This is a genomic window from Phytohabitans houttuyneae (genome assembly GCF_011764425.1).
Lineage (GTDB): Bacteria > Actinomycetota > Actinomycetes > Mycobacteriales > Micromonosporaceae > Phytohabitans > Phytohabitans houttuyneae.
The window spans coordinates 1,029,353-1,084,263 of sequence record NZ_BLPF01000002.1 but is presented as its reverse complement, the minus strand read 5'-3'; the positions used below and the strand labels follow the sequence as shown (position 1 = coordinate 1,084,263).

The 54,911-nt window shown below is 70.7% G+C and carries 58 protein-coding genes and 5 pseudogenes (2 of these 63 running past the window's edge); 30 read left to right on the top strand and 33 right to left on the bottom strand.

The features are described from left to right. From Phou_RS53135 to Phou_RS28360, 6 genes and pseudogenes are all read right to left on the bottom strand, one after another. A pseudogene (locus tag Phou_RS53135) lies at positions 1-429 on the bottom strand (Ni/Fe hydrogenase subunit alpha) (its annotated part extends 735 nt beyond the left edge of the window); the annotation flags it as partial. A gap of 124 nt (positions 430-553) precedes the next feature. Continuing rightward, entirely contained in the window at positions 554-1,033 is a 480-nt protein-coding gene (locus Phou_RS53130) for a hypothetical protein (RefSeq protein WP_246273916.1), read from the bottom strand. Between the two features lie 95 nt (positions 1,034-1,128). Further along, a pseudogene (locus Phou_RS55705) lies at positions 1,129-1,374 on the bottom strand (NADH-quinone oxidoreductase subunit B family protein); the annotation flags it as partial. Beyond that, positions 1,374-2,189, bottom strand: coding sequence for an FAD/NAD(P)-binding protein (locus Phou_RS28370; protein WP_173061210.1), 816 nt, complete (start codon positions 2,187-2,189; stop codon positions 1,374-1,376). The gene Phou_RS28370 and the pseudogene Phou_RS55705, both read right to left, overlap by 1 nt. After that, on the bottom strand, positions 2,186-2,662 hold the full coding sequence (locus tag Phou_RS28365; RefSeq protein ID WP_173061207.1) for a Crp/Fnr family transcriptional regulator: 477 nt from the start codon (positions 2,660-2,662) through the stop codon (positions 2,186-2,188). The genes Phou_RS28370 and Phou_RS28365 overlap by 4 nt, the downstream gene beginning before the upstream one ends. Then, entirely contained in the window at positions 2,659-3,765 is a 1,107-nt protein-coding gene (locus Phou_RS28360) for a 4Fe-4S dicluster domain-containing protein (protein ID WP_173061204.1), read from the bottom strand. Before Phou_RS28360 ends, Phou_RS28365 begins: the two co-directional genes overlap by 4 nt. Before the next feature lie 135 nt (positions 3,766-3,900). Here Phou_RS28360 and phoU point away from each other — a divergent pair, with 135 nt between their 5' ends. Continuing rightward, the gene (gene phoU / locus Phou_RS28355; RefSeq protein WP_173061201.1) at positions 3,901-4,548 is read left to right on the top strand and encodes a phosphate signaling complex protein PhoU; all 648 of its coding nucleotides are present in this window, start codon (positions 3,901-3,903) and stop codon (positions 4,546-4,548) included. A gap of 84 nt (positions 4,549-4,632) precedes the next feature. Then, complete coding sequence (locus tag Phou_RS28350; RefSeq protein WP_173061198.1) at positions 4,633-5,052, top strand: nitroreductase/quinone reductase family protein; 420 nt, start codon at positions 4,633-4,635, stop codon at positions 5,050-5,052. Between the two features lie 65 nt (positions 5,053-5,117). Here the strand turns inward: Phou_RS28350 and Phou_RS28345 are convergent, their stop codons facing one another. Both Phou_RS28345 and Phou_RS28340 read right to left on the bottom strand, forming a co-directional pair. Continuing rightward, a complete protein-coding gene (locus Phou_RS28345) occupies positions 5,118-5,594 on the bottom strand; it encodes a Crp/Fnr family transcriptional regulator (protein ID WP_173061195.1) in 477 nt (158 codons plus the stop codon). 66 nt (positions 5,595-5,660) lie between these two features. Beyond that, positions 5,661-6,074, bottom strand: a complete 414-nt coding sequence (locus Phou_RS28340; protein ID WP_173061192.1) for an Hsp20/alpha crystallin family protein — start codon at positions 6,072-6,074, stop codon at positions 5,661-5,663. Positions 6,075-6,227: 153 nt separating this feature from the next. On the opposite strand from Phou_RS28340, the gene Phou_RS55700 reads away from it, so the two are divergent. Then, the gene (locus Phou_RS55700) at positions 6,228-6,428 is read left to right on the top strand and encodes a three-helix bundle dimerization domain-containing protein (RefSeq protein ID WP_371872206.1); all 201 of its coding nucleotides are present in this window, start codon (positions 6,228-6,230) and stop codon (positions 6,426-6,428) included. Then, the gene (locus Phou_RS28335) at positions 6,425-8,149 is read left to right on the top strand and encodes a sensor histidine kinase (protein WP_308784564.1); all 1,725 of its coding nucleotides are present in this window, start codon (positions 6,425-6,427) and stop codon (positions 8,147-8,149) included. The genes Phou_RS55700 and Phou_RS28335 overlap by 4 nt, the downstream gene beginning before the upstream one ends. A gap of 168 nt (positions 8,150-8,317) precedes the next feature. Here Phou_RS28335 and Phou_RS28330 read toward each other — a convergent pair whose 3' ends face one another. After that, positions 8,318-9,190 carry a universal stress protein gene (locus Phou_RS28330; protein WP_173061189.1) on the bottom strand — a complete coding sequence of 291 codons (873 nt, stop codon included), beginning with the start codon at positions 9,188-9,190 and terminating at the stop codon, positions 8,318-8,320. 184 nt (positions 9,191-9,374) lie between these two features. Further along, complete coding sequence (locus Phou_RS28325; protein ID WP_281365123.1) at positions 9,375-10,055, bottom strand: CBS domain-containing protein; 681 nt, start codon at positions 10,053-10,055, stop codon at positions 9,375-9,377. Between the two features lie 199 nt (positions 10,056-10,254). On the opposite strand from Phou_RS28325, the gene Phou_RS28320 reads away from it, so the two are divergent. The 5 genes and pseudogenes from Phou_RS28320 to Phou_RS28300 all read left to right on the top strand — a co-directional run bounded on the left by Phou_RS28320 (position 10,255) and on the right by Phou_RS28300 (position 14,461). After that, the gene (locus Phou_RS28320; protein WP_173061186.1) at positions 10,255-10,641 is read left to right on the top strand and encodes an Hsp20/alpha crystallin family protein; all 387 of its coding nucleotides are present in this window, start codon (positions 10,255-10,257) and stop codon (positions 10,639-10,641) included. A 111-nt stretch (positions 10,642-10,752) separates the two neighbouring features. Beyond that, on the top strand, positions 10,753-11,736 hold the full coding sequence (locus Phou_RS28315; protein WP_173061183.1) for an Acg family FMN-binding oxidoreductase: 984 nt from the start codon (positions 10,753-10,755) through the stop codon (positions 11,734-11,736). 12 nt (positions 11,737-11,748) lie between these two features. Then, positions 11,749-12,660, top strand: a complete 912-nt coding sequence (locus Phou_RS28310) for a universal stress protein (RefSeq protein WP_246274080.1) — start codon at positions 11,749-11,751, stop codon at positions 12,658-12,660. Continuing rightward, entirely contained in the window at positions 12,660-13,652 is a 993-nt protein-coding gene (locus Phou_RS28305) for an Acg family FMN-binding oxidoreductase (RefSeq protein WP_371872235.1), read from the top strand. The genes Phou_RS28310 and Phou_RS28305 overlap by 1 nt, the downstream gene beginning before the upstream one ends. Positions 13,653-13,904: 252 nt before the next feature. After that, positions 13,905-14,461: pseudogene (locus Phou_RS28300) on the top strand (hypothetical protein). Between the two features lie 76 nt (positions 14,462-14,537). On the opposite strand, the gene Phou_RS28295 reads toward Phou_RS28300, so the two are convergent. Continuing rightward, the gene (locus Phou_RS28295; protein ID WP_173061174.1) at positions 14,538-15,047 is read right to left on the bottom strand and encodes a universal stress protein; all 510 of its coding nucleotides are present in this window, start codon (positions 15,045-15,047) and stop codon (positions 14,538-14,540) included. A gap of 197 nt (positions 15,048-15,244) precedes the next feature. Here Phou_RS28295 and Phou_RS28290 point away from each other — a divergent pair, with 197 nt between their 5' ends. From Phou_RS28290 to Phou_RS28275, 4 genes are all read left to right on the top strand, one after another. Then, entirely contained in the window at positions 15,245-16,120 is an 876-nt protein-coding gene (locus Phou_RS28290) for a universal stress protein (RefSeq protein WP_173061171.1), read from the top strand. Between the two features lie 138 nt (positions 16,121-16,258). Then, positions 16,259-17,044, top strand: a complete 786-nt coding sequence (locus tag Phou_RS28285; RefSeq protein ID WP_173061169.1) for a universal stress protein — start codon at positions 16,259-16,261, stop codon at positions 17,042-17,044. Positions 17,045-17,075: 31 nt separating this feature from the next. Then, positions 17,076-17,345 carry a dsRBD fold-containing protein gene (locus Phou_RS28280; protein ID WP_173061167.1) on the top strand — a complete coding sequence of 90 codons (270 nt, stop codon included), beginning with the start codon at positions 17,076-17,078 and terminating at the stop codon, positions 17,343-17,345. A 2-nt stretch (positions 17,346-17,347) separates the two neighbouring features. Further along, positions 17,348-18,322 (top strand): Acg family FMN-binding oxidoreductase, encoded by a 975-nt coding sequence (locus Phou_RS28275; RefSeq protein ID WP_173064650.1) that lies wholly within the window; start codon positions 17,348-17,350, stop codon positions 18,320-18,322. 3 nt (positions 18,323-18,325) lie between these two features. Here the strand turns inward: Phou_RS28275 and Phou_RS54580 are convergent, their stop codons facing one another. Further along, on the bottom strand, positions 18,326-18,457 hold the full coding sequence (locus Phou_RS54580; RefSeq protein ID WP_281365091.1) for a hypothetical protein: 132 nt from the start codon (positions 18,455-18,457) through the stop codon (positions 18,326-18,328). Between the two features lie 20 nt (positions 18,458-18,477). Beyond that, positions 18,478-19,119, bottom strand: a complete 642-nt coding sequence (locus tag Phou_RS28270) for a DUF4232 domain-containing protein (protein WP_173061165.1) — start codon at positions 19,117-19,119, stop codon at positions 18,478-18,480. Between the two features lie 196 nt (positions 19,120-19,315). Here Phou_RS28270 and Phou_RS28265 point away from each other — a divergent pair, with 196 nt between their 5' ends. Together Phou_RS28265 and Phou_RS28260 are read left to right on the top strand one after the other, a co-directional pair. After that, positions 19,316-20,752, top strand: coding sequence for a wax ester/triacylglycerol synthase family O-acyltransferase (locus tag Phou_RS28265; RefSeq protein WP_173061163.1), 1,437 nt, complete (start codon positions 19,316-19,318; stop codon positions 20,750-20,752). A 182-nt stretch (positions 20,753-20,934) separates the two neighbouring features. Continuing rightward, positions 20,935-21,750, top strand: a complete 816-nt coding sequence (locus Phou_RS28260; protein WP_173061161.1) for a universal stress protein — start codon at positions 20,935-20,937, stop codon at positions 21,748-21,750. Between the two features lie 51 nt (positions 21,751-21,801). Here Phou_RS28260 and Phou_RS28255 read toward each other — a convergent pair whose 3' ends face one another. The 3 genes from Phou_RS28255 to Phou_RS28245 all read right to left on the bottom strand — a co-directional run bounded on the left by Phou_RS28255 (position 21,802) and on the right by Phou_RS28245 (position 25,087). Further along, complete coding sequence (locus Phou_RS28255) at positions 21,802-22,842, bottom strand: zinc-binding dehydrogenase (protein ID WP_173061159.1); 1,041 nt, start codon at positions 22,840-22,842, stop codon at positions 21,802-21,804. A gap of 99 nt (positions 22,843-22,941) precedes the next feature. After that, entirely contained in the window at positions 22,942-24,012 is a 1,071-nt protein-coding gene (locus tag Phou_RS28250) for a magnesium and cobalt transport protein CorA (protein ID WP_246273912.1), read from the bottom strand. 205 nt (positions 24,013-24,217) lie between these two features. Continuing rightward, positions 24,218-25,087: a universal stress protein gene (locus Phou_RS28245; RefSeq protein ID WP_173061155.1), complete on the bottom strand. Its 870-nt coding sequence runs from the start codon at positions 25,085-25,087 to the stop codon at positions 24,218-24,220. A gap of 235 nt (positions 25,088-25,322) precedes the next feature. On the opposite strand from Phou_RS28245, the pseudogene sqr reads away from it, so the two are divergent. The 6 genes and pseudogenes from sqr to Phou_RS28215 all read left to right on the top strand — a co-directional run bounded on the left by sqr (position 25,323) and on the right by Phou_RS28215 (position 29,924). Continuing rightward, positions 25,323-26,569 (top strand): annotated as a pseudogene (gene sqr, locus Phou_RS28240) (type III sulfide quinone reductase, selenoprotein subtype). Positions 26,570-26,571: 2 nt separating this feature from the next. Beyond that, positions 26,572-26,886, top strand: a complete 315-nt coding sequence (locus tag Phou_RS28235; protein ID WP_173061153.1) for a TusE/DsrC/DsvC family sulfur relay protein — start codon at positions 26,572-26,574, stop codon at positions 26,884-26,886. A gap of 13 nt (positions 26,887-26,899) precedes the next feature. Further along, positions 26,900-27,424, top strand: coding sequence for a DsrE/DsrF/DrsH-like family protein (locus Phou_RS28230; protein ID WP_173061151.1), 525 nt, complete (start codon positions 26,900-26,902; stop codon positions 27,422-27,424). Positions 27,425-27,868: 444 nt separating this feature from the next. Continuing rightward, the gene (locus Phou_RS28225) at positions 27,869-28,774 is read left to right on the top strand and encodes a universal stress protein (RefSeq protein WP_173061149.1); all 906 of its coding nucleotides are present in this window, start codon (positions 27,869-27,871) and stop codon (positions 28,772-28,774) included. Positions 28,775-28,810: 36 nt separating this feature from the next. Next, on the top strand, positions 28,811-29,185 hold the full coding sequence (locus Phou_RS28220; protein WP_173061147.1) for a hypothetical protein: 375 nt from the start codon (positions 28,811-28,813) through the stop codon (positions 29,183-29,185). A gap of 79 nt (positions 29,186-29,264) precedes the next feature. Next, a complete protein-coding gene (locus tag Phou_RS28215; protein WP_173061145.1) occupies positions 29,265-29,924 on the top strand; it encodes a hypothetical protein in 660 nt (219 codons plus the stop codon). A 59-nt stretch (positions 29,925-29,983) separates the two neighbouring features. Here Phou_RS28215 and Phou_RS28210 read toward each other — a convergent pair whose 3' ends face one another. Further along, the gene (locus Phou_RS28210; RefSeq protein WP_173061143.1) at positions 29,984-30,517 is read right to left on the bottom strand and encodes a flavodoxin family protein; all 534 of its coding nucleotides are present in this window, start codon (positions 30,515-30,517) and stop codon (positions 29,984-29,986) included. 17 nt (positions 30,518-30,534) lie between these two features. Further along, positions 30,535-30,969: a CBS domain-containing protein gene (locus Phou_RS28205; protein WP_173061140.1), complete on the bottom strand. Its 435-nt coding sequence runs from the start codon at positions 30,967-30,969 to the stop codon at positions 30,535-30,537. A 266-nt stretch (positions 30,970-31,235) separates the two neighbouring features. On the opposite strand from Phou_RS28205, the gene Phou_RS28200 reads away from it, so the two are divergent. The 3 genes from Phou_RS28200 (at position 31,236) to Phou_RS53120 (ending at position 33,671) form a co-directional block, all read left to right on the top strand. Then, a complete protein-coding gene (locus tag Phou_RS28200) occupies positions 31,236-32,102 on the top strand; it encodes a universal stress protein (RefSeq protein WP_173061137.1) in 867 nt (288 codons plus the stop codon). A 130-nt stretch (positions 32,103-32,232) separates the two neighbouring features. Next, positions 32,233-33,495, top strand: a complete 1,263-nt coding sequence (locus tag Phou_RS53125; protein ID WP_246273910.1) for a DUF4389 domain-containing protein — start codon at positions 32,233-32,235, stop codon at positions 33,493-33,495. Then, positions 33,390-33,671, top strand: a complete 282-nt coding sequence (locus Phou_RS53120; protein WP_308784561.1) for a DUF4389 domain-containing protein — start codon at positions 33,390-33,392, stop codon at positions 33,669-33,671. The genes Phou_RS53125 and Phou_RS53120 overlap by 106 nt, the downstream gene beginning before the upstream one ends. 15 nt (positions 33,672-33,686) lie before the next feature. Here the strand turns inward: Phou_RS53120 and Phou_RS28190 are convergent, their stop codons facing one another. Both Phou_RS28190 and Phou_RS28185 read right to left on the bottom strand, forming a co-directional pair. Further along, on the bottom strand, positions 33,687-34,331 hold the full coding sequence (locus Phou_RS28190) for an exonuclease domain-containing protein (RefSeq protein ID WP_173061134.1): 645 nt from the start codon (positions 34,329-34,331) through the stop codon (positions 33,687-33,689). A 5-nt stretch (positions 34,332-34,336) separates the two neighbouring features. Next, positions 34,337-36,151 carry a putative nucleotidyltransferase substrate binding domain-containing protein gene (locus Phou_RS28185; RefSeq protein WP_173061131.1) on the bottom strand — a complete coding sequence of 605 codons (1,815 nt, stop codon included), beginning with the start codon at positions 36,149-36,151 and terminating at the stop codon, positions 34,337-34,339. A gap of 192 nt (positions 36,152-36,343) precedes the next feature. Here Phou_RS28185 and Phou_RS28180 point away from each other — a divergent pair, with 192 nt between their 5' ends. From Phou_RS28180 to Phou_RS28165, 4 genes are all read left to right on the top strand, one after another. Continuing rightward, positions 36,344-37,090 carry an SAM-dependent methyltransferase gene (locus Phou_RS28180; protein WP_173061128.1) on the top strand — a complete coding sequence of 249 codons (747 nt, stop codon included), beginning with the start codon at positions 36,344-36,346 and terminating at the stop codon, positions 37,088-37,090. Between the two features lie 290 nt (positions 37,091-37,380). Beyond that, positions 37,381-37,581 (top strand): pentapeptide repeat-containing protein, encoded by a 201-nt coding sequence (locus Phou_RS55695; protein ID WP_371872234.1) that lies wholly within the window; start codon positions 37,381-37,383, stop codon positions 37,579-37,581. 185 nt (positions 37,582-37,766) lie between these two features. Further along, positions 37,767-38,537 (top strand): DsbA family protein, encoded by a 771-nt coding sequence (locus Phou_RS28170; RefSeq protein WP_173061122.1) that lies wholly within the window; start codon positions 37,767-37,769, stop codon positions 38,535-38,537. Next, positions 38,534-39,157, top strand: a complete 624-nt coding sequence (locus Phou_RS28165; RefSeq protein ID WP_218579231.1) for a vitamin K epoxide reductase family protein — start codon at positions 38,534-38,536, stop codon at positions 39,155-39,157. The genes Phou_RS28170 and Phou_RS28165 overlap by 4 nt, the downstream gene beginning before the upstream one ends. Before the next feature lie 15 nt (positions 39,158-39,172). On the opposite strand, the gene Phou_RS28160 is transcribed toward Phou_RS28165, so the two are convergent. Then, complete coding sequence (locus Phou_RS28160; RefSeq protein ID WP_173061119.1) at positions 39,173-40,621, bottom strand: serine/threonine-protein kinase; 1,449 nt, start codon at positions 40,619-40,621, stop codon at positions 39,173-39,175. 248 nt (positions 40,622-40,869) lie between these two features. Continuing rightward, positions 40,870-41,556, bottom strand: coding sequence for a sugar transferase (locus Phou_RS28155; protein WP_173061116.1), 687 nt, complete (start codon positions 41,554-41,556; stop codon positions 40,870-40,872). 18 nt (positions 41,557-41,574) lie between these two features. On the opposite strand from Phou_RS28155, the gene Phou_RS28150 reads away from it, so the two are divergent. Beyond that, positions 41,575-42,099 (top strand): arsenate reductase/protein-tyrosine-phosphatase family protein, encoded by a 525-nt coding sequence (locus tag Phou_RS28150; RefSeq protein ID WP_218579230.1) that lies wholly within the window; start codon positions 41,575-41,577, stop codon positions 42,097-42,099. On the opposite strand, the gene Phou_RS28145 is transcribed toward Phou_RS28150, so the two are convergent. Together Phou_RS28145 and Phou_RS28140 are read right to left on the bottom strand one after the other, a co-directional pair. Further along, positions 42,086-43,435, bottom strand: a complete 1,350-nt coding sequence (locus Phou_RS28145; RefSeq protein WP_246273908.1) for a tyrosine-protein kinase domain-containing protein — start codon at positions 43,433-43,435, stop codon at positions 42,086-42,088. The genes Phou_RS28150 and Phou_RS28145 overlap by 14 nt on opposite strands. A 68-nt stretch (positions 43,436-43,503) precedes the next feature. Next, a pseudogene (locus tag Phou_RS28140) lies at positions 43,504-44,576 on the bottom strand (polysaccharide biosynthesis protein); the annotation flags it as partial. Between the two features lie 157 nt (positions 44,577-44,733). Between Phou_RS28140 and Phou_RS28135 the strand changes: the two are divergent. Continuing rightward, complete coding sequence (locus Phou_RS28135) at positions 44,734-45,588, top strand: LCP family protein (RefSeq protein ID WP_173061113.1); 855 nt, start codon at positions 44,734-44,736, stop codon at positions 45,586-45,588. Here the strand turns inward: Phou_RS28135 and Phou_RS28130 are convergent. From Phou_RS28130 to Phou_RS28090, 9 genes are all read right to left on the bottom strand, one after another. Then, a complete protein-coding gene (locus tag Phou_RS28130; RefSeq protein ID WP_173061110.1) occupies positions 45,552-46,850 on the bottom strand; it encodes a lipopolysaccharide biosynthesis protein in 1,299 nt (432 codons plus the stop codon). The two genes, Phou_RS28135 and Phou_RS28130, sit on opposite strands and share 37 nt — an antisense overlap. Next, on the bottom strand, positions 46,847-48,121 hold the full coding sequence (locus Phou_RS28125; RefSeq protein ID WP_173061108.1) for an O-antigen ligase family protein: 1,275 nt from the start codon (positions 48,119-48,121) through the stop codon (positions 46,847-46,849). The genes Phou_RS28130 and Phou_RS28125 overlap by 4 nt, the downstream gene beginning before the upstream one ends. Continuing rightward, positions 48,118-48,267 (bottom strand): hypothetical protein, encoded by a 150-nt coding sequence (locus Phou_RS28120; RefSeq protein ID WP_173061105.1) that lies wholly within the window; start codon positions 48,265-48,267, stop codon positions 48,118-48,120. Before Phou_RS28120 ends, Phou_RS28125 begins: the two co-directional genes overlap by 4 nt. Positions 48,268-48,282: 15 nt before the next feature. After that, positions 48,283-49,314, bottom strand: coding sequence for a GNAT family N-acetyltransferase (locus Phou_RS28115; protein WP_173061102.1), 1,032 nt, complete (start codon positions 49,312-49,314; stop codon positions 48,283-48,285). Further along, positions 49,311-50,435: a DegT/DnrJ/EryC1/StrS family aminotransferase gene (locus Phou_RS28110; protein WP_173061099.1), complete on the bottom strand. Its 1,125-nt coding sequence runs from the start codon at positions 50,433-50,435 to the stop codon at positions 49,311-49,313. The genes Phou_RS28115 and Phou_RS28110 overlap by 4 nt, the downstream gene beginning before the upstream one ends. A 49-nt stretch (positions 50,436-50,484) precedes the next feature. Further along, complete coding sequence (locus Phou_RS28105; RefSeq protein ID WP_173061096.1) at positions 50,485-51,516, bottom strand: GNAT family N-acetyltransferase; 1,032 nt, start codon at positions 51,514-51,516, stop codon at positions 50,485-50,487. Then, positions 51,510-52,715 (bottom strand): glycosyltransferase family 4 protein, encoded by a 1,206-nt coding sequence (locus Phou_RS28100; RefSeq protein ID WP_246273907.1) that lies wholly within the window; start codon positions 52,713-52,715, stop codon positions 51,510-51,512. Before Phou_RS28100 ends, Phou_RS28105 begins: the two co-directional genes overlap by 7 nt. 78 nt (positions 52,716-52,793) lie before the next feature. Next, positions 52,794-54,296 carry a cytochrome bc1 complex cytochrome b subunit gene (qcrB, locus tag Phou_RS28095; RefSeq protein WP_443094376.1) on the bottom strand — a complete coding sequence of 501 codons (1,503 nt, stop codon included), beginning with the start codon at positions 54,294-54,296 and terminating at the stop codon, positions 52,794-52,796. A gap of 158 nt (positions 54,297-54,454) precedes the next feature. Next, positions 54,455-54,911: the 3' end of an RICIN domain-containing protein gene (locus tag Phou_RS28090; RefSeq protein ID WP_246273906.1), read on the bottom strand. It continues 974 nt past the right edge of the window; only the last 457 of its 1,431 coding nucleotides appear in the window; its start codon lies off the right edge, out of view — the gene reads right to left on this strand; the stop codon is at positions 54,455-54,457.

The window sequence follows — 54,911 nt, the reverse complement described above, 5'->3', positions numbered from 1 at the left end:
CCGCGCTCGCCGCAGAGCCGGGCGCAGGGCTGCGAGGGTGGCCGGGTCGGGTGCGCGGTAGAAACCGCCGACCTTAATGTTTATCGGGTGGATCGCCCTGCCTCCGAGCACCTCCAGGATTTCGTTGCCGACCTTCTTCAGCGCCAGTCCCCGCTCGACGATGTCCCGGTGATCGCGGGCCAGCTCCACGGCGCCGGGGTAGCCGAGGAAGTCCGGAGCGTGCAGAAGGTAGATGTGCAGGGCGTGACTTTCGATCCACTCACCGCAGTAGAGGAGCCGTCGCAGATCGGCCAGCGTGCCGCCGACCTCGACGCCACAGGCGTCTTCGATGGCCTGGCAGGCGGACATCTGGTAGGCGACCGGGCAGATTCCGCAGATGCGAGCGGTGATGTCCGGCGGTTCGGTGTACCGGCGGCCGCGCAGGAAGCCCTCGAAGAAGCGTGGTGGCTCGTAGATCTGCAGCTGTACGTCGGTGACCTGTCCGTCGACGACCCGGACGCGCATCCCGCCCTCGCCCTCGACCCGGGCCAAACCTTCGACCCGCAACGCGCGGTCACTGCGGTGAGTCATCGCCATCCCCTTCGCGATCGGCAGCTCCGCCGGCCTCCGACTCGGCCGCGACGGCGGCGGCCGTGAAGGCCGGGGCCGCCACGTTGAACGTCCGGTACAGGCGGGCAATGTCGGCGCCGGTAAGACCGCCCGCGCGCAGCACCCTGGTGAGCGTGCCGGTGTCGGCGCCGGCTGTGGGGCCGAAGCAGCCGTAGCAGCCACGCCCGTAGGCCGGGCAGATCGCCCCACACCCGGCTTGGGTGACCGGGCCCAGGCATGGTGTCCGGTCGGCCACCAGGACGCAGGTCGTGCCTCGCAGTTTGCACTCGAAACAGACGCTGTACGCGGGCAGACGCGGCCGGCGCCCGGCCAGCAGGGCGCCGAGTAGCTCCAGCAGCTGACTGCGGCTGATCGGGCAGCCGCGCAGCTCGTAGTCCACAGGTACGTGCGCCGCGATCGGCGTCGAGTCGGCCAGCGTTGCCACATACTCGGGGTGGGCGTAGACCGTTCGCCGGAACTCGTCGACGTCGGCGCCGTTTCGCAGCGCCTGAATGCCCCCGCGGTCGCGCAGGCACCGATCGTCACCAGCACCCCCGACTGCTCCCGGATGTGGTGGATCCGCGCCAGGTCGGCCGGTGTGGTGACGGAACCCTCCACCAGCGACACGTCGTACGGACCGCGCTCCACCGCGCTGGATGCCTCCAGGAAGTGGGCGATGCGTACGGCGCCGGCCACGGTGAGCAGCTCGTCCTCGCAGTCCAGCAGGCTCAGCTGGCAGCCGTCGCAAGAGGCGAACTTCCAGACCGCGAGCGTCGGAGCAGCCATCACAGCTCCTTCACGTCGAGCAGTTGGCCGGCCACGTCGTAGCTGGCCACCGGGCCGTCGCGGCACACCAGCAGCGGGCCGAGCTGGCAGTGTCCACATAGGGCGATACCGCACCGCATGTTGCGCTCCAACGAGACTCGCACCGCGCGGTCCGGCACACCGCGGGCGCCCAGGGCACGGGCGGTGAAGCGCATCATCGGCTCAGGTCCGCACACGAACGCGACGGTGTTGTCCGGGGCAAAGTCGGCCTGGTCGACCAGGGTGGTGACCACGCCGACGTGGCCTCCCCAGCCAGCGTCGGCGCGGTCGACCGTCACGAGCAGTTGGACGCCAGCCGCCCGCCAGGCCGGGTACTCGCGCGGGTACAGCAGGTCGGCCGGGGTACGGGCGCCGACCAGCAGCGCGATCCGCCCGTACCGCTCGCGGCGGGCCAGCGCCCAGGTCAGCACAGGCCGCAGCGGTGCCAGGCCGATCCCGCCGGCGACCAGCAGCAGGTCGTTGCCCTCGGCGCTGTCCGGATCCCATCCGTGCCCGTACGGCCCGCGCACGCCCAGCCGGCCACCGACGCCGGTGCCGCAGAGCGCGTGGCTGACCGCCCCGACGTCCCGCACCGTGTGGTGGATCCGCCCGCCGTCGCCGCCGCTGATCGAGATCGGTACCTCACCGACGCCGAAGCCGTAGAGCATCGTGAACTGACCCGGCTCCCAGGTTCCGATCCCCTCACCTACCGGGGCGAGTGTGAGGGTGACAGTGTCCGTGGCCTCCAGCCGCCGCGCGGTGACCCGGTACGGCAGGGGAAGCATCAGGTCGGTCATCGCCGGTCTCCCGGCCCGCTGTACAGGTCCAGCAGGCGGACGCGGGTGGCTTGCAGCCGCTGGACGACAACCTGCACGAAGCGGCGGTTCAACTCGTACCCGATGACCGGGTCCTCATCGCACAGGCGCCGCACACCCTTGCCGTCCATCTCCACGGTGAGGGTCGGCTCCACCGTCGCGGCGCCGAAGTGCCACCGAAACGGCGAAAACAGCCACGACCAGCCCAGCACCGACCCCGGCCCGAGGGTCTCGATTACCACGTCGCCCCGCCCGGGAACGTGCGTGTCGAGCGCGACCCGCCCTTCACGGATCAGCCAGAACCGGTCCGCCTGGCCGCCTTCGGAGAAGATCCGCGTACCGGCGTGGAACGAGGAGCGGTGGCCCCAGGACGCCAGCCGGTTCAGTTGCGGTTGGTCCATGCCGGCCAGGAACGGATGGGCGGCGAGGAGCTGGTACGCCGTATTGGTGATCATGTGGTCGCCTCCTCCGCCAGGGCGTTCACTTCCTCCGTGATGTCGATGCCGGCCGGGCACCACACGATGCAACGCCCGCAGCCGACGCACCCGGACTCGCCGAACTGGTCGTGCCAGGCGCCCAGCTTGTGACTGAGCCATTGCCGATACCGGCCAGACGCGGACGGTCGTACCGGACCGCCGTGCAGGTACGAGAAGTCGATGTCGAAGCAGGAGTCCCACCGCTGGGTCCGGTGCGCGGTGTCGCCGGCCAAGTCGGTGTCGTCCTCGATCGTGCTGCAGAAGCAGGTGGGGCAGACCATGGTGCAGTTGCCACACGTCAGGCAGCGGTTGCCCACGTCGTCCCAGCGCGCCGCGGTACGTGTTCCGGCGAGCAGATCGCGCAGGTCGCCCGCGGGCAGGCTGCGGCCCATCCGCCCAGCCGCGGCCGCGACGGCTGAGCGGGCCTCGCGGACGTCTGTCTCGGAGGCCGGGGAGCCGGGGAGCCGGGCGAGCAGCGCCACACCGCGATCGGACCCCGCCTCGGCGATATATCGCGCGCCGTGCGGGTCGGCCAGCTCGGTCAGTGCCACGTCGAAGCCGGCCCCGACGGCGGGGCCGTTGCCCGTCGCCGCGCAGAAACATGTGGCTGCCGGCTCGGTGCAGTTCACCGCCACGATGAACACCCGCTCCCGGCGCCGCGCGTAACGACCACCGGGTACGCTGAGGACCCGGTCGAGTACAGCGATCGCGCGTAGGTCGCACGCGCGCACGCCGAGAAAGGCGTAGCGCACCGGGTCCTCGTCGGGCTCCCGCACGGCAAAGCCACCCTCTCCATCCCGCGCGGCGGTCCACAGTGGTTCGCGCGGCGGGTGCAGGTACGACTTCCACGACCGAGCGCTCGCCGCGTGCGCGAACGCGGCGGCGTCGGCCCGCCGGCTCAGGCGGTATCCGCCTGGCCCGACGTCCACACCCCAGCCGCTGGGCAGAGCGGCGGCCGTCTCCAACTCGTCGAGGACGATCGCACCGTCGCGAACCGTCGGCCCCACGACCCGGTAGGCGTCCTCGCGAAGCGCCGCCACCATGGGGTCCAGGGTGTTCAGCAGTACGGGCGCGGTACCCATGGCCCCAGCACACCAGAGCCGTACGTGAGCGGTCAGGGTCTACCGGCCCGCCGCGGCGGGCCCAACGCCCCTTCTGCCGGCTGTCGCGTCGGTCACACCCTGACATGACGAGACGAGACGACAGGAGGGCGTCACATGCGCATCGAGCTTCAGGAAGAGCTGGATCTGATCAGGGAGATGCTGGTGTCGACCGCGGAGGCGGTCCGATCGGCGATCGGCGTGGCCACGACAGCGCTGCTGTCCGCCGACCGGACTGCCGCCGAGTCGGTGATCACGGGCGACGTTCAGATCAACGACCTGTGTTGGCGAATCGAGGACCGGGTGCAAGCCACTACGGCCCGTCAGGCACCGGTCGCCACCGACCTGCGGGTGATGTTCGCGGCGTTGCATGTCGCGGCCGACCTTGAACGGATGGGAGATCTGGCCAAGCATGTGGCGCGGACAGCTTTGCGGGCGCACCCCGAGCCTGCGGTTCCGGCCGAGCTCGCCCCCCTTTTCGGGCAGATGGCTGGCGGCGCGGATCGGATGGCAGCCAAGCTGATCCGCGTGCTCTCCGAGCCGGATCTGGCCAGAGCCGCCGAACTCGACCGGGATGACAACGTCGTGGACCGGTTGCATCGTGACCTGCTGGCCCGCTTGCTCGAACCCGGCTGGCGGTATGGTGCGGAGGCCGCGATCGACGCCGCCCTTCTCGGCCGCTTCTACGAGCGTTACGCGGACCACGCGGTCAATGCCGGCCGGCGGGTCACCTTTCTCGTCTCCGGAGCTGCGGTTGTCGGCTGAGCCGATGTGGTCCGGGCCGCAAGACCTGCCGGTCCGGGACCAACGGGCCTGCCCGAATCCGTCGACGGGCGCCAGGCTCGTGCCATGACTTCAGGCGAAGCGGGCGGCCGGCACACCGCCCTGATCGACCGGGTCGTGCTGACTGCTCTGCACACGCCCGTGCTGCATGCGGTGCTTGACCATGGCCTGTGCCAGCTGCGGTTCCGGGGCCGGCGTACCGGCCGGCCCGTCACACTTCCCGTCCAGTACGCCCGCCACGGCCCCGACCTGGTCGTCTACGTCGGCGCGTCGGCCGCCAAGTCATGGTGGCGTAACTTCGCCACGCCTTACCCGGTGGAGGTCGAGGTGCGAGGCGAGCGGTACACCGGCATCGGCCGGCTGGTCCGCACGGGCGCGCCGGAGCGTGGCCGGGTCAGCGACATCTACCGCGGCCAGCACCCTCGGGCGCGCGTTGCCGACGCCGACCCGTTCGTACACGTCGCACTGCTGGCGGAGCCGTTGTAGCGTCCGGCGGCGGCTTCACCGCCCGATCGGGTCCGACCACAGCTGGGTCGCCTGGCGTGAGCGGTTCATGGTGTGCTGGGCGGCGCCGCATAGCCGTATAGGTCCAGCAGTCGAGTACGAGCCGCCTGGAGCCGGTCCAGCATGACCGCCATGAAGCGGCGGGTCAGCTCGTACCCGAGCCCCGGGTCGTCGGCCATCAGGTGGCGCACGCCGGCCGCATTGAGCTCAACGGCCCGGATCGGCTCGGCGACCACCGCCCCGAACTGCCACTGCCGGGGTGGAAACAGCCATGACCAGCCCAGGACGGCACCGGGTTCGAGCGTCTCGATGACCACGTCGCCACGGCCTAGCGTCTGCAGGTCCAGCGCGACCCGGCCGCTGCGGATCAGCCAGAAGCGCTCCGCCGGCCGTCCCGCGGTGAAGAGCCGGTGGCCGCGGTTGCGGTAGACGGGGTGAGCCCAGGCGGCGAGGCGATCCAGTGAGGACGGTGCGAGGCCGTCGAGGAACGGATGGTCCGCAAGCAAAGCGCGGGTGCTGGTCATGGCCAGCTCCTTCGAGTACGGGTCGGGCTCGGCGCCCTGGCCGAGCCCGACTCTCCCGGGGCGAGGTCACTTCTTCTTGGCCGCTGCGACCGTGATCGGAATCGGCTTGCCTTCCGCCTCGACCTCACCGACCAGCAACTTGATCGTCAAGATGCCGTCGGCGTACTCGGCGGTGATGGTGTCTTCCCGCGCACCCGCGGGCAACGGGACACTGCGGTAGAACGACCCGTAGTGAAACTCCGAGTGAGTGCTGTCCTTACGCCCGGCAGCGCGCTCGACATGCAGCCGCAACCCGCCGTCCACACACGTCACGGTGACGTCTTTGGCCGGGTCGATGCCAGGCAGCTCGGCCCGGATGACGTACGTCTCGCCCTCGAGGAACTCCTCGATCCGGATACCCGGCGCCAGGAACGGGAACAGGGACAGGTTGTTGACCCACTCCAGCGGAGTCAGTACACGGGTTCTCGTGATCGTCGACATCACGACCTCCTTGGTCTCACCCCAATCCGTACGCCCGTCAGTAACCACCTGCTAGGGACGAAGGTCCCGGCAGCCAGGCCGTCAGCCCTTCTCGCGGCGACCGAGGCCGTCCAACGACGGCGTGGCGGCGCTCCGGGGTCGAAGGTCCTCCCGGTGCACCGCACGACCCTCCCTGCTCGCAACCGCTCGGAGCACCGATACGCCGGAACCCACAGCCCGCAGCGGGTCGGCGAGGCAATCGCCGCGGTGTACGCGCGGTTCAGTGACGCCAGGGTGCATACCTACGTGCCGCTGCTCGCGGAACGTGCTGTCCGGGACCTGCTGGACGCTGGCGGATCCGTGACTCCACGGTGACAGGGCGAGTACGATCCGATCGTGTTGAGCGAGGACGAGGAGGCGTGGGCGTCGCCTTCGCTGGGTTTGAGCCCGCTGTCCCGGGTGCGGCTCGACGAGCTGCTGCAAGAGCTACTCGACCGGGTCGGCGAGGTGGTCACCAGCCGGGAAAGGCTCCGTTCCCTGCTGGACGCCGTCGTCACCATCGGCAGCGGCCTGGAGCTACGCGGCGTACTCACCCGGATCGTCGAAGCCGCCTGCTCACTGATCGGCTCCCGCTACGGCGCGCTCGGCGTCATCGGACCCGACCGCACACTCGTCGAGTTCATCACCCACGGCATCTCCCCCGACCTACACGCCAAAATCGGCGACCTGCCACACGGACGCGGCCTGCTCGGCCTACTCATCGAAGACCCACGACCAGTCCGCCTCCCAGACATCACCAAGCACCCCAACTCCTACGGCTTCCCCCACACCACCCACCAATGCACAGCTTCCTCGGCACCCCCATCCGCATCCGCGACCAAATCTTCGGCAACCTCTACCTCGCCGAAAAACAAGGCGCCGCCGAGTTCACCCAGGACGACGAGGAAATCGCCGTCGCCCTCGCCGCCGCCGCCGGCGTCGCGATCGAAAACGCCCGCCTCTTCGCCACCGCACACCGCCGCGAACGCTGGCTCGCCGCCACCGCCGAAATCACCAACGTGCTACTCGGCCAAGTCAACCGCACCAGCGCCCTACAACTCGTCGCCCGCCGCGCCCGCGAAGTCGCCGAAGCCCAACTCGTCCTCGTCCTACTCGCCGACGAAGAAACCGGCCAACTCACCGTCGAAGTCGTCGACGGCCCCGCACCCGAACTGACCCGTGCGGTGGTGTCTCAGGCGGACAGCGCGTTCGCTAAGGCCGTCAGCGGCGCGGGCTACGTCGTCGTCGACGACTTGGGGAAGGCCGCGGCCTGGCCCAGCTCGGTCAGCACCGGTCCGGCGCTGATCACGCCGCTCGCGGCCGCCGACACGCTGCACGGCGTGCTCGTCGTCGCCTACCCCGGCGACGCCTCCACCCGGCCGGAGGACATTCCCATGCTGCGCACCTTCGCCGGGCAGGCCGCACTCGCTCTCGAACGCGCCCGCGCCCAGGACGAACGCGAACAGCTCCTGCTGCTCGAAGACCGCGAACGGATCGCGCGCGACCTGCACGACGTCGTCATCCAACGGCTGTTCGCCACCGGCCTGCAACTGCAGACCGCCGCGCAACTCGCCACCAGACCGGACGTCGCCCAACGCATCAGCGGCGCCGTCGACGACCTCGACACCACCATCCGCGACATCCGCACAGCCATCTTCGAGCTGCGTACCCCGGCGAACGCCGCCCTGCGCACCGAGATCCGCGACCTCGTGGCGGGCGCTGCCCAGTCGCTGGGCTTCCGGCCCGAGCTGCGCCTGTCCGGTCCGGTTGACAGTGCCGTCCCCGACGACGTACGCCCGGACCTGTTGGCGGTGATCCGCGAGACGTTGTCGAACGCTGCCCGGCATGCTCACGCCACCGCGGTCCAGGTCGGCGTCGAGGCGGGAGACGGGCGGCTCACCGTGATCGTCTTCGATGATGGAGTCGGCCTGGCGGACGCCGAGCCCAGCGGCGGCTTGGTCAACCTGCACGATCGGGCCCAGCTGCATGGCGGCGAATTCGCGGCCATGCCCGGAGACCCCGCCGGCACCAGGATCGTGTGGTCTGTGCCGATCTAGACGTGGATTGTCAGGTCACGTCCGGCCCGAGCGGCGTCCCGTGCAGCCTGAGCAACACAGAACATCGCGGCCGTGCGAGCATGCCGGCCCCGCTTAGGCCCACGACGATCGGACCCAGCTGCCGTACCGACTGGGCTGGCTCTGCGCCGCAGACCACGACGACAGGGGTCACATTCGGGCGGGGCGCTCCCGGACCACGGCGACCGGGCAGTGCGCGTAATGCAGCAACTGCTGGCTCACCGATCCCAACAGCAACCCACGAAAACCGCCTTGCCCCCGCGAGCCGACCACGACCAGCTGCGCACCGTCGCTCGCGTCGACCAGTGCGGGTGATGGCGGCGCCGTGACGACGTGCACGCTCGACGACACCTGAGGGTAGCTGCCCCGCCAGCCGAGAAGGACCTGCTCGAGCTCCGTCTGCTCGGCACGCAACCCCTCCCGCACATCGCCCTCTGGCAGCTGCCAGTACGGCGCAGGCCGCGCCCAGGCGTGAACCAGACGCAGTTCCGAGCCTCGCAGGGCCGCCTGCGCGAAGGCAAACTCGACGGCCAGCTGGGCACAGTCGGAGCCGTCGAAACCCACGACGACCGGGCCACGGGTGGCCGGCTCCCCTCGGACGACGACCACCGGGCAATGCGCGTGCGCGGACACCGCCACGCTTGCCGAGCCGACCAGCAGATCCGCGAAGGCGCTCCGTCCCCGGGCGCCTAAAACCGTGAGGCTGGCCTGATACGACAGGTCCACCAGAACGCCGGCGGCGGTACCGTCCACGACCGTGCCGGAGACGGTGACCTCAGGCCGCAGCTTGCCGGCCCGCGCCAGTGCCGCCGCGATCAACTTGTGGGCTTCCTCCCGCGCGCTGTCGTCGGGCCAGGCTGTTGGCATTAGCCCGATCTGCCCGGCCACTGTGCGCCATTCGAACGCGTACACCAGCACGACAGCAGTGTTAGTGCGGGCGGCGTCATCAAGAGCCCAGCGCAGGGCGGCGTCGGCACCGTCGGAGCCGTCATAGCCGACGACAATGGGCTGCTGGGTAGGCATGGCTCCTCCATGTCCCCACCGAGGCACCTGAGCCAAGGTGCGGTCCGTGAATGGCGATCAGAGCCGGCTTCCCTGCGAGGCAATCCAGAAACCATGGCGTGTGGCGAGCTCGTCACGTGGGGGTGACCGGCTTGCCGCCCCTACGGCTTGTGCACGCCGAGCGGGCGCGGAGGACATCATGGCTCTAGCACCCCGTGCTGCTGAAAGGGTGCGATCGGTGCCACTGGGAGCTGGCCAGATCGGTGTCGTCCAGGGCGTAGGTCAGGTGATCATCCACCGCGACCACGCCGGGCACAGCGGCAACCAGCTGGGCGGCCAGCTCCGCCAGCGTCCGCCGGTCGAGGTGTCCGCGCATGGTCACCACACCGTTGTCGACCTGGACGTCCACCACCAGTGGCTCCAGCCACAGGGTGCGCTCCAGCACCTCGTGCCTGATGTCGTTCTTCAGTTCCTCGTCGGTACGCAGATGCACCTTCAACAGGTCGGCGCGGGAAACGATGCCGGTGAGCGTGCCGTCCTCGGTGACCACCGGGAGCCGCTTAACGCCCTTCTCGGTCATCAGGCGCGCAGCGGCATGCAGTGACGTCGTCGTGCCGGCGGTCACCACGGGTGTCGTCATCAGCTCGCGCGCGATCATGCCTTCACCCTTCTCCCGGGGTGAGCGGCGGCGGGTGGGGAAGATCCGTCGATGCGTGACAGCACCAGCGAACTCGACCTTGTAGAGCAGGTCCGCCTCGGAGACGACACCGACGACCTTGCGCGCGGGGTCGACGACCGGCACGGCGCTGATGCGGCGTTCCGCGACGAGCTCCACAATAGTGCGGTAGGTGGCATCCTCGGGGACCGCCACGACGTCCGTCGTCATAACGTCCGCGACCGTCCACTTTCTCATCGCGTTCTCCTTCCGGGCACGCCCGCCGGAGCGGCGGGGCTTCACTTCCATGGCACTGCGGGGGCACGGGGCAGAACAGGGTCGGACGGCCCTGTACCGGCTGGCAAGCGGCCCTTCAGTACGAGCCTTGCTGCGCGATCCGATGGAGGCATCGCTCACGTCGGGAGGCGTCATGGTTGCCACGCTCGACCACCTGCTGCTGCCGCTGGAACGGGCGCTGCGCACCGCGACCGGTCACGACATCGCCATCGAGGAGTACACCGAACCTGACCGGTACGTGGTCCGGGCGGAGCTGCCGGGCGTAAATCCCGCGCGGGACCTCACCGTCTCTGTCTACGACGGAGAGCTGAAGATCGACGTCGAGCGTGTGGACTGGCGCCACCACCGAGGTTCCGAGTTCCGGTACGGCACGTTCAGCCGTACCGTCCAACTGCCCCGCAGGGCCGACGAGGAGACGCTCACCGCAACGTACGAGCGTGGTGTGCTGCAAGTGTCCGTGAAGGTACTGCCCCAGCCGCCCATCAGCCGCTGTGTCGCCGTCGCCGCCGCTGACGGTTGACGGACCGCCGCAACAGCCCCGGGTGCCCATCCGTTCGGGACCTCCGGCCCTTCAGGGGCAACCGATACCCGGTGCACGGTTGATTCGACACCCCGACCAGGAGGCACGGACATGACCCGCCACATCATCGAGCCGCTCGCGGAGGCGGCCCAGCGCGCGCTGCGGGCGCCGTCGGCGTTCAACTCCCAGCCGTGGCGATGGCGGGTCGGCGCCGGCACGCTCGATTTGTACGCCGACCGCGGGCGCCAGCTGCCCGTTACCGATCCCGACGGGCGCCTGCTGACGCTGGCCTGCGGGGCCGCCCTGCACCATGCGCGGGTCGCGCTGGCGGCCGCCGGGCACGAGGTCGAGGTGCGCCGGTTTCCCGAGCCGGCAGACGTAGACCGTGTCGCCCGGCTTCGCGTCACCGGCGTGCATAATCCGAGCGCGCACGACATCGCCCTCGACGAGGCGATCCCGGACCGGCGCACCGACCGGCGGGCGTTCGGCGAACAGCCGGTGGCGGCGGAGGTCCTGGAGCGCCTGCGCATCGCGGTGGAGGCGGAGGGCGCGTTCTTGCACGTCGTGCGCCTCGACCAGATGCCGATGCTCGCCGTTGTCACGGCGGACGCCGCCGCCACCGAGGTCGTCGACCCCGCCTACCGGGACGAGGTGTACCGGTGGACCCACCGTCCGCCGTGGGCGGGGGACGGCGTTCCACCCACCGTGGCGGTCCGCCAGGTGCCGCGCCGGGTGATGCTGCGTGACCACGCACTGGACGGCGACGCAAGGCTGGAGCCGGGCCGCGGCAACGATCGTGGCGCCGCGTACGCCGTGCTGTTCGGACCGGACGACACACCTTGGTCCTGGCTGCGGGCCGGTGAGGCGCTGTCCGCGCTGCTGCTCACCGCGGTGCTCGAGGGTCTGGCCGCCGCGCCGATCTCGGACGCGATCGAGCTGGCATGGCCACGGCGCCTGATGCGGGATCTGCTCGCCGGCGTCGGCGAGCCGTACCTCGTGGTGCGGCTGGGCATTCCGGCCGAGTCCGGCGAGCTGCCATCGGTGCCGCGCCGCGCCCCGGACGACGTCATCGAGTTCGCAGAACGGGAGGAGTAGGCCGTGCGATCAATGATCTTGGCTGGCCTCGGCGGCCGCGGCGGCTGGCAGGCCTTGGCCTGGGCGACCGACGAGGCGCTCAGCAGCGGCGCCGACCTGGTTCTGCTACACGCATGCCCACCCGACTCTCCGCTGGCCAGCCGGGCACCGTCACCTTCGCTCGCGATTGTCGAGCTGTTTGACCCATCTCTGGCCCGCGCTGTCGGCACCGCACGTGCCCGACTCGGCGGTGATCGCGTGCGGCTGCGCCTGCTGCCCGGCCGGCCCGGCCCCCTGCTGTCCACGGCGGCCGCCCGCGCCGACCTGGTGGTCGTAGGCCCACCGGCACGGCGGTATCCGGGCGGGTACGGCAGTACGACGCATCACGTGCTGGCCCACGCCCCTGCTCCGGTGGTCGTGGTGCGCCCGATCACCGCCGGTCGCGACGCTCCGCTGCTGGGCCACGTGGTGGTCGGCGTGGACGAGCACGACGACCCCGGGCCGGCGCTGGAGTTCGCGTTCGAACGGGCCGCCGACCACCGGTGCGTCCTGGCCGCCGTCCACGTCACCTCCCGTCAGCGTGAGGACTTCTGGTTCGACGAGACCACCCTGTCCACACATTTCTCTGTCGAGCCGGTCGCGCTCGAGCTGCTGGGGCGTGCGGTCGAGCCGTGGATGCGCCGGTACCCGCAGGTGCCGGTGAAGTGCGCCGTCTACGGCGGCCGCCCGCTGCCAGGACTGCTGCGCGCCGCGCACGGTAGCCGTCTGCTCGTGGTCGGCGACCGTGGCCGGGGCCAGCTCGGCCCGGCGGGACGGGCGTTGTTCGGCAGCGTCGCGCACGGCGTGGTAGACGGGGCGAACGGGCCGGTCGCGGTCGTGCGGGCATCGGCCGGGGCCTTGCCGGCAGCGGCCGTCGGGTCGCGACCGGAAGGAGCCCGTTTATGATCGTCACCGGATACACGGCATCCGTCCTGGACACGGCGGTCCGGGCGGCCGTGCGCGCGCCCTCGATGCACAACAGCCAGCCGTGGCGGTTTCGGCTGCGGGACGGCGGCATCGAGGTGCGGGTCGACCGCCGGCGGCCGTTACCCGCCGCCGGTCACGGCCATCTCGGAGACTGGGCGGCTCATCTCGCCTGTGGCGCCGCGGTCTTCAACATGCGGCTGGTCTTAGCCTGCGCGGGCATGCCGGCGCGGGTTCGGCTCTGTCCGGATCCCGATGATCCGGATGTGGTCGCTCGGCTGGTGCCGGACAGCCCGGCACCAGCCAGCCCGGCAGAACAGGACCTGCTCGCGGCCATCCCGCACCGGCGCAGCAGCCGGCTGCCGTTCTTTCCCGAGCCGGTGCCGGGCGAGATCCGCTGGCGGTTGGCCCAGGCGGCACGCGCCGAAGGCGCCTGGCTGGAGCTCGTCGTCGGCGCCACCGCTGTCGGGGCTCTGGCGCAGCTTGCCCGCAGCGCGAACCGCGTCCTCGATCGCGACCCGAGATACCGGGCCGAGATCGCCGGTTGGACCCGGGGCGGACCGGCCACCGACGGCGTGCCCGCCCGCGCCGGCGGGCCGGTCGCCGAACCGCAGGATCTACTCCCGCAGCGGCCGTTCGGGGAGCGCCCGCACGTCCCGGGACAGGACTTCGGGGCAGAACCTCTCGTGGCTGTCCTCGGGTCCGCCGCGGACAGTGCCGTCGACCGGATCACCGTGGGACAGGCGCTGCAGCGTGTGCTGCTTACCGCCACCGACGCCCGGCTCGTCGCGTCCATGGTGTCCCAACCCATCGAGGTACCAGCCGCCCGCGAGCGGCTGCGCACTGCGTTGGGCCGGTTTGGCATCCCGCAAATGGTGATGCGGATAGGGTACGGCCAGCCGGGCTGGCCAACACCGCGGCGCGGTCCGGCCGACGTAATCGACGGTCGGCCCGATGCCGGCGATGCCCGGTGAAATCCTCGGTCCGCCCGCGAGCGCCCCTGTCCACCACACGTGCATCAGCACGAGGGCGGTCCCCGCGACAGCTTCGCGCAGACGGAGCAAGCCGGATCATCCTGACCGTCCACAGTGCCGTATGACCCGGCGCCGGGTGGGTCCAAGGTCCCGCAGAAGTGGCGCCCGCCGGCCCTGCCGCGAAACCGTGGAAAGGCGTGGACTGTAGGTAGCCCGCCAGCGCGCGGGACTACCGAGAAAGGATGTGGAGCCATGACGGCGATGGCCGAGCGGCCCACCACCCCGACGACCGCTACGACGGTCCCGGTGCCGGAGAGCACCGCGCAAAAGGCCGCCCGCTACGTGTGGGCCGGCGTCCGGATCGCCCTGGGCTGGACCTTCCTGTGGGCATTCCTGGACAAGACGTTCGGCCTCGGTCACGAGACGCCCGAGAAGAACGCCTGGATCAACGGCGGCTCGCCGACCAAGGGCTTCCTCGCCAACGGCGCTGCCGGGCCGTTCGAGGACTTCTACCACAACATCGCCGGCGACGCCTGGGCGGACTGGCTGTTCATGATCGGCCTTGCCGGTATCGGCCTCGCCCTCGTGCTAGGCATCGGCGTCCGGATCGCCGCGGTCACCGGCGGCATCCTCTACGTGATGATGTGGACGGTCGTCCTGCCCCGGACAACAACCCCTTCCTCGACGACCACCTGATCAACGCGGGCGTTCTGGCCGGGCTGGCCCTCGTCGGCGCGGGCACGACCCTCGGCCTCGGGAGGTACTGGGCGAAGCTGCCCATCGTCAAGCGTGAGCCTTGGCTCAGGTGACCGGCACTGTACTGGGGGCGCCGTTACCAGCGGCGCCCCAGAATCGTGTGTCCACAGCAGAGTGTCGTGAGGGCGATCAGCCGCTCAGCGCCGAGAGGTCGCGGAAGATCGCCCGCGACTGCCTGCGGCTGGCGGCGCTGCGCACGAAGGATTCGGCCGGAACAACGACGACCGGGCAGCAGGCACGAGCGGCACAGGACCGGGCGGTCGAAGGTCGGAACAACCGTCGCCACCACCGTCGCTGTGACGTGCCGACGAAGAGCAGGTCGTTGTCGCGGCAGGCATAGTCGACCAGTGCGCTCGACGGCCGCCCAGCGACCGGCGTGATGACCACCTGCACGTCGCCTGGCATGGAACCCATGGCGGCGCCGAACGCGGCAACCACCTCCGCGTGCGCCTGCTGGCCGATCTCCCCGTCACAACCAGCGGCGCCGCCCTGCCACGAGGAGTCACAGTTCCAGACCCGTACCGCATGCAGCGCGACGCCCCGGCGACCGGCCTCGGCGACCGCGAGACGCAGTGCCCGTAGCCCGGCGAGCGAGCCGTCGACGCCGACGATGACCCGACCGGCACCATGGCGACGCATGGCATCCCCCTTCACGTCGTACCGTGCCTTGACGCTAGGCCGCGGACTGGCCGGACCACAGGGGCACATGGCCCGACGATTGGGGACGAGGGTCCGTCGGGACGTCCGAAGGTCACGGAGCCGGCTGACCATCGGCCCTACAGCCCGGTCTGCCGGCAGCGTTACGTTCCACAGTAGAAAGTCACCTGGAGGACGCCATGAACACAAGACCCATCATCGTCGGGTACGACGGCTCCGCAGGCGCTCAGGCTGCCCTCCGATGGGCGCTGGACGACGGAGCCCGCACCGGCGCGCCCGTCACCGTGATGTTCGTCTTCGAGTGGCTCGCGGTCGCCGGGCCGATCTCGCCCGGACCACGCAACTGGCCCGACCGCGGTGCCCGCGAGGACGCGCAGAAGATGGTCGACGCCGCCGTCTCCGGCGCTTACCAGACTCACCCGCGGGTGGCCGTGACCGGCGAGGTCGTCGGCGGATCCGCCGCGATCATCCTGCAGGAGCGTTCGCGCGAGGCGCGGCTGCTCGTCCTGGGCAGCCGTGGCCACGGCGGGTTCGGGGAGCTTCTGCTCGGCTCTACCACCGTCGCGGTGTCGGCGCACGCGCATTGCCCGGTCGTGGTCGTGCGCGGCGGGCCAGAGCTGGCCGCCGGCCCGGTTGTCGCTGGCGTGGACGGCTCCGACGGCGCACTGCTCGCGCTCGAGTACGCCTTCGAGCAGGCGGCCGCACGCGGCACCGGGCTGCGTGTGATCCGGGCCTGGGCGCCACCTGCGCCCAAGTGGCGGCCGGTCGACTACGACCTGGCGGAGCAGGCCGCCGCCGAGCGGGTGGAGCTCGACGAACTGCTGGCCAGCTGGCGCAGCAAGTACCCACACGTCGAGGTGGCGGTCGACGTCGTGCCCGGACCGACCGGGCGCATCATGGTCGACGCGAGCCGCGGCGCTCAGCTGGTCGTCGTCGGCTCGCGCGGTCGTGGCGGCTTCCGCGGACTGCTGCTCGGCTCGATCAGCCAGCAACTGCTGCACCACGCGGACTGCCCGGTCGCCGTGGTCCGGGAGATGCCGACGCTCGCAGGCTGAGGCCGCCGCGGCCACGATCCTCGCACCCGCACGCACAGAGGCAGATGACGACAACAGGTCCTGGCGATACGGGTCCGACGCCCCTACCCGCAGCGGGTACGCGCGCCGCACGCTGAGACCAAGCGAAGGAGGCGGGTCATGACAGCGGAGCCCCTCGGTCCGGTTGTCGTCGGCGTGGATGGGTCGTGCAGCGCGCTGCAGGCGGTGGACTTGGCCGCCGAAGAGGCTGCCGCCCGACTCACACCGCTGGTCGTCGTCCATGTCGAGACCGGGCCGGGCGACAGCCAGGAAGTCCTGGACATCGCCGCCGCCCGGGCCCTCGCGGAACATCCGGGCCTGGCAGTCAGCACAACCGCGGTCGTCGGCGATCCGGCCCGTGCCCTCCTCGCGCGCTCGTCGGATGCCTACCTTCTGGTGCTGGGCCATCGCCGCGACGCGCGCTTTCCCGCCCTGCCGGCGGGCCCGGTGACCACACGCGTGGTCCACGAGGCGAGGTGCCCGGTAATGGTGCACCGGCCGGTCGACCCGCAGCGCGCGTTGCCCAGTCCGAGACCGGTGCTGGTCGGGGTCGACGACTACCCGCGCGCGGAGCCCGGCATCGCGTTCGCCTTCGAGCAAGCCGCCCTTCGCGGTGCGTCGGTGATCGCCCTGCACGTGCGTGCCTGGCGGACGCCGGAGGCGGCCGAAATGCTTCACGAAGCGGTGTCCGCCTGGGCGGGCAAGTACCCGGACGTGCCGGTCCAGCTGAGCGTCCAGTACGGCCAGCTCGCGGTACCGGCCCTCGCGGAGGCGTCGATGGACGCCCAGCTCGTCGTTGTCGGTTCGTCACGGCACGGCGGGACAGGGCCGTTCGCCCGCGGCCTGGTGACGCACGCGATGGTAGATCTCGCCGGCTGCCCCGTGGCGGCGGTGCCGCTGCCGTAGTCCCCGGCGAGCAGGTCAAGGAGGTCCGGTCATGGCCGCGATGAAACGATGGAACGTCGAGATTCTTATCGGCGAGGTCGACTGCCGGACCTACGCCGAGGCGCAGCTTTACGACGAGATCCGCGACGACCTGGTGGGCAACGGTCAGGCACGGCGCCGCGTGGAAAGGCCGGACATCCCCGCTATCGGCGACGAGATCGCGGTCGCCCGAGCGCTGTCCGACCTCGGTCACCGGCTCCTGGTCGCCGCCGCCGGTGACCTGGAGGATGCCACGCACGAGCATGTGAGCCTGGAGCGTTGACCATGGGCTCCCGGACAAGGCGCATACCGCGGCTGTCGGTCGACACCGTTGCCGAGTGCCTCCACGCAGCTCTCGCGGCGCCGTCAATCCACAACACCCAGCCGTGGTTATTCCGGGTGCATGGACGCGAGATCGAGGTCTGGGCGGACCGGACCCGGCAACTGTCCAACCTGGACCCAAGCGGCCGGCAGATGTTCATCAGCGTGGGCGCCGCGATCTTCAACCTGCGACTGGCCTTGCTCGCCCGCGGCCGGATCCCGGTCCTGCGCCTGCTGCCGGAGCCTGGCCTGCACGAGCTCGCCGCCCGCATTCAGGCGGGCCCGACGACGGTGCCGAGCCCGACGGCTGGGGTGCTTGCCACTGCGATCACCCGCCGTCACACCAACCGTCGCCCGTTCCAGGCGGATGCGGTGCCCTGGCCGGTACTGGACGACCTGATCGCCGCGGCGGCCGCGGAGGGCGCCCGGCTCGCTGTCGCCGACCCCATCGTGCGCGACGCCATCCTGTCTCTGACCTGGACCGCGGACGAGGTCCTCAACCGAGACGAGGGCTACCGCGCCGAACTGGACGCGTGGACCGGTGGCCAACCGGAGCGGCGGGACGGGATACCGTCGTACGCCTACCCCCCGCAGGACACGACCGGACGGCTACCGCTGCGCCACTTCGGACCGCCGGCAGCGGCCGCCGCCTTCGAGCGGCGCCCGACCCTGGTCCGGCTGACCACCCATGACGACACGCCGTATGACTGGATCCGAGCCGGGCAGGCGTTGCAGCGCGTCCTGCTCACCGCCACGACACGGCGGCTGGTCGCCTCGCCGGTGAACCAGGCCCTGGAGGTCGCCGAGCTGCGGCGATTGGTCAGCGGCCATGGATACGCCCAGATGGTGCTCCGGATCGGCTACGGCAACGCCGCTCGGGGTACACCGCGACGCTCACTATTCGACGTTCTGGCCAAGGAGACGAGCGTGTCCGGGTGATCCTCACACGGCCGTTCCCGTCCCGCCGGCGTCGCGCTCGGCGAAGTTGCGCCGGAAGGCGTCGGCCACCGGGCCGTATCCTTCGTCCACGTCTCCGCGGATCAGCGTGCGTGGTACGTCCACCTTGAGCACCATGCTGACCTCGGCCTCCCACCTCAGGGGACGCTGGTCGCCCCGACCCAGTCGTACGCCGTGATTGCGCCGCACTTGACGTCGAGGACGAGGCCATCCAGCCCGACCATCCCGCCACCTCTGAGCTTCGCGGAAAGGTTGCGGTACACCGCCGGATGTGCGCATGCGGGTGCGGAACGGTCGTATCCGCCGTAGCCGTTGACGACCAACAACGTCATCTCGGCCCGCTGGCCGCGCTGCAGGATCGGGCCGGCGACGCCGTCCGCGCGGTGGCGTTCGGTCGGCAGCGTCCTGGTCCGGCCGGTCGAGTCCACATAGACCACGACGACGGGGTCACCGAGAAGAGCGCACGATCGGGTGCCGGTGTTGGTGACGACCGTTCGGTACCCGATATGTCCGGCGGCGCCGCTGCTGTCTACGCCGCTCAGAACGAGGTCCGTGGCGCGGCAGGGCATGAGCTTGGTCGGCGGCGTCGTCGGACGGCGGGTCTGTGGCGACTTCGTGCTTTCCGGGCTTTCGGACGGGGGCACCGACGGTTGCGGCGTGGATGCGGTCGTCTCGGGCGTGGATGACGCCTCCGGTTGCTGTTCGCCGCATCCGCTCGGCGCGGCCACAAACATCAGGATCCCGACCGTCGCCGCGCAGAGCCTCACGAGGGAATTCATGACGCACCTACCCAGGTGCTAGCGGGGGTAACAGCACCACGGTATGTCGCATGCCACCCATCGAGGCGGGGCGAATGGCCGCTCCTTTGGGGACCGCGGTCCCGCCGTGGGGGACCATATTGCCCCTCCCGAACTCCCGGGTCTTTGGGCCCTGCCGCTGCCCGCTCCTCGCTGCCGAACATGGCGGTGAGGGGCGGTGATCGAGATCGAGAGCTTTGCAGTCCAGAACGGCCGGCATACGCGACCGGAGCGCCTCAACGCGTTCGACATGATCAACCTTGCGGTCGAGACTCCGGCCGCCCCGATGACGATCGGTGCCGTTCTGGTTCTGGACCGCCCGGCGGCACACGGAGGCGAGGGCGGCCCGTCCGTTGCCACCATCCGGCAGGCCGTCGAACGGGCGCTGGTGTCCGCACCGCCGCTGCGCCGGGTGATCCGCTCGGCCGGTCCACTGGCTGGCCGGCCGGTCTGGGTCGACGACTGCGCGTTCGACGTCGACCGGCACGTGTTGACGGCGCGGGTGCCGTGGCCGGGAGACCAGGCGCAGCTGCTTCGTCTGGCCGCTCAGCTTATGAGCGGGCCGCTGGACCGCGCACACCCGTTGTGGCGGATGTGGTTGCTGACCGGGCTGGCTGAAGGCCGCGTGGCGATCCTGGTCAAGCTGCACCATGTCCTCGCCGATGGGCTGGCGGCCATCCGGCTGGTCCTGTCCACTCTTGAGCGGGCGCTGCCAGAAACGGATGGGCCGGTACCACGGTGGGTGCCGGTCCCTGCGCCCAGCTGGAGCACGCTGGTGGCGGACAACCTACGCGCCCGCCTGGCCGCCGTCCGGCAGCCTCCCCGGCGGGTCGGTCCCCGCCAGCTTGCCGGGATGGTACGCGGCCACTGGCGGATGATCGCCACACTGCGGCACGCAGCGCGGACCTCACTGAACGCTCCAATCGGCCCCCGCAGGCGCCTGGCGGTGATGCGCGTCGACCTGGTCGAGGCCAAACAGGTGGCGCACCGGCACGGCGGGAAGGTCAACGACGTCGTCCTGAGCCTCGCGACGGCCGGCGTGCGGGCGCTGCTGCACACCCGCGGCGAGTCGCTGGACGGGCTGTGGCTGCACGCCACCGTCGCGATGTCACTACGGACCTCCGCGGAGGCGTTAGACGGCGGCGGCAACCGCACCGGGGGGTTCGTTGTCCGGTTACCCGCGGGAGAACCGGATCCCGCGGCCCGGCTCGGCTCGATCGCGGTCGAGTCCGCACGCGCGAAGCGCGACCAGCCGCCCACCGCCGGAAACGTGCTGCTCATCTGGCTGGCGCGGATGGGTATCGCGAACTATTTCAGCCGGCACCAACGGATGATCCACTTCGTGGAGAGCAACGTCCCGGGACCGCCGGTACCGGTCCACGTGCTGGGGACACCGATACTGGACGTGCTGCCGATCGGCAACCTCGCCGGCAACCTCGGCGTATCTTTCCTAGCCGTGTCGTATGCCGGGACGCTGGCCATCACCGTCCACGTGGATGCGGACCGTTTCCCCGACCTGCCGGTCCTCCTCGCGGGGATGCGGCGGGAGTGGGCGATGCTGCGGGCGACAACCGTCCTCTGTGATGGCGTGAAGGTCGCAGGTCGCGGTTCCTAGTGGCTACCAAAGGTCTCCCGGTCCGGCGGATCTGTCACCACAGCCTGCGCCGTTGGCGGTGTGGTTCCCAGAGCCGCTCGGCAGCAGCAGCGGGGGGCCAACGGCGTCCGCATCACGGGCCCTTGGCCCTGTTCGCCCAGCCAGCGGAGGCCCACTCTGGAGGCAGAGGGTGGAGGTACGCGATGCCACACGAGCCCGTACAAGAGGTCGTCGTCGGCGTCGACGGCTCCTCTAGCCCGAGACCGGAGCTTGAGCTGGCGGCCGCTGAAGCCGCGCTGTGGTCGGCTCCCCTCACGCTGGTACTCGTTTCGGCCGGCCCGGCGGCGAAGATCCTGCAGACCGCTTCCGAGCGCATCCGGGCGGTGCATCCCGCGCTCCGGGTCAACACCGAGGTCCTCGACGGAGACCCCGCCGGGACGCTGGTAACCCGCGCGAGTGAGGCGAGCCTGCTGGCGCTCGGACGCGGCGGTCACCGGCGCGGCAAGCGGGCCGCCAACGCGGCACTGGGATCGGTGGCCGCCGCCGTGCTCGGACGGGCCACCGTGCCGGTCGTCATCTGTCCGGCCGGCATGCCCGCCACCCGTGCTCCGACACGATCGCCGGTCCTGGTCGGGGTGGATGGCACCGCCGGCTCCGAGGCAGCCATACGTTTCGCCTTCGCAGCCGCGGATCGACGCTGCGCGCCGCTGACGGCCGTACACCTGTGGCCGGCGCTGGCAAGCCCGCCGGGCCAGGAGAGGTTGAGCGCCGCGGAGGGTGCGTTTCTCGACCTGCTGGAGACCTGGTCCGAAAAGTATCCGGATGTGACGGTACGGCTCGCGGTGCGCCACGGCCTGGACGCGGTGATCGTGCTGTCCGCGGCGTCCCGCACCGCCCAGCTTGTGGTGGTCGCGGCGCCGCACTCCCGCGCGGCGGACGGTGGGTCGCCCGGACCGATACTGACGGCGTTAGCCGCCCGATCCGCGTGCCCCGTCGTGATCGTGCCCACCGCGCTATGAACCGGTGGCCTGCCGTTCGGTGTACGCAACGGCAGGCCGGAGGCGAACTGCTTAGCTGTGTGACAGGACCACCTTCAGCGCGCCGGTCTCCGCCGGCTTGGAGAACACGTCGTACGCGGCCATGAAGTCGTCGAGTGCGAACCGGTGCGTGATCATGTGGTTCACGTCCAGCTGACCGGCGCCGAGCATGGTCAGCAGGTTCGGCGTCGAGTACGTGTCGACGAGGCCGGTCGTGATCGTCACGTTCTTGATCCACAGGTCCTCGAGGTGCAGCAGCGCGGGCTTGCCGTGCACGCCGATGTTGGCAACGCGACCGCCCGGACGCACGAGCGTGGTGCATGCCTCGAACGCCTGCGGCGTACCGACCGCCTCCATCACGACGTCCGCGCCCAGCCCGCCGGTGATCGCTCGCACCACTTCCAGCGGGTCCTCGTCGGCGTTGACGGCGACGTCCGCTCCGAACTGCTTGGCCGCCTGCAGCCGGCTCGCCGCCTTGTCGACGGCGATGATGTGCGAGGGCGAGTAGAGCCGGGCGGTGAGGATCGCGGCGAGCCCGATCGGCCCGACCCCGACCACGACCACCGTGTCGCCGGGCCGCACCTGGCCGTTGAGCACACCCACCTCGTACGACGTGGGCAGGATGTCGGCCAGCATCACCGCGGCCTCGTCGGTCACGTTCGCCGGCAGCCGATAGGTGGACAGGTCGGCGAACGGCAACCTGGCGTACTGCGCCTGGACGCCGTTGACCCGGTGGCCGAGGATCCAGCCACCGCCGCCCAGGCACTGCCCGTAGCTGCCGGACCGGCAGTAGCGGCACACGCCGCAGGCGGAGATGCACGAGGCCAGCACGCGGTCTCCTCGGTTGAGGCCGGTGACCCCGGTGCCGATGTCGACCACCGTGCCCACCGCCTCGTGCCCGAGGACGCGGCCCGGCTCGACGGCGGGCACGTCGCCGGCGAGGATGTGCAGGTCCGTACCGCAGATCGTCACGGTGTCGACCTCGATGATCGCGTCCCGTGGATCGGTGATGGTGGGATCGGGGACCTCGGTCCAGGATTTCTGTCCGGGCCCGCCGTAGACCAGTGCCTTCATGAGCGCCTCCTTACGTCCTGCCCTCAACCTGCTCCGCCCTTGGCACGGCGGTGCAGGGCCGCCTCGTACCCGGCGGCGGGACCAAGGTCCCGATCCGGGCTACAGCCACCCCCGACGCTTGAAGGCCAGGTAGAGGGCACTGCAGACCGCGGCCATGAGGGCAAGCGACATCGGGTAGCCGGCGGCCCAGCGCAGTTCCGGCATGTGCCGGAAGTTCATCCCGTAGACGGTGCCGATGAGCGTCGGTGCGAAGAGGATGGCGGCCCATGCCGAAATCCGCTTGATCTGTTCGTTCTGGGCGTAGCTGGCCTCGGTGAGCCGTTCCATCTTCTCGCTTTGCGCCTGCGACACCAGTGTGGCGTTGACCGCCAGGATGCCTGCGAGCAGCTGGCGGAACCCGTCCACACGTTCGGCCACCGCGGTTGCGTGGTCAGCCACATCCCGAAGGTATCGCTGCAGCTCCTCGCCGATGCCGTACTTCTGGAATCCGGCCATGAGCGCGCCCAGCATACCCAGCAGCGGATGCGTGGCGCGTTGAAACTCAATGACCTCCCGGGACAGCTCGTAGATGCGCCGGGACACTCGCGGGTCGCCGAGGAAGACCTGCGTCTCAATCTCGTCGATGTCGTTCTGCAGGCCAGCCACGACCGGGGCATACCCGTCGACGACCCGGTCCAGAATCGCGTACAACACGGCCTCCGGACCGTGCGCGAGCAGATGGGGCTCGGCTTCCAGCCGACGCCGCACGGCCGCCAGGTCGGGCGCATGGCTGTGCCGGACGGTCAGCACGAAGCCAGGTCCGACGAACAGGTGGATCTCACCGAACTCGACCTGCTCGGTCTCGTCCAGGTAGCGCGCGGCGCGCAGGACGACGAAGAGCGTATCGCCGTAGCGCTCCAGCTTTGGCCGCTGGTGTGCCCTGATGGCGTCCTCGACGGCGAGCTCGTGCAAGCCGAACTCGTTCGCCGCGGCCAGCATCTGTGCTTCTTCAGCCTGGTAAAGGCCGATCCAGGCCATCGCGCCGGGCAGCTGGCGCCACAGCCGGTAGGTCTGTGCGAGGTCGGGACCACTGGCCACCCGACGGCCGTCACGGTAAATTCCGGCGTCCACAAGGGATGGAAATGCGACAGTGGGAGCTGGTTCTGGCTGACGCAGGTCGTTGTCCAGCACGGACCGCCTCCCTCCGTCGATGCCATGCGGGCACCACCATTGCAGACTTCCTGTCTCCCCGTGGCCAGGGCCGTTGCGCCTTGACCGCGGGGCCATCCGGCACATTCAGTCCGCTGGGCGTAGGCACGGCAGATCCCATACCGGCCGACCTGTTCATGGCGGTACGGTCGCCGACCCGACCTTCCTGGCCGGGTGAGGGCGGCGGTCAGGCCGCCGTTGGCCGGACGATCGCGACCGGGCACTCCGCGTGGTGCAGCAGGCCTTGGCTCACCGACCCCAGCAGGAGCCCGGCGAAGCCGCCCCGTCCGCGAGCGCCGACCACGACCAGCTGCGCGCCGTGCGACTGGGTGATCATCGTGTGTGCCGCCCGGCCGCGCACCACCCGGTGTCCCACCAGGAGATCCGGATAGCGTTCGTTCAGGCCGGCGGTCGCCTCGAACAGCACCCGGGACTCGTCCTCGGCGACCTGCTCGGGGTCGTACACCAGCGGTCGCATGTCGCCGGGGCGGGTGGAGACGGGTCCGGTCCAGGCGTGCACCGCGAGGAGATCGGTCTTGCGCAGCACGGCCTCCTCCGCCGCGAACGCGACGGCCCGGTCCGAGTTCGGCGAACCGTCCACGCCCACCACGACCGGGCCGTTCTCGCGCGCCGTGCCGCGGGCCACCAACACCGGACAGGTGGCGTGCGCGGCGACCTGCACCGCCACCGAACCGACCATCAGGCCGGTGAACCCGCCCAGGCCACGATCCCCGAGCACGATGGCGAAGGCGTGGCGCGAGGCGGCCAGGAGGACCGCCGAGACACCTCCAGCGATCACGTCGCCCGAAACGCTCACCCTCGCGTCACACGTTTCGGCGTACGCCACGGCCTCACCGACGATCCGCTCGGCCTCGTGCCGCAGCCCGCCGTCCGCCGGTCCATACGGGGACGGCCCGACCGGTACATGCAATAGCGGCCACACAAAAGCGTGCACGACGCGGACCGGGCGGTGCCGCTCCGAGGCCACGCGAACCGCCAATGCGACCGCAGCGGTGCTGGCTGGCGAGCCGTCCACGCCGACCACAACAGCTGTCATGACGCCCACCTCCCTACCATTCCAGCCTGCAGGGCACGTCGCGTGCCACTCAGGGCTATTTGGTCCCCGAATCCGGGACCGATGGCTCGTGCGGGTTCAAGTGGGCCACCGGCGCCGCACCGCGGCTAGGTGACCGCTGGCCGACAATTGCGGGACTTCCGACCCTGAGCCAACAGCGGTAGCCGTCATACGGTGACCTTGAGAGATACGGCGGGGGGTATACGAGGAGGCGGACATGAAGCGGCTCGTGGTCCTCGGCGCGGGTACAGCGGGCACCATGGTGGTCAACAAGCTGCACCGCCTGCTGGACCGCCGGCAGTGGCGGATCACCGTGGTGGACCAGACCGAGACTCACCAGTACCAGCCCGGGTTCCTGTTCATCCCGTTCGGCAGGTACCGGCCGAGCCAGGTGGTGAAGCCGCGGCGGAAGTTCCTGCCCCGCGGCGTCGAGCTCGTCCTCGGCGAGGTTTACCGGGTCGATGCGGATGCCAGCCAGGTCAGGCTGGCGAACGGGCAGCGGATCGCCTACGACTTTCTCGTCATCGCGACCGGCACGAGCCCTCACCCGGAGCAGACCCCGGGCATGCTCGGGTCGTTGTGGCGCACGAGCGTTTTCGACTTCTACAGCCTCGACGGGGCGACCGCCCTGGCGCAGGCCCTGCAGCGGTTCGACGGCGGCAGGCTGGTGGTGCACATCGTGGACCTGCCGATCAAGTGCCCGGTCGCACCGCTGGAGTTCACCTTCCTGGTGGAGGCATATCTGCGTCACCGCGGCATCCGCGACCGGGTGGAGATCGTTTACGCCACTCCCCTGCCGGGCGCGTTCACCAAGCCGATCGCGTCGGCGCGCCTGGGCTCGATGCTCGATGAGCGTGGCATCGTTGTGGAGCCGGACTTCCTGGTCGAGCGAATCGACGAGCAGGCCAAGGCGCTGGTGTCCTACGACGACCGGGTGATCCCGTTCGACCTGCTGGTGACCGTGCCACTGAACATGGGCGCCGACTTCATAGCCCGTTCCGGGCTCGGCGACGAGCTCAACTACGTGCCGGTGGACCGGCACACGATGCTGTCACGCACGTACGACAACATCTTCGCCATCGGGGACGCCAACGATATCCCCACTTCCAAGGCCGGCTCGGTGGCCCACTTCTCCGTCGATGTGTTCACCGAGAACTTCCTACAGCTCATCCACGGCCTGCCGATGACCGGCCGGTTCGACGGCCACGCCAACTGCTTCGTGGAGTCCGGCGACGGCAAAGGGCTGCTGATCGACTTCAACTACGACACCGAACCGCTGCCCGGTACTTATCCCGTGCCGGTGGTGGGGCCGTTCGCGCTGCTGAGGGAGACGGCCCGCAATCACTGGGGAAGCTGGCGTTCCGTTGGATGTACTGGCACCTGCTGCTGCCGGGCCGGCGGATCCCGCTTCCGGCGCACATGTCCATGGCCGGCAAGCGCCGGCCGCCGACCGAGGAGGAGTAGCGATGCCCGTCACGACCATCGGTACCGCCGAAGTGCACGTCGACGCTGAGGGCTTCCTGACCGAGTACGACGAGTGGAACGAGGATCTCGCCCGGCTCCTTGCCGCGGCGATCGGGCTGGAGCTCACCGACGCGCACTGGGCGCCGATCCGCTTCCTGCGCCAGGACTTCGTCGCGCACGGCGAGACCGCGACGCTGCGTCGGGTGTCGACCATGGCCAGCATCCCGGTCAAGGAGCTCTTTGCGCTGTTTCCCAAAAAGCCGGCCAAGAAGATGGCCTACATCGCCGGACTGCCCAAGCCCCGCGGCTGCGTGTGAAAGGCGGCATGACATGACTACCGACGAAGCCACCCGCCCCAGGCCGGGCCTCGTGCCAGACTTCGGCGACGACGCCCCGACCGGCCGCAAGCTGGCGATCATCTGCTCCAAGGGCAACCTCGACATGGCGTACCCGGGTCTGATCCTGGCCAACGCCGCGCTGGGCGAGGGCGTCGAGACGCACCTGTTCTTCACGTTCTGGGGCTTCGACATCATCACCAGGAGCCGGATGCGGGACCTGAAGTTCACCATGCTCGGCAACACCGCCACCCACCTGCCGCAGGGCCTGGGCGGACTGCCCGGCATGACCGCGCTCGCGACCCACCAGATGAAGAAGCAGATCCACGACATCGGCGTGCCCGAGGTGCCGGACTTCCTGGAACAGATCGTGGCCTCCGGTGGACACCTGTGGGCTTGCCGCATGTCCGCGGACATGATGCGTCTTGACGAGTCCGACCTTTACGACGCCGTGGAGGGCATCATCAGCGCCGCCGACTTCATCGAGAAGACCGAGGGCGCGCAGCTGCTGTTCATCTGAGCGGCGGGCCCGGCAGCCGACCGTTCCGCATTGCCGTCCGCCCATAGTAGAGCGACCGCGCCGTCCAGAATCGGGATTCGTGAGGATTGCGCCGGGCGACATCCTGATAGTGCCGAGCCAGCTGAAGCGCCTCGCGGGTCGACATGCCGCTACCTCCTCCACTGTGGATTCCTCGCTCCATTGGACACTCGGAGCACACGGATGCTTCAGGGCCGGCCGTCACCTCTGGCCGGGCCGAAGGTCCGCAGCAGCGGTCGCGGCCGAACGCGCCGCATATCCGGCCCAGTGGACGATCGTCCCGAGTGGGCGGGCCATACGGCCACGCCGAACCGAGTGAGGTCGGGTACCAAGGCCCTATTGCAGCGGCTGCCAGCGCGATTAGCTACGACAAATAGGTGTCAACCGGGTTTACCCGGTCGACCAGTGCACATGGAGGTGGCGGCCATGAGGTTCGGCGGGACCACCGTGGTTGTCGGTGTGAAGGACTTTGGGTTGGACGCGGCGACGGTGCGGGCCGGCGCCCGGGAAGCGGCCGCCGCCGGCGGGTGGCTTCGCGTGGTGCACGCGTTTGTCTGGCCGCTGTTCACGTCCGGTCACGGAGAAGAGCGCGAGGAGGCAGAGGAGGCCGTCGAAACGGCGGCCGCGTACGCCCGAACCGTCGAGCCCGGCCTGCTGGTCTCGGCCGCGGTGGTGGACGGGGCACCGGTCTCGGTGCTTCGCCGTGCGGCGACCCCCGCATCCCTGCTCGTCCTGGGCGGGCATGGGCTCGCAGCACTCGGCACAGAGCCGCAAACGTCGGTCTCCATCCAACTCGCCGCCCGGACGGCGACACCGGTCATGTTCGTGCGAGAGGACGAACGGGCGGGTCCGGTCGTGGTCGGCATGGATGGTTCACCGGACGCGGACGCGGCCCTGCGGCTGGCCGTCGTCGCCGCGCGGCGCCGGCGCACGGGCCTGGTCGTCCTGCACGCCGGCGGGGCGCCGTGTCCAGGAGAGATGCAGGCGGTGCGGCTCGCCGCGCATCGGATGGTGGCCGGACCACCCGAGGACGCGCTCATCCGCGAGTCGTGGACCGCGTCACTGATCGTCGTCGGTGCGCGGGGCGACCGGCCGACGCTGCTCGGACCGGTCACCCAGGCGGTCCTGCGCCATGCCGCCAGCCCAGTGCTGGTAGCCCACGCCGGCAGCACGGTGCCCCCGCGGCGGACCGGCGCGAGAAGGCACTGGCTGGCTAGTCCGGCTTCCGTCCCCGAGCCGGCGGACTTTGACAAGGGCCAAAGGTCCCGACCTGAGCGGGCCGAGCGGGACTGGCGGACGCACGGACCGCGACGGTTGGCTGGAACCGGATGACGGACCGTGCGGTCCGTGCGCAACGGAGGTCGCCACATGCTCGCGGTCGTCCGGGTCGACGTCGACGTTGACCGCCTTGCCACACCACCGGTACTGGCCCCGATCTGCGAGCTGGCCACGACCGCCGAGACGGTCCTGGTGTGCCGCACGCTCAGCACAGCCAAGGCGGTCGTCGCCGGCCTGCGCGACTCCCTGCCCCGGCACGACTTCGTGTGCCTTGCCTCCACCGCGCACGACGGACGGTTCGGCCGCGCCGAACGAGATACTCTGCGCAGCCTCGTCAACGCAGGCGTGACACCAGTCCTGGTAGACCAGGACGGCACCGCAGCCGCACACGTCATGGACTGCCTCGACGCCGACCTCATCGTCGACTCGGCCGCCCTGGTCGGGTGCCGTCCGGACACGCTGTAGGGTCGAACGACCCTGCTTCCAGCGTCACCACCTCGTCACGGTGAGAAGAGTCGATATCTCATCAGGAGGTGGAAGTCTCATGTCTGGTAGAGACGCGCCCACCCGGATCGCTTTGCGATGTCTGGTGGTCGCATTGTTGGTCCTGGTCGGCTTCTGGATGACGCCCGCCCCGGCGGCCGCGCATCGCCAGAAAGTCGCGCCGGTGCCGGCTGGCGCGTTCCTGCAGCCGGTCGACCTGGGCGGGGCTGCCACGACCCCGGTCACCGACGCCTTCCGGCACTACCTGCGGCCGCCGCAACCGCGGGCGTACTTCCCGTACCGCAGCGCCGCCCTCCGCCGCGCCAACGCTACGATCTCGATCCTCTACTCGGTTACCGGCAACCATCCCACGGTCGTGCTGGAGACCGTGTCGATCTACCGGGCGGACGGCGCACAGCGCTACCTGCGCGAGCTCCGCCGCGCGCTGTCGCGCTGCGGCGTCCGCACGGACCCGACCGGACGGTGGAGCCTCCTGGCCACCGGTGTGGCTGGCCGCGACTCGATGCTCATCCGGCTGCAGCAGCGGACCGAGGACTTCGGCGGAAGGTCGATCGTGCAAAGCACCTACATCGTCGTGGCCCGCGCCGGGAAGGCGGTGGTGGCGCTTGCCGACATCGGCTGGGAGACCGGCAACGGGCACCCGGATATCGTGCGCCGGCTGGCCGGCCCCGCCGTGCAGCGCGCCAGGACGGCCGGCTAGGGCAAACTGACCATGCCGGCCGGCGATCGTGCCGACCGGCATGGCCGTCCGCAGCGCGTTCAGGCCGCCGGCGTCAGCGAACTGGCCAGCTGCCGGCCCCACTCGCGGGCCCGTGCCGTCTCCTGTGGCTCAAGGTGATTCTGCCTGGTGACCAGGAAGCTCTCTGGCGCCGCCGTCACCAACTCCAGCCCACGCTGGCGCAGCCGGCGGGCAATGCCCTTGGCTGCCCGCCCGGTCAGCACCGCGGGGGCGTCCAGCCGGGTGTCGAACGCGGCCGCCTTGGCCCGGGTCGCCGGCAGAGTCTCCAGCCAGTCCCGCACGCCTGGGCCTTTCGCGGCCGGGTCTAGGGTGAGCGTGCCACCCGACTTTCCCGCCTCTGTCGCGGCCGACGCCCTGGTACCGGACCGGCTCAGGCCGTGCGCGTGCGTCGGGGCGCCCACCACGAGCAGATCAGCCGCCTCGACCAGTCCCGCGGCGGCGTGCTCGACAGGCACCACATCCACCCGGTACACCTGCGCGAGGCCCTCCCCGATCGCCTCGGCCACCCGGTGTGTGTTGCCGTACATCGACTCGTACACCACGAGGGCACGCATGGCCCCTCCTCTGCGGCTCAGGCGGCGAGCAGCGCCACCAGGTCGGTTACTGTCACGATCCCCAGTGGACGGCCGTCGGCGTCGGCGACCGCGACGGCGTCCGTCCCGGTCGCCCGCATGATCCGGGCGACCTCAAGCACCTTTGCTCCCGGTCCCACAACCGTCGGCGGCGTCGCCATGGTCGCACCGACCGTACGCACCGACAGCGATGCTGGATTGCGCGCCCATTCCGCCGCGAGTGTCCGGTCCGACAACACCCCCGTGCATCGCCCGTCGCGGTCGAGGACGACCAGGTGACGGTGGTGCAGCCGCACCATCATCCGCAGGGCGTCGCCGAGCGCCGTCTCCTCGGATACCGAGTCCGGCGGGGCGCTCATCACGGCGGATGCGGCCTGCTCGGTCAGCTTCCGGTCATGACGTTCGGGGTGGGGACCGATGTATACCGCTTTCATGGTTCACCCCCGGGAAGGAGTCGGGCGCATCCACGCTCAGAATGCGCCGGCAGCTCAGCCGCCGGCAGAGCCCCAAGACCCCCGCTTCCAGGACGTCCGGCCCAACCCTGCGGCGGGAGGCCAGTCGGGCTCGTCGTAACCCTTCCGGCTGCTCCCGGCCGGAATTGGGTCACAGGTCCCGGTGGCCTGGGCCTGACCGGCCCTGCCGGTCAAGAGCTGCCCGGTCGCATGGTGAAGGTGCGGATGGTCAACCCTTTGGAGGGATCATGAGTACGCATTCGATCCTCGTCGGCTACGACGCCTCCGAAGGAGCTGAGGCTGCCCTCGGCTGGGCATTGGATCAGGGCGCCGGCACCGGCACCTCGGTCACGCTGGCATACACGTACCCGTTCCGGACAGTTACCGGGTCGATCGGCTTGGCGCCGACCGTCTGGCCGGACGACGGCGTACGCGAAGCCGGCGAAAAAATGATCTCCGAGGCTGTCGCCCGGGTGCGCGGGTCTCATCCGGGGATGACGATCTCCGGCGTCGTCCTGGCCGGCGGCCCCGCGGCGGTACTCGTGGAGATGTCGCGACGGGCTCGCTTGGTGGTCCTCGGCAGCCACGGACATGGCGGCTTCGCCGGGTTGCCACTCGGGTCGACCGGCACGGCGGTGTCGGCGCACGCGCATTGCCCCGTCGTCGTCGTGCGCGGGGCGAGCCCGCCTGCCGGAGCACCGGTGGTCGCCGGTTTCGACGGTTCGCATTGCGCCCGGCTGGCCGTCGACTTCGCCTTCACCGAAGCCGCCCGGCACGGCACGCATGTGCGTCTGGTGCACGCGTGGACGCCGCCACGGCCGCGGTGGCAACCACCCGGCTATGCCGTTGAGCAGGAACTGCGTACCGAGCAGGCGGAGCTCGATGAGCTCGCCGAGACCATGCGCGACAAGTACCCCGGCGTCCCGGCGAGTGTCCACATCGTCGCGGCCCCGGCCAGCCAGGCGCTGGTGGAGGCCAGCCGAGGTGCGCGTCTTGTCGCGGTCGGGTCCCGCGGGCGAGGTGGTTTCCGCGGCCTGGTGTTGGGGTCGGTGAGCCAGCAGGTGCTTCATCACGCGGCCTGCCCGGTCGCGGTCGTCCGCGAGCTGCCTTCCTGATCCGGGCCGTGCCGGTGTTCCCTTTCGCCCCACGTGGTCGGGGCGAACGGCCCTGACTCGCACCGCCTCGCCGCGGCTGCGATGAGGGTGGTGCGCGCCGATGCCGCGCGCCGATGGGAGGGAGACGGACATGCGTGCCGGAAGAATTGTCGCGGTCGTCGTCGGCGCCGTCCTGGCGGTCGTCGGCTTGGCCGCAGTCGCCGGCGGCGGCGCGCTGATGGCGGTCCACGCGGTCGCCCGCGACGGCGCCGGTTACTACCAGAGCCCTACGGAGCGGGTGGACACTCCGACGGCCGCGCTGGCGGCCCGTTTGGAGCTGGGTGCCGATCTCGCCGACGAGGTCGTGCCCGAGCGGCCGGTCGGGACGTTGCGCGTTCGTGCTGAGTCCGTCGACGGCAGCGCCCTGTTCGTCGGCGTCGCCCCGACCCGCGATGTCGACCGCTGGCTGGCCGGTACGGCTTACGAGCGGGTGGACCAGGTCCGATACGGTCCGTTCCGCACCGAGACGCACCTCGTGGCTGGGGACGAACCTGCGGGTGCGCCGGCCGGACAGGCGTTCTGGGTCGCCACGGCGACCGGCGCCGGCTCGCAGGAGCTGACCTGGCCCAGCGAGCGCGGCGACTGGACGGTGGTGCTCATGAACGCCGACGGCCGCACCGGTGTGGCAGCGGACGTCTCGGTCGGGGCCAAGACAGGAGTGCTGTTGCCCCTGGGCGCCGCGCTGGCCGTCGCCGGTCTGCCGCTGCTGGCCGCCGGCGTCGTGATCATGTTGATCGCGCTGAAGGGCACGGCACCGCCCGACCTCGCGGCGGACCGCGAGCCGGCCGTGGTTCCGGGCAGCTACCCGGTGCGGCTGGACGGGCACCTCGACGCCGGGCTGAGTCGCTGGCTCTGGCTGGTCAAGTGGTTGCTGGTGCTACCGCACCTGTTCGTGCTGGCGTTGCTGTGGCTGGCGTTCGTGCCACTGACCATCGTCGCCGGCGTGGCGATCCTGTTCACCGCACGCTATCCGCGGGCGATCTTCGACTTCAACGTCGGCGTGCTGCGCTGGACCTGGCGGGTCTGCTACTACGGCTACAGCGCGCTGGCCACCGACCGGTACCCGCCGTTCAGCCTCGCCAGCGACCCGGCCTACCCGGCCGATCTCACCGTCGCCTACCCGCAACGCCTCTCCCCGGTCTCGTGCTCGTCAAGTGGTGGCTGCTGGCCATTCCCCACTACATCGTCGTGGCCCTGTTTACCGGCGGCTGGGCCGGTGGTTGGGGCTGGCAGCAGGACCAGTGGCGCGTGGCGGCTGGCGGGCTGGTCGGCGTTCTCGTGGTCGTGGCGGCGGTCGTACTGCTGTTCTCCGGCCGCTACCCGCAGCCCATCTTCGACTTCGTCATGGGTATGAACCGGTGGTGCTACCGCGTGTTCGCGTACGCAGCGCTGATGCGTGACGAGTACCCACCGTTCCGCCTCGACGGCGGTGGCACCGACCCCGGCACGGCGCCGGTCGCGTCTCTGCCCGGCGGCGACGGCGGTGGCGGTGTCCTGGTCGGCTCGGCGCCCGGCGGCGCAGGTCGCTGAGCGCCCACGAGCCGGTCAGCCCTCGACGTGCTGATGGTGCCGCGACACCGCGTACAGGTCGGCGATCGTCAGCGGCCGCCGGCGGTTGCGTTCCATCCGGGTGGCGAGTGCCAACAGCAGCTCTGCGGTGGTGAACGCGTCACCGAGCGCGTGGTGCGGGGTGTGCACCGGCAGCCCGAGCTGCCGGGCGGATACCTCCAGGTCCGGCTCGCGGCCGCTGCCGCCGGCCAGGCGGGCGGCGCGCAGGAGCGCAGCGGTATCGATCACGATCCGGTTGAGCCGGCGGCCGGGTCGCAGCGCCCGGTCCAGAAAGGCGCGCTCCACCCACGCCGCGTGGGCGACAGGCACCCGGCCGGCCAGCAACCCGACGATCTCGTCGAGCAGCTCGTCGATGCCTGGCGCGTCGGCGAGGTCGGCGGACCGCAAGCCGTGCACCTTCATGGCGTCGACGGAGACCTCGCGAGACGGCCGCAGCTGCCGGTACACCACCTCGCCACACGGGATCCGGGCCTGCCGGACGATCGCCGCCCCATACGAGATGATCTCGTCGCTACGCAGGTCGAGGCCGGTCGTCTCCAGGTCGATGGCGCAGAACTCCGCCTCGCGCCAGGGTGTGCGTAGATCAGGCACCGGTAGGGCCGCCCGGCGGCGAATTCGCATCGCGCTCAGCGCTCCCCGACCGGCAGCCGGTGCAGCCATTCGCGGTCGACGCGGGCCTGTACCAGCGCGACCGCCCGGAACGTCTCGCGCAGGTGCCGGCGGCTCAGCGTGTCCAGCTCTCGCGGCGCGACGTACGTGGACGGCGCCTGGCCCACGCGGATCGCCGTGACCTGCCGGTGCAGCAGCAGGCCGTAGATGTTGTCGAAGCCGCCCGCCAGCGTGTCCGCCTCGTCGACGGTGAGCAGGCCGAGCGCGGTGCCGCGCCGCAGGCGCTCGACCGTCGTCCCGCTGGCGTCGCCGGCCGCGATGGCGATCCAGCGGGCCAGCGAGACGATCGGCGCCAGACCGCCGGCCTTGAGGTCGAGCTGGCCGCGGTGCTCTCCGCTGTGCTGTACCACGAAGCCCCGGACGAATCCGGTGGGCGGCCGCCAGCCGACCGCCTCGTCCAGCACGGCCCGAAGAAACTGGCTGGTTCGCGTGTGCGAGCGTATGTTCTCGGTGAGAGCGCGGCCCAGCTCGGGATCGGTCAGCGGGCGACTGTCGGCGACCATGGCGGACAGCAACAGGGCGTTTTCCTGAGTCGGGTCGCGCTGCCAGCTCCAAGCGGCCTCGACCCACTCCGCGCGAGACCGGCTGAACAGCGGATTGTGCGCGTTGGCGCCGTTGGTGCAGAGCGCGAAGCCGCAGCGCCGGACGTCGCGCAGCACCTGCCACGCCTCGGCTCGGATGGCGTCCCCGACGTCGTGGTCCTCCGCGGCCCAGACCAGCGCCGTGTCCACATCAGACAGAGGCAGGGGTTCGCGGCGGGCCAGCGAGCCGAGCAGGACCCACGAGTGGCGTACCGCACTGAGTGCCGGGCTGTGCCGCAGCCGCAGGACGCGCCGCAGCGCCGCGTCGACGACAGCGGCGTGCAAGGCGCTGACGTGCGCCGCGTCCACACCGCTGTCGCAGAGCTCGACCAGCGTGGTCGGCAGCAGCCGGCACGCCTCGGCCAGAGCGTCGATGTCGGCGGCGTCGTCGATCGCCGATCGGATCAGCAACGGATCGCGGACGTCGGCCTGGGCCAGGTCCACCGCCCGCACCACGCCAGCCGGCTCACCGCCTGCGTCCACGACGACCAGGTGGTGTACGCCGTGCTCGACCATCCGCAGCAGCCCGGCGGCCTGGGTGGCCTCTTGCGCGATGGTCAGCACCGGTGTCGTGGCCAGCGCGCCGATGGGACCGTCGACGCCAACCCGTCCGGTGGCCACGTCCTGCCGGAAGTCCAGGTCGGTCACGATGCCGGTGCCCGCGCCGCCGCGTACCAACGCGCAGGACAGCCCCGCCGCGCCGATCCGCGCGGCGACGTCGCGGACACTGTCGGACGCGTCGCACCACACGATCGGGCGGGCGAGCCGGGCGAGCGGCCGATCGGCGCGGCCTGACCCGCCGACCACGCGCTGCCCGCCCGGCGTCGATCGCAGGGCGGCGTACCGCAGTCGCTCGGGATGGGCCAGGAACGCGCGCGGGTCCGCTATCCGCAGGCACAGGCTCTCCTCATGTGCCCGCACTCGCAGTGGCGACGGTAGGCCGGACAGCAGCCAGACGTGGCCGTAGGTATCGCCCGGTCCGAGCAGATCCACAACCCGGCCCCGGTCGACCACCTCCAGCCCGCCCGTGCGTACGACCCAGAGGTGAGTCGGCGGGGCGTTCTCGGGCACGACGGTCGCACCGGCCGCGAAGTACTCGACCTCGACATGCGCGACGAGCCGCGCAAGATCCTCGGCGTCCAGCGTGTCGAAAGGTGGCTGGTCGCCTAAAAAGTCCGCGAACTCCTTCATTTCCGCCCACCCCCTCGCGGGTCTCCAGCGAAATCGATGGACACCGGCACGGCACACCGATAGCCTCGGCCGCCGGTTGTCCACCCACATCCGAAGAGGTGCATTTTATGAAGGTCCGGGACGCTGTGACCTCCCAGCACAAGGCATTTTCCCCGACCATCCTGACTTCTTCAGACATGAGGTATACCAGAAGTGGATCTTCCACGTAGTTTCACCATCCGCGAGAGCAGCCACCGCATTCTCAATCCCTTCACCGATGAGAAGCTCGCCACGCTGGGCCGCGCGTTGCACCTCGCGCCCGGGACGCGAATGCTCGACCTCGCCTGCGGCAAGGGCGAGATGCTGTGCACCTGGGCGGCCGCGCATCGTGTGACCGGCACCGGTGTCGACATCAGTTCCGACTTCATCGGCGCGGCCAGCGCGCGAGCAGCGGCGCTCGGCGTCGCCGACCAGGTCACCTTCCTGCACGACGACGCGGCGAGCCACGCCGCCACGGATCCGGTAGACGTCGCTTCGTGCATCGGCGCGACGTGGATCGGCGGTGGTGTGGCCGGCACCGTCGAGCTGCTGCGGCGCAGCCTCCGCCCCGGCGGGACGATGCTGGTCGGCGAGCCGTACTGGCGCCGTGAGCCACCGGACCAGGCCGCGGTCGAAGGCTCCATGGCCACCAGCAAGGACGAGTTCCGTTCCCTGCCGGCCCTGATCGAGCAGTTCGGCGAGCTCGGGGTCGACGTCGTGGAGATGGTGCTGGCCGACCAGGACAGCTGGGACCGCTACGTCGCGGCCCAGTGGCTCAACATCCGCCGCTGGCTCGACCGCAATCCCGACGACGAGCTGGCGGAGCAGATGCGCGCGGAGCTCACCACCGCCCCGGTGCGCTACGCCCGCTACCAGCGCGATTACCTCGGCTGGGGCGTGTTCGTTCTGATGGACCGCTGATCGCCGTCACAGGCGAGCCCTCGGACGCGGTGGCGGCCGGAGTTTGTGCCGCCGCCGCGTTCAGGCGGCGCGCTTGACGAACGGGTCGAGGGTCCTGGCGCGGTCGTCGAACGACATCGTGGAGTACATCTGCTTCGGGAGGTCGGCGCCGCCGTTTGCCGCAAGTCCACTGTAGGCAGTCGCGGCAGCGGGTCGGCTGAGGCAGGCCTCTCGGTGATGGAGACCCGAGTCCATGGCGACCCGCCCCAGCCAACGTCTTAACAAGCGCGCATGGGCCTGGATGCGTTACCCTGCCGTTCAACGCGCGCCATCTAAGCGGAGCGGATTTCACCAACGTCGCCGCCGAATCGGTGATCTTGGCGCACGCCAACGCACAAAGCGCACGTTTCACCGCGGCCAAACTATCCAACGCGTGCATGATCGGCGCCGACCTCACCGGTGGACGTAGCGGTAGTCCCGACGATCCGAGCGACTGGTCCCTCGGCGACTGAGCCCACGACGGCTGACACGCGGAGGATCGTCGCCGGTCCGGACACTTATCAACTCGACCGTGGGCGTCAGCACGGGTCTCTATCTCGGGCTCAAGGTCCCGCACAGACCGGTCCTTCGCCCCCACCGCTGTGACAGACACGGCGAAACACTGGACGGGCGAATCGTCCAGTGAGGAGACGCGACGGTGGGAAAGCAGGCGCGAGAAGCGACCCGTGAGCGACGCATCGCCCGGGATGCAGCCCAGCGACGTACGACGCGACGCAATCGCGTCCTGGCCTTCGCCGGTGGGCTGGTCATTATTGGCTTGGTCGTCGCGATCGTGGTGGCTGTCCTCAACGCCGCCGGAGCCAGCGGTGACAAGCAGAGCGCCGCTGCGCGTGAGCGTCTGGTTGCCCCGGCAATCGCCACCGCCCAAGGCGCGCTGGCCCTGGGCAAGGCCGGCGCGCCCGTACAGCTTGAGATCTACCTGGACTACATGTGCCCGTACTGCGGGCGGTTCGAGCGCGCGAACAGCGGCGAGCTTGCTCGGATGGTCGCCGATGGCGAGGTCCGCGTCCATCTGTATCCACTGTCGTTCCTGGACAAGATGTCGCGAGGCACCCGGTACTCCACCCGGGCAGCGAATGCGATTGCCACGGTCGGCGACCAGGCTCCGGACAAGGTCCTGGCTTTCAGCGCCGCGCTGTTCGCCAGCCAGCCGGCGGAGGGCAGCCGCGGACTGTCCGACGATGAGATCGCCCGGCTCGCCAGCGACAGCGGCGTCCCGCCCGCGACGGTGGCGCGGTTTGCGGAAGGCAGCTTCGAGCCGTGGCTGGCGGCCTCGACCAGCGCGGTGTTCGAGACCGGCGTGACGAGTACACCCACCGTGAAGATCAACGGCACACGGTTCACCGGCGACCTCTACACGGTGGGACCCTTGACCGAAGCCGTGACGGCGGCGAAGGCCCGGTCGTGACCGAGCTGGTCGCCCGCGCGCGGCGGCTCCGCCACGCAAACGGGTGGATCTTCGGAACGATGTTGCTGTCCGCCTGCCTGAGCCTCGCCGCGTCCTTCGTCCTGTCGATCGACGCGCTACGCCTGGTGGAGGACCCGAACGTCGACCTGTCCTGCAACATCAACGCTGTCATCAGCTGCGGCACGGTCGCCAGCTCATGGCAGGCCCAGCTGTTCGGGTTTCCGAACGCGTTCCTCGGGTTGGTCGCGGAGCCCGTCGTGATCACCATTGCGGTGGCGAGCCTGGGTGGCGTCCGGTTTCCGCGCTGGTTCATGCTCGCCGCGCAGGCTGTCTACACGCTGGGCTTCGCCTTCGCCTACTGGCTGTTCTACCAGGCCATGTTCGACATCGGCGCGCTGTGCCCGTGGTGTCTGCTGGTCACCGTCTCGACAACGCTGGTGTTCGCGACGCTTACCCACGTGAACATCCGCGACGGCAACCTGTTCCTACCCGCCCGGGCCAGCGCGGTGCTGAGGTCCGCCGTCGACGCCGATCTGGACCTCATCGCCGTCACCATCTGGCTGCTGATCCTCGCCCTGGCGGTCGTCCTGAAATACGGCGGCACCCTGTTCGGTAGCTGATCCGAACGAGACGGGTCATCGGAGCGCGGCGATGATCGGGGCGACAACGTCGAGCGCGGCGAACCCGGCGGCGGTCAGCTTGCCGTCCCGGCGCAGCTCGGCCAGCCGCTTGTCCACCTCGCGGAGCTTCTTCACACCCTTGTCCGCCTTGCCGGCCTGCACCGCGACCGCGGCCTCGCCGATCTGGCGCACCAGGTCCCGCCCGGCCTCGGCGGTGAGGGCGCCGGCGTCGACCTGCTCCTGCACGGTGCCGGCCAGAGCCGCGAGCCGGTCGATCACGGTGGCCGGGCCCGTCCGGGCCGGTGCCGGCGTCGCCGCGGTGGTGGGCGCCTGCTCGGCGGGTGTCGACGCCGCGGGCGGTGCCGCCTCCACGGCGGGCGTCGGTGCGGCCGCCACCGGCGCGGGATGGCCGGACGGGTCGCGGCCGACGACCACGGCGGTCACGGTCACGGCCGTGGCCAGGACCACCGCGGCGGCCACCACGCTGAGCCACCACCGGGCCAACCCGTCCCGCGCGGCGGACCATCGCGGCGACACGCCCCGCGCGGCAGCGCGACGCCGGCCGCTCGGCCGGGCCAGCACGGCGGTCGTCGGGCTCAGGCCGGCCATGGTGGCGGGCAGCGGCCCGGCGCCGGTCGGGGCGGTGCGGATGGCCGTCAGCCGGGCGCGTGCCTCGGTCGCGGTGTTCGGCCGGTCCCGCGCACGTTTGGCCAGCAGCCGTCCGATGAGCTCGTCGAGCTCGGCGGGCACGTCCGGACGGACGGTCCGCACCGGCGCGGGCAGGCGGTGCAGGTGCTGGTGCATCACCGCGATGGCGGTCTGTTCCAGAAACGGCGGATGCCCGGTGAGCATCGCGTACAGCACGCAGCCCAGCGAGTACAGGTCGGTGCGGGCGTCGATCGGCTCGCCGTTGGCCTGCTCCGGCGCCATGTACTCGCAGGTGCCGACCGCCTCGCTCGGCCCGGTCAGCGCGGCCTGGGCGTCCCGGGTACGCAACTGGGCGATGCCGAAGTCGCACACCTTCACCACACCGGTCCGGTCGACGATCAGGTTGCCGGGCTTGATGTCGCGGTGGATGACGCCGGCGGCGTGCGCGGCCGAGAGTGCGGCGCACACCTGTTCGGCGATCGTGATGGCTTGCTCGACCGGCAGCGGCCCACCGCTGGTCAGCAGGTCGGCGACGGTGGGCCCGTCGACCAGTTCCATGGCCAGGTAGGTGGCGTCGTGACCGATTCCGGCGTCACGGGCGGCCACGATGTTCGGATGGGCCAGCCGGGCCACCGCTTCGGCCTCGCGGCGTAGCCGCTCCACCATCACCGGCCGGGACGCCAGCGCGGCGTCCAGCACTTTCACCGCGACCGGCTCGCCGGTGTCAATGTCCACGCCGCGCCACACCGTGGCGGTCCCGCCCCGGCCGAGCCGCTCCTGCAGCCGGTACCGGTCGCCGACCATCCCGTTGATCACGTCCCCCAGTCCCCTTCCCTGCCCGGCAAGCGCGGCCGCGTACCACCCCCACCGCGGTCGGCGGACCGAAGGCGGACGTCAGGCAGCCGGGACGGGACGGCCCCGCCGGTGTACGGGGAGGCACCGGCAGGGCCTACGCAACCCGAGCAGCGTCCCGTCCCGGCCCTCTTCCCCAACAAGCGCCTCGGGCACCGCGCGCGTTACTTCAGGGACAGGAGGCCCGGCAAATCGGGGCTTAACGGGCGGGGTCAGCGGGAACTGGAAGCGGACCGGACCGGCTCGTCGTCCCGGTCGCCGCAGAGGTTCAGGTCGTCGATGTCGGCGATGGTCTGCCCCGTGGCGTGCCCCTGCTGGAAGGGCACGATCAGCGTGCGGGCCAGGATGCGCAGGTCGAGCCACAGCGACCATTCGTCCACGTAACGCACGTCGAGGTCGAGCCGCTGGCGCATCGTGAGCCAGCTGCGCCCGCTGACCTGGGCCAGACCTGTGATGCCCGGGCGCATCTCGTGCCGCCGCAGGTGGTGCGCGCTGTAGCGGGGCAGGTACTCCATGAGCAGCGGGCGCGGCCCGACGAGGCTCATCCGCCCGGTCACGACGTGCACCAGCTGCGGCAGCTCATCGAGGCTGGTGCGGCGCAGGAGAAGGCCGAGCTTCGTCGTGCGTTCGTCATCGCCGTGCCAGAACTCGGCGCGGTCGCGGGCCGGCCGCATCGTGCGGAACTTGCACATCGTCCACGGCACCTGGTGCAGCCCGGGGCGTACCTGCCGGAAGAGCGCCGGTCGGCCCGAGTGGACGAGCAGTGCGAGCGCGACCACCGCCATCACCGGTGCGAGCAGCACCAGCAGCAGGCCGCCGACAACGAGGTCGATCGCGCGCTTGACGTACCGGGCCGACGCGCCGGTGCCCTTTGTGGACAGTGATGTGCGACCGTTCATCTTCTACCATCTGCACTCGTGCTGCTCTTTGTCTGCCAGGGAAACCTGTGCCGGTCGCCGATGGCCGAGTTTCTTGCCCGCGCCACTACGGGTGGTGCGGCGGTCAGCGCCGGCACGCACGCGGTCGCCGGCCGCCCGGTGCATCCGCACGCCTTGACCGCCCTCGCCGAGGAAGGGATCGACGCGTCGGGCTTCCGCAGCCGCGCGCTCACAGCGAGCCTTGTCGGCGAGGCCTCGCTCACCTTGACGGCGACGCGGGAGCAACGCGGCGCGTGCACCCGCCTGGCGCCACGCCAGCTAGGCCAGGTCTTCACGCTCCGGCAGTTCGCCCGGCTCGTCGAGGCGGCCGGGCTGCGCGCGCCCACCACTGTGGACGGTGTGCTGGAGGCGGTCGTCGCGGTGCGGAGCAACGTCCAGCCGGTGCCGCCGTCCAGCGACGAGATCGCCGATCCGGTGGCCGGCACGCTCGACGACATGCGCGCCTGTCTGCGGCTGATCCAGCGCGATCTCGCGCCCGTGCTGGCCGTCCTCAAGCTGCCCTGACCAGATCCGCGGCGTCGCGCTGCCGCGTGCGGTGCTTGCCGTCGTGCTGCTGGCCGTAGTAGGCGTAGTACCCGTCACTCGCCTTCGTCGCCTGCATGTTCAGCACGCAGCCGAGCACCCGCGCGTCGACTGCGCGGAGCCGGGCGAGCCCGGTCCTGATCTGCGCGGTGGAGGTCTTGCCCGACCGGGCGACCATCACTGCGCCGTCCGCCATCGCGGTGAGCACGGCGGCGTCGGTGACCGGCACCAGGGGCGGCGTGTCGATGACGATGAGGTCGTAGTGCTCGCGTTGCCGGGCGAGCAGGTGCGCCATCGCCCGGGAGCCGAGCAGCTCGCTCGGGTTGGGCGGGACGGAGCCGCTCGGGAGGACGAACAGCTGGTGCCGGCCCCAGTGCTGCACGACGTCTTCGATGCCTACCTGCCCAGCCAGCACATTGGACAGGCCGACCGCGCCTTCGAGGTCGAGGTACTCGGCCACCTTCGGGCGCCGCAGGTCGGCGTCGATCAGCAGCACGCGCTTGTCGGCCTGCGCGAACGTGATCGCCGTGTTCACCGCCGTGGTCGACTTGCCTTCACCAGGCACGGCACTGGTGACGACGAGCGTGCGCACCGGCCCGTCGACGTCGGCGAACTGGAGGTTGGTCCGCAGGTGCCGCAGCGACTCGCTGCGGGAGCAGGACGCCGCCTCCGTCAACAGTGGAGCGTCGGCCGCCTTGGCGTCGAAGGGTACGACCGCCAGCGTCGGCGCGTCGGTCGCGTCGCGGAGCTCTTCCGCCGACTTCACCGTGGAGTCGAGCTTTTCCCGCAGGACCGCGGCGCCGGCGCCGAGCAGCAGCCCGAGCAGCGTCGCGAGGCCGAGGTTGCGCACCGGCTTCGGCGAGACCGGCGCGTCGTCGGGCGTGGGCCCCGCGACGACGTCCACCTTGACGGTCGCGGTGGACTGCCCCGGCGGCGTCTCCAGCACCTGTACCAGGGTCCGGAAATCCGCGGCGAGGGCCTCGGCGAGCGCCTTCGAGCGCGCCTTGGAGGAGTCGGTGACGGTCGCTTCCAGCAGCACCGTATCGGGCACCACGCGCGCCGTGATCCGCTCCTGCACCTGGCGCGGCGACAGGCCGAGCGACGCGTCGGCCGCGATCGCCTGGGCGAGCCGGTCGCCTTCGAGCAGGGTGGCGTACGAGGTCACCCGCTGCGCCGAGAACAAACCACCTTGGTACGCATCGGAGAGCCCTTGGCTCGGGGTGGTGACAAAGAACGTGACCGAGGTCGCGTACTGGGGAACGGCCAGAATCGTCAGCAGGCCCATCGTGCCGGCGGCCAGCCCGGTGATGAGGGCCACGACCCACCAGCTTCGCCGGATCGCGCGCAAGACGCCAGGTAAATCCACTTAGAAAGGATATGTCGGTTTCAGGCGTCCACCTTGGACAAAACACCCAGCAATTCGGGTTCGTCCGGCCGCCAACCGTCGATCCCCAGCTGGCAGGCGAGAGCCAGGTGGGCGGTGACCGTCTCGGGGCTGGCGTACGCGTCGAGGAAGCGCAGCTCTTCCGGGTCCAGCGGGGGCACGTCGACGCACGAGATCAGCGGGTGCGCCGTCGCCCTGGCCGTCTCGTCGCAGCTGAACAGGTCCTCGTGGAGCTTCTCGCCCGGACGCAGTCCGGTGTAGACGATGTCGACCGACATGTCGCCGCGAGCCGCCAGGATGCGCCGGGCGACCGACTCGATCGCGACCGGAGCGCCCATGTTCGCCACCAGCACCTCGCCGCACCGCCCGATGGCGGTCGCCTGGATGACGAGGTGCACGGCCTCCTGCACGGTCATCAGGTACCGGGTCACCTCAGGGTGCGTCACCGTGATCGGACCGCCCGCCGCGGCCTGCGCCTCGAAAGCGGTCAGCACCGAACCCCGGCTGCCGAGCACGTTGCCGAAGCGCACACTCAGGAACCTGCCCGGGTGCCTTGTCGCGGCGTGGGCGGTGAGCCGCTCGGTGATGCGCTTGGAGTAGCCAAGAACGCTCGTCGGGTTGGCGGCCTTGTCCGTCGAGATGTTGACGAAGGACTCGACGTCGCGCGCCGCTTCGAGCAGGACCTGGGTGCCCCACACGTTGGTCTTGACCGCCTCGCCGGGAAACAGCTGCAGGAGCGGGAGGTGCTTGAGCGCCGCGGCGTGGAAGACGACCTGCGGCTGCCGGGTGGCGAAAATCGCCTGTATCGCGTCCGCGTCGCGCAGGTCGGCCAGGACCGTGTCCGGCGTGCTCAGCAACGCCCGGCCGTACAGCGAGAGCTGCACCGCATGCAGCGCGGACTCGTCCCGGTCGACGAGGACCAGCTCCGCGGGATCGAGATCGCGCACCTGACGGGAGATCTCCGAGCCGATGGAGCCGCCCGCCCCACCACCAGGACCCGCTTGCCTGCCACGTGGGCACCGACCGATCCGAGGTCGGTGTCGCTCTGGCATCTTCCCAAAATGTCGCCCAGCGGCACTCTCAGCACATAGGCAGTCTAAGCGAGCAAACCGGTACAATTCGTCAACATGCGTGTGCCGCGGATCATCCTGCTTTGTCTGTCTTTTTTGGTACTTGTGGTAGCCATCGCTGGCTTGTCGATTCACCTCGTGGCCCGTCACCGGCTGGGCGCCATGCGAACGCTGCCTGATCCCTTCGCCGCCATCCCGGCCACCGAGCGGCCGCCACCATCCCCGGAGCGGGCGCTGACCATCCTGCTCGCCGGCATCGACTCCGAACAGGACACCTCACCGGCACGCAGCGACGCCCTGATGCTGGTGCGGCTCACCGCCGACCGTCACCACGCCTACGTCGTCTCGCTCCCGCGCGACTCGTGGGTCAACATTCCCGGCCACGGCATGGACAAGGTGAACGCCGCGTACGCCTACGGCGGCCAGACGCTTGCCGTGCGCACCGTGGAGCGGCTGACGAAAGTACGCATCGACCACGTGGCGGTCGTCGACATGGCGGGCTTCCGCGAGCTGACCGACGCCCTCGGCGGCGTGGTCCTCACGGTGCCCGAGCAGGTGACGGACCCGCACTTCGTCTCCTTCCCCGCCGGCACGCGGCGGTTCGACGGCGCGGCCGCGCTCGCCTACGTGCGCGAACGGCGCGGCCTGCCCCGCGGCGACCTGGACCGCGTGCGCCGGCAGCAGGAGTTCCTCCGGGCCGTGCTGCAGCAGATGGGCCAGGAGGACGACCCCCGCCGGCTCGCCGCCGCGCTCGACGCCGTCACCCGGACGGTCGCCGTCGACAAGGGATTCGGCACCGGTGAGATGCTGCGGCTGCTACTCGGCTTCCGCAAGCTCGACGGCGAGGTCACCTTCCTCACCGCGCCGGTGACGGGCACCGGGATGGTCGGCGACGCCAGCGTCGTCTTCCTCGACACGAAACTCGGTCCGCCGTTCTGGAAGGCGGTCGGCACCGACCGCCTCGACGACTATCTGTCCACTCACGACACCGAGCTGTTGACGGCACCGCCGCGGTAGTCACCGACCGCCTTCCGGCCCAAGCGCAGGCATCCGGCCTGGTACGCCGCGGCGCCCGCGGCGAGGCCGACCGCGGCGCCGAGCGGTCCGACCATGGGGATGAGCACCATGTCCACCACCGTGGTGACGAGCGCGGCCGCGCCCATCAGCGACAGCACCGTACGGCTGCGCCCGGCCATCTCCAGCCGCTTCTGGGTCAACAGGCTGTACTGCCAGATCGCCGACCCCAGGCCCAGAAACACGAGCACCGCCACCGAGGGCGCCGGCACGCCGACCACGATGGGGATCAGCCACGGCCCGACCGCGACCATCGCCACGGTGGCGGCGAGCATCGAAAGAGCCAAGATCCGCTGGTACGCGACGAGCGTCCGCACCGCCTGGTCCGGCCGCCCCCGGTTCCACGCGGCCATCACGAGCGGATGCACGGCCATGCTGATCGGCGTGGCGATGAACAGATACCCGCGGATGACGATGTCGGCCACGGCGCCGTACAGCCCCGCCGCCTCAGGTCCCAGCCACGTGCTCAGCAGCAGGCGGTCCACGTACAACAGTCCGTACGAGGCGGCCAGCCACAGCGACATCGGCCAGCCGTAGCTCCAGTAGGCTCTCAGCAACGCGTTGGCGCGGGCACCGGTGCGGGCGCGGGAGGTGGCCACTGTCCCCCGCCCCGCGGCGAGTGCGCCGGCGAGGTTTCCGATGGCCATCCCGGCGAGGGCGGCGGGGGCGCCGTCGAGGAGCGTGGCGTGCACCGCGACGCTGGCCAGCAGGCCGACGATCGCGCGCACCCACTCGATTGCTATGACCCGGCCGGTCTGCAGGTCGCGCTGCACGCGCGTCACGCGGACCATGTAGAAGCCGGTGGCGCAGCACAGCGCGGTCGCCGTCACCAGCACCACCGGATCGTCGGCCCCGCCCAGCGCGCCGCCCACCAGCACAAGAAGGACGGCCACCAGTGCGGCAGGGCCGTTGACCGCCGACGCGATCGACCACCTGGGGAGCAGGTGCATCGCCTGTCGCGGGTCGCCGGCTCCCCGCAACGCCGACTGCCGCAGCCAGCCGACCCCAAGCGATTCGGCGATGAGTACGAGCGCGGTGATGGTCGTATAAAGCCCGTACGACGTGGTCCCGATAAGCCCGATGAGCACCGGCGTGGCGGCGAAAATGACCGCGACCGGCACGACCCGCGACAGTGAGTAGGCCGCCAGCGCCTTCCAGGAGACCGCCCGGATGGCCGCGCTGGGGGTAGCCGTGTCGGCGGTCATGCCGAGCGGGCCAGCTCAGGCACGGCAGCGGTCGCCGATGCCGCCTGGGCGCCGGCGAACAGGCCGATCGCGAGCATCAGGAGGTGGGTCGACGTGACGGTGGTCAGCGAGTCCAGCGCGACGCCGGTGATCGCCACGACCAGGGCGTAGAGGGTGGCGAGCTCGGCCCAGAGCTTGGTGTACGGCTCGACGCCGGGGTCGCGCGACACGCGGTAGGCGTGCACGGCGACGATCGCCAGCGCGCCGAGGAAGAGCGCACCGCCGACAAGGCCGAAGTCCAGCCAGGCGCGCAGGAGGATGTTGTGCGCCTCGGTGATGGGCAGCGCGGGACTCGGCAGACCACCCGGTCCAACGCCAAGTACCCAAAACACCGGATCGTCGGCGGACCGGTCGAGAATCGGCGTCCACACCTCCTGGAAGCGGTCCCGGGCCCCGCGGTACAGGCCGCCGCCGCTGAGCCGTTCGGTGTGGTTGTGGACGACGTACCAGGCGGCCACGGAACCGGCCGCGCCCACCAGCGCGACCCGCGGCGCCAGCGCCAGCCGGCCGTGGCTCGACTGCACCACGAAAAGGCCGACCAGGCAGATGATGCTGACCAGCGCGGTTCTGGACTCCGCCAGGTAGGCGCAGACCGCAGACGGGACGAACAGCGCCACCGCCGTCGCGGCCGACATGAGCTTGGCGCGGTACGCGGCCAGGGCGAGCGCCACCGCGAACGCGAAGAATGTGCCGGTGCCGGCCGAGCTCGGCTCGCCGATCAGCCGAGGGCCGTACGAGTCGACCTGGTCGCCGGCGGCACGGCCGATGAGCACGGTGGCCTGTCCGGTGACGACCTGGTACGCGAACCACAGCACGTTCGCGGCCACCGCGCCGACCAGCAGGCGCAGCGCGAGCTTCCCGGCGTCGCCGCCGCTGCGGCGGTAGAGGGCGCACGCCACCACCGCGACGGCGAACAGCAGCAGGTGCCGCCCGAGAAACGCCACCCTGCGCAGCGGGCTGACCTGGTCGTCGACCAGCAGCTGGACGACGGTGACGACCACGGCCGCGTAGCAGGCGATCGCGAACCAGCGCCACCACACCTGCCGGCGGTCCAGCAGGGCCGTGCCCGCCGCGGACGCGTACGTCACGAGCGCGGCCACCGGCAGCAGGACGTCCTGCGGCCGCAGGTCGATAGCCCGCCCGTCGTCGAGAGCGCCCAGACGAAACCGCGGCCCCAGTCCGATGGAGATGATCAGCAGGGCAAGCAGAAACGACGCGCCCCCCAGCTTCACGCCGGGGCCTCGACCGCGTAAAGCGACCACCGCACGGTCCGCCACATGAGCCGCGCCGCCGGGCGCTCGTCGAAGCCGGCGCGGCGCTGGGCCCGGCGCGCGGCGCGCAGCTTCTGCTCGACGGCCTGCGCCAAGGTCGTTGACACGTGTTCGGCTCCGATCTAGATGAGTGCCGCGCCGTACCGGTAGGCCGGGAAGTATCCGCGGTCACGCAGTTCCTGTGTGGACATTCCGAGTGCGGCGGCGCGCTGGGCGACGAGTACGTCGTAGGAGGGCTGGTCGACGATCGCGCTGCCGTGCCAGACCGGGGTCTTCGTCCCGCCGAACGTGCTCTTGAACCGGAAGAGGCTGTCACCCGGCCGTATCCCGCCGCCGAAGTGCATGGTGGAGCGCCCGCTCTCGGCCGCCCAGCGCAGGATCGCCCAGATGAGAAGGTTGTTGGCGCAGCCGGATCCGGCGGACAGGTTGGAGCCGGCGAGGTGGTAGTGCACGCGCTCGCGGTGGGCGAGGACGAGGGCCGCCGCGACGACCTCACGGTCCGGCGTCCACACCTGCGCCAGCAGGAGGTTGGGTCCGAGGCCGTCCAGCAGGGCGGTGTAGAAGGCGTCCGCGAAGATGAAGTCCGGCGCGCCCACGCGGCGCATCGTCTCCGCGTAGAGCGTCCGGAATGGACTGTCCGGCGCGAGGTCCGCGGTGGTGGCCTCCCGCAGACCGGAGCTGAGGCCGACCTTCTCGGCCTTGCGGATGCGGCTGCGGCAGGAGGCCTTGAGTCCGTCCCAGACCGCCGCCAGCCCGTCGCCAACGTGGATGGTGACGGTCTCGTTGCGCTGCACCAGGGACAGCCCGTCGAGGGTGCGCACCGCCTCCAGCGACGAGGGGTCCAGCGGTGAGAAGCGGAAGTACATGGCGACGATTCCCTGAGCGCGCCATCCCCGCTTGGTGTCCGCCCAGAACGCGGCAAGCTCCCCGGCGGTGGTGCGCGGCGCGACGTAGATGCCGGAGAACCCGAACGGGCTGATCGCGTCGCAGCGGCCGTCGCCGAGCTGGTTGACGACGTAGGGCACGAGGACGCGCTCGTCCAGGCGCACCGAGTCCCACGTCCCGTCGCGGAGGATGGCCGCGGCCCTGCCGTACCCCTCGGTGAAGTAGACGTCGGGGCACAGCTCGCCGGCGAGGGCCTGGGCGCTGTTCATCCCCGCGCCTCGAGAAACGTCGAGATCGCCCCGTGTACGCGTTCGACCTGCGCGTCGGTGAGGGCGGAGCCGCTGGGCAGCGCGAGGCCGGTGCGGTGGAGCCGCTCCGCCGCGCCGGTGATCAGGGCCTCGCAGCCTGCGTACGGGGCGAGCAGGTGCAGCGGCTTGAAGAGGGGACGCGCCTCGACGTCGTGGCTCTCCAGGTGCGCCCCGAGCATGCCGGCGCTCCAGCCCGCCAGTTCGGGGTCGACCACTATCGCGGTGAGCCAGCAGTTGCTGTGCCGGTCGTCGGCGCCGAGCAGGCGGACGCCGGGCACGCTCGCGAACAGCTTCGCGTACCGCTCCCGCAGCTCGCGCCGCCGCTCCATCATGGCGTCGACCCGACGCAGCTGGGCCCGTCCCACCGCCGCCAGCAGGTTGCTCAACTGGTACTGGTAGCCGATGTCGGTGTGGTCGAACTCGCGGCCGGGCACGCGAGCCTGGCGGGACAGGTGGCGGGCCCGGTTGGCGATGGCGACGTCGTCGGTGAGCAGCATGCCGCCCCCCGACGTGGTAATGATCTTGTTGCCGTTGAACGAGAGCGCCGCGGCCCGCCCGAAGGAGCCGGCGGCGCGGTCGCCGTGCCGGGAGCCGAGCGACTCGGCGGCGTCCGCGACCAGCGGCAGCCCCGCGGCGTCGCAGATGGGCAGCAGCGAGCGGTACTCGGCACACACCCCGTACAGGTCGACGGTGAGCACCGCCGCCACCTCGCCGGCGCGCTGGGCGACGACCTCGGCGACAAGCTCCGGGTCGACGTTGCCGGTGTGCGGGTCGCAGTCCACGAACACGGGCTCGGCGCCGACGTAGCGCACGGCGTTCGCGGTGGCGACGAACGTCAGCGCCGGTACCAGGACGCGGTCGCGCGGTCCGATGCCGAGCGCCAGGAGGGCGAGGTGCAGGGCGGCGGTGCCCGAGTTGACCGCCACGGCGTGCTCGACGCCGACCCGGCGCGCGACCTCGCGCTCGAAGGCTTCGACGTCCGGACCCAGCGGCGCGACCCAACCCGACCTCATCGCCGCCAGGACGTGGGCCTCTTCGAGGTCTCCCACGTCCGGCGGCGACAGGTGTATCCGCTCGGCCATCAACCGCGTCTCCCTAGATATCTGGACATTTCGCCCCTAGTAGTACCAGTCAGACGAGGCCCACGCCGAACCGATACGCCGGGAAGTAGCCGCTGTCTTTCAGCTGGGTCGCGGTGCTGCCGGCCGCCGCGGCCCGCTCACGCACGAGCCGGTCGTAGGCGACCGGATCGAGGACAGCCGCTCCCGTCCAGAACTGCTTGCGGCAGCCGCCGAAGGTCTCCTTGAACCGGAACAGGCTGTCGTCCGGCCGTAGCCCGCCTCCGAAGTGGACCCAGCCGCGATCGCTCTCGGCCGCCCACGACAGGATCGTCCACAGCAGCAGGTTGTTGCAGCCGAGCGCCGCGCTTGTCCCGTCCGAGCCGGCGAGGTGGTAGTGGACCCGGTCGCGGTGGGCGAAGACCAGAGAGGCCGCCACGATCCGCCCGTCCGCGTCGGCGACCTCCACGATCACGAGCCCCGCGCCGAGACCCGCCACCAGCGCCTGGTAGTAGTCGTCGTCGAACAGGTAGGCCGCGGCGCTGCCGACCCGGCGCATCGTCTGTTCGTAGAGCGTCCTAAATGGAGCCCCCGGCATCACGTCGTGCGGCACGGCCGGCCGCGCCCGCGCGGTGAGCCCGGCCCGTCGCGCCTTGCCGACCTGCCGGCGGCACGAGCTCCGCAGGCCGTCCCACAGCGCGTCGAGGCCCTCGTCCACCTTTACCGCGATGGTGTCACCCCGCCGGGTCAGCACGATGTCGTCCAGCGCCGCCACCGCGTGCAGCGAGTCCAGGTCCAAGGGCGAGAAGCGGAAGAACATGGCGACGATGCGGCGGTCCCGCCACTCCTCCTTGACCTGCTTCCAGAACCGCGCCAGGTCGCCGCCGCCCCGACCGGGCGCGACGTGGATTCCCGAGTACCCGTACGGGCTGGCGGCGTCGTACAGTCCATCGTGGACGGCGTTGACCACGTAGGGCAGCAGCAGCTCGTCCCGCCACCGCAGGCAGTGCCAGTCGCCACCGCGGGCAGTCGCCGACGCCCTGCCGTAGCCCGCCGTGAAGTACGTGTCCGGGCAGTCGGCGTCGGGCAGCTCCCCACTCAGCATGCCGCGGGTACCCCTGCCGCCCGGGCCAGGATCCGCTCCAGCTCCTGGCAGTGCGCGTCGCGGTCGAAGCGCTCGCGGGCCAGCCGCCGGGCGGCGTCGCGGGCCGTCCCGCACGCCCGCGGGTCCCGCACGAACGCCGCCACGGCTTTGGCGGCGCCGGCCGGATCATCCGGCTCCAGCACGAGACCGACGTCGTGCCGCGCGATCAGCTCGGCCACCCAGCCGCCGTTGTTGACGGCGATCGGGCGGCCGGCGGCGAGCGCGTCGAAGACCTTGTTCGGCGAGTTGGCGCTGAGCGCGGGCAGGTTGAGGAACGTGCTCAGCGCCAGGTCACACGCCCCGAACCAGGCGACCGCGTCCTTGCGCATGACCGCCGGCAGCAGGAAGAACGTCCGGTCCAGCACGCCGAGCCTGTCCGCCAGCGCGCGCACCTCGTCGCGCTTGGCGCCGTCACCGATGACGACCACGCGGATCTCGGGATCGATCGCCGCCAGCCGCTCGGCCATCCGCACGACGTAGTCGACGCCGTTGGCCAGCCCGATCGTGCCGGCGTACAGGACCATCGGGCGGTGCCCGAGCCAGGGCGTCTGCGCGCGCAGTCGCTGCCCGGCCTGCTCCGCGTCCGCAAACTCGGCGAGGTCGCAGTTGTTGGGGATGACGGTGACCCTGGCGTCGGGAAAGCGCCGCCGGATGCTCTCGGCCATCGTCGGCGAGAGCGCGACGATCTCGGACGAGTGCCGGTACGCCTGCGCCTCCAGCCACCTCGCCGCCCACCGCGCCGCCGGGGAACGCAGCGCGCCCATGGCGATCGGTACCTCCGGCCAGACGTCACGCACCTCGAAGACCATCGGCGACCGCCGCCGCCGGGAGGCGTAGATGCCGGGGATCGCCACCGTCAGCGGTGTGCTGGAGGCGAAGACGACGTCGTGGGGAATCCGCGCGGCCACGCGCGCCGCGCCGACCGCGAACTGCCCGAACGCCTTGATGCGCGCCCCGTAGCCCAGGTGGTTGGAGTAACGCGTCGGCACGAAATGTTCGACAATTCCGCGCTCCGGCGCGCCGGGCTCAGCACACGCACCGGCAATCATGTGCACCTCGTGGCCGGCGCCGGCGAGCCGTTGGGCAAACCCGAGCGAGCGGCTACCCCCGAGGTTCGCGCCCGCCGGAAGGTAGTGCTGGTCGATATAGACAATGCGCAAAGATCGCCCCTACATGGGATGTGCCCACTTTGTACGCATTATGGCGTTTTGCACATCCCTCCCCCACCCGACACGCGGTTACGGGCGGGGGCAGTCCGGGCCACGGGCTGGTTGTTCGACCGGTGTGAAGAAGCCCTTGATGGCGGGCCTGAGCGCGCCGAGGCGGTTCATCTTCTTCGGCACCACCCACCCGGCGTACGGCAGGCCGGCGCGGCCGCGGTGGTCGGGGGTGGACAGCGGCTGATGTACTTCGGTGAACCCGCCGTCCGCCTGTCGCCGGATGATGCCGGTCTCCACGCCGTGCGCCAGTACCTGGCGGTCGTGCTGCTGCAGGCCGAGGCAGATCCGGCGGGTGAGCCAGTACGCGGCCGGCGGCAGGAGCAGCAGCCCGATGCGACCGGCCCAGGTCATCGCGTTCGTGCTGATGTGGAACGAGAGGGCGATGAGGTCGGCGGCGCCCGCGGCGGTCAGCACGAGATAGAAGGTGACGGCCATGGCGCCGAGCGCGGTGCGGGTCGGAGCGTCCCGGGGCCGCTCGAGCAGATGGTGCTCGCGGCGGTCCCGGCGCACGCGCGCCTCGACGAACGGGTACGTCATCGGGAGCATGAACAGGATGCCCGGCAGCACCACCGCCGCCCAGAAGATGGGTGCGATGGCATACCCGTCACCGATCGGGATCGTGACCTCCCAGGGCGGCATCAGCCGGACCGCTCCGTCGAGAAACATGACGTACCAGGCCGGCTGCGACGCCGCCGACACCGTCGCGGCGTGTGCGGGTCCGGCGAGCCAGACCGGGTTGATCTGGAGCAAGCCGCCGAGCAGCGCGAGGACCGCGCACACCAGCGTGAACAGGCCGGCCTGTTTCACCACGTGGCCGGGAAACAGGCGCTGGCCCACGACGTTCTCTTCGGTGCGGCCCGGTCCCGGCCACTGGCTCGGCCTGCGCCGCCACGCCAGTACGGCTTGGACGGCCGCCAGCCCGATGAGCAGACCGGGGAGCAGCAGCGTGTGCAGGAAGGAGAGGCGGCCGATTATCACGTCGCCGGGAAACTCGCCGCCGAAGATGGAGGTTGTCAGCCAGGTGCCGACCACGGGTATCGACAGGAGGATGGCCGACAGGATCCGCATGCCGGCGGCGGACTGGCCGTCGTCCATGGCCATGTAGCCGGTGTAGCTGGTGAAGAGGCCGGTCCAGAAGAGCAGGAGGCCGACGACCCAGCTCGACGTCCGCGGCTTGCGGAACGCACCGGTGAAGAAGACGCGCAGCAGGTACAGCAGGAGCGATGCCATGAACAGCAGCGCCGCCCAGTGGTGCATCTGGCGCATGAGCAGACCACCGCGGACGTCGAACGAGATGTCCAAAGTGGAGGAATAGGCCGCGGACATGCGCACTCCTCGCAGCGGCGTGTACGACCCGTCGTACACCACCTCCTCCATCGACGGCTCGAAGAAGAACGCGAGGAACGCGCCGGTGACCAGCAACACGATGAACGAGTACAGCGCGATCTGGCCCAGCAGCAGGGACCAGTGGTCGGGAAGGACCCTGTTCAGCAAGCCGCGCAACCCGGTCTTGCCCATGATGTCTTCCGTCCTGTCGGCATTGGCTGTCGATCATCAGGCGTTGGCAACCTGATCCCTGTGACAGCCACGCCGCATGACGTGGACCACAGACGGCACTCCCGGTGCCGAGCGCTCGGCACCGGGAGTGTGGGTACAACGGAAGGGTGTCGGGACGACCGTCAGACGGCCGTGCGCGACCACTGCTGGTTCGTGCCCGTGTTGCACGGATACTGCTTGAGGACCACGCCGTCCGCGGTCGACGCCGACGGCACGTCCACGCACTTGCCGCTGTGCCGCGCCCGCAGCTGGAAGTAGCTGCCGTTGGCGACCATCTGGAACTGCTGGTTGGTGCCGCTTCCACAGGTGTACTGGATGAGGTCGGCACCGTCGGCGGTGGAGGCGCTCACCACGTCGAGGCACTTTCCGCTGTGCCGGCTGATGAGGCGCCAGTAGCCGCTACCGGCGTCCTGGAACTGCCACTGCTGCCACGCGTTGCCGTTGTACGTGTACTGGCCGACGCGCGAGCCGTTGTCCGTGTTGGGTGACTGGACGTCCATGGCCTTGCCGCTGTGACGCGCGTTGACCCGGTAGAACGTGGCGGGCGGTGGCGTGGTGCCGCCGCCGACGGTGTCGCCC

Bases quoted from the DNA above. Each gene is read 5' to 3' on its own strand.
- Phou_RS28215 (WP_173061145.1), top strand. From the start codon at position 29,265: ATGTCTGGTAGAGACGCGCCCACCCGGATCGCTTTGCGATGTCTGGTG.
- Phou_RS53125 (WP_246273910.1), top strand. From the start codon at position 32,233: ATGCGTGCCGGAAGAATTGTCGCGGTCGTCGTCGGCGCCGTCCTGGCG.
- phoU (WP_173061201.1), top strand. From the start codon at position 3,901: ATGCGCATCGAGCTTCAGGAAGAGCTGGATCTGATCAGGGAGATGCTG.
- Phou_RS28350 (WP_173061198.1), top strand. From the start codon at position 4,633: ATGACTTCAGGCGAAGCGGGCGGCCGGCACACCGCCCTGATCGACCGG.
- Phou_RS28320 (WP_173061186.1), top strand. From the start codon at position 10,255: ATGGTTGCCACGCTCGACCACCTGCTGCTGCCGCTGGAACGGGCGCTG.
- Phou_RS28245 (WP_173061155.1), bottom strand. From the start codon at position 25,087: ATGACAGCTGTTGTGGTCGGCGTGGACGGCTCGCCAGCCAGCACCGCT.
- Phou_RS28135 (WP_173061113.1), top strand. From the start codon at position 44,734: ATGCGAACGCTGCCTGATCCCTTCGCCGCCATCCCGGCCACCGAGCGG.
- Phou_RS28290 (WP_173061171.1), top strand. From the start codon at position 15,245: ATGAACACAAGACCCATCATCGTCGGGTACGACGGCTCCGCAGGCGCT.
- Phou_RS28315 (WP_173061183.1), top strand. From the start codon at position 10,753: ATGACCCGCCACATCATCGAGCCGCTCGCGGAGGCGGCCCAGCGCGCG.
- Phou_RS28280 (WP_173061167.1), top strand. From the start codon at position 17,076: ATGGCCGCGATGAAACGATGGAACGTCGAGATTCTTATCGGCGAGGTC.
- Phou_RS28370 (WP_173061210.1), bottom strand. From the start codon at position 2,189: ATGACCGACCTGATGCTTCCCCTGCCGTACCGGGTCACCGCGCGGCGG.
- Phou_RS28205 (WP_173061140.1), bottom strand. From the start codon at position 30,969: ATGAAAGCGGTATACATCGGTCCCCACCCCGAACGTCATGACCGGAAG.
- Phou_RS28110 (WP_173061099.1), bottom strand. From the start codon at position 50,435: ATGGCCGAGCGGATACACCTGTCGCCGCCGGACGTGGGAGACCTCGAA.
- Phou_RS28255 (WP_173061159.1), bottom strand. From the start codon at position 22,842: ATGAAGGCACTGGTCTACGGCGGGCCCGGACAGAAATCCTGGACCGAG.
- Phou_RS28330 (WP_173061189.1), bottom strand. From the start codon at position 9,190: ATGCCTACCCAGCAGCCCATTGTCGTCGGCTATGACGGCTCCGACGGT.
- Phou_RS28130 (WP_173061110.1), bottom strand. From the start codon at position 46,850: ATGACCGCCGACACGGCTACCCCCAGCGCGGCCATCCGGGCGGTCTCC.
- Phou_RS28325 (WP_281365123.1), bottom strand. From the start codon at position 10,055: ATGACGACGGACGTCGTGGCGGTCCCCGAGGATGCCACCTACCGCACT.
- Phou_RS28310 (WP_246274080.1), top strand. From the start codon at position 11,749: ATGATCTTGGCTGGCCTCGGCGGCCGCGGCGGCTGGCAGGCCTTGGCC.
- Phou_RS28115 (WP_173061102.1), bottom strand. From the start codon at position 49,314: ATGAACAGCGCCCAGGCCCTCGCCGGCGAGCTGTGCCCCGACGTCTAC.
- Phou_RS28185 (WP_173061131.1), bottom strand. From the start codon at position 36,151: ATGAAGGAGTTCGCGGACTTTTTAGGCGACCAGCCACCTTTCGACACG.
- Phou_RS28340 (WP_173061192.1), bottom strand. From the start codon at position 6,074: ATGTCGACGATCACGAGAACCCGTGTACTGACTCCGCTGGAGTGGGTC.
- Phou_RS28220 (WP_173061147.1), top strand. From the start codon at position 28,811: ATGCTCGCGGTCGTCCGGGTCGACGTCGACGTTGACCGCCTTGCCACA.
- Phou_RS28345 (WP_173061195.1), bottom strand. From the start codon at position 5,594: ATGACCAGCACCCGCGCTTTGCTTGCGGACCATCCGTTCCTCGACGGC.
- Phou_RS28285 (WP_173061169.1), top strand. From the start codon at position 16,259: ATGACAGCGGAGCCCCTCGGTCCGGTTGTCGTCGGCGTGGATGGGTCG.
- Phou_RS54580 (WP_281365091.1), bottom strand. From the start codon at position 18,457: ATGGTGCTCAAGGTGGACGTACCACGCACGCTGATCCGCGGAGACGTG.
- Phou_RS28190 (WP_173061134.1), bottom strand. From the start codon at position 34,331: ATGCGAATTCGCCGCCGGGCGGCCCTACCGGTGCCTGATCTACGCACA.
- Phou_RS28210 (WP_173061143.1), bottom strand. From the start codon at position 30,517: ATGCGTGCCCTCGTGGTGTACGAGTCGATGTACGGCAACACACACCGG.
- Phou_RS28230 (WP_173061151.1), top strand. From the start codon at position 26,900: ATGACTACCGACGAAGCCACCCGCCCCAGGCCGGGCCTCGTGCCAGAC.
- Phou_RS28275 (WP_173064650.1), top strand. From the start codon at position 17,348: ATGGGCTCCCGGACAAGGCGCATACCGCGGCTGTCGGTCGACACCGTT.
- Phou_RS28235 (WP_173061153.1), top strand. From the start codon at position 26,572: ATGCCCGTCACGACCATCGGTACCGCCGAAGTGCACGTCGACGCTGAG.
- Phou_RS28360 (WP_173061204.1), bottom strand. From the start codon at position 3,765: ATGGGTACCGCGCCCGTACTGCTGAACACCCTGGACCCCATGGTGGCG.
- Phou_RS28225 (WP_173061149.1), top strand. From the start codon at position 27,869: ATGAGGTTCGGCGGGACCACCGTGGTTGTCGGTGTGAAGGACTTTGGG.
- Phou_RS28295 (WP_173061174.1), bottom strand. From the start codon at position 15,047: ATGCGTCGCCATGGTGCCGGTCGGGTCATCGTCGGCGTCGACGGCTCG.
- Phou_RS28260 (WP_173061161.1), top strand. From the start codon at position 20,935: ATGCCACACGAGCCCGTACAAGAGGTCGTCGTCGGCGTCGACGGCTCC.
- Phou_RS28200 (WP_173061137.1), top strand. From the start codon at position 31,236: ATGAGTACGCATTCGATCCTCGTCGGCTACGACGCCTCCGAAGGAGCT.
- Phou_RS28270 (WP_173061165.1), bottom strand. From the start codon at position 19,119: ATGAATTCCCTCGTGAGGCTCTGCGCGGCGACGGTCGGGATCCTGATG.
- Phou_RS28155 (WP_173061116.1), bottom strand. From the start codon at position 41,556: ATGAACGGTCGCACATCACTGTCCACAAAGGGCACCGGCGCGTCGGCC.
- Phou_RS28365 (WP_173061207.1), bottom strand. From the start codon at position 2,662: ATGATCACCAATACGGCGTACCAGCTCCTCGCCGCCCATCCGTTCCTG.
- Phou_RS28105 (WP_173061096.1), bottom strand. From the start codon at position 51,516: ATGCTGAGTGGGGAGCTGCCCGACGCCGACTGCCCGGACACGTACTTC.